The organism is Lysinibacillus sp. ZYM-1 (assembly GCF_001308875.1).
In the GTDB taxonomy this organism is placed as follows: domain Bacteria; phylum Bacillota; class Bacilli; order Bacillales_A; family Planococcaceae; genus Lysinibacillus.
Window position 1 is genome coordinate 1 of record NZ_KQ465131.1, and the last position, 57,671, is coordinate 57,671.

The window sequence follows — 57,671 nt, forward strand, 5'->3', positions numbered from 1 at the left end:
GACTTCTGTATGGAAACCAAATCCTAAAAACCACCGATACGCCATATTCGTTTCGATTTCTTTGATGGTTTGACGCATGGAGCGAATGCCAAAGACATATTGAATAAACGTCATTTTAAAGAGAACGACAGGATCAATACTTGGACGTCCATAAGCTGAATAGAAGTTTTCTACTAATGGATATATAAAAGAAAAATCAATAGCAGCCTCTAGTTTTCGTACTAAATGATCTTCAGGTACCAATTGATCAATCGTTAACATTTCTAATTGTTCACGTTCATTGATTTGATTCTTCGTCATCATGGTTAAACACCTCGAAAATTTACTTTTCATAAACATATGAATATGGAGTTCTTTATGTAGAAGTTGATTGGAACGAAGGGCGGCGACTCCTGCGGGAAAAGCTGGAAAGTCGAGATCCTGGACTGAGCGGAGCGAGGGAAGCAGCTCGACCCCGCCCGCGGAAAGCGTCCGCCCGTAGTGGAAATCAACGGCTTTACTTTATTTCATTGTAAAAGAAAAAAGACTATAGGCAAACTCTCAAATTTTTTGAATTTGTCTACAGTCTGAAACCTACTGAATTAATCAGTAGGTTTTTTATTTTCCCATATATACCACGGTATGATGTGTTGAACTCCTTGTTATTCTTTTCCACTAAACTCTAAAATATTTAAACCCTCGGATGCTTCTGGTGCTTCAAAAAATTTAGTAACATGAACAAACGTCGTTTCCGTGTCAAAAGCTGCTCTTTCGGGTTGTTCGTTACGCCTTTGTGCAATTTGTCGTAAGCATTGCTCATTATTTAAATTAAGGAAAATTAGTTGATGGTTTGCATTGGCCTCAGATGCTATATCCAAAAACCACTTTCGCTGTTTTTGAGTGTTACCTGGAAAATCCATCACTACATCTGTACCAACACTTAATATGTTTTGGACATGCTTTTTCACCATTGGCTTGAGCTGCGCTGAGAATTTTAGATAGTCTTCAAATGATGTAATCTGATTGGGATAAAGAGATGAAAGCCATTCATCCTCAGATAACAGTACTGCATGTTTTTCTATAGCCAATTGTTTTGATTTAGTTGATTTTCCTGCTCCCATTTTTCCACAGAAAAAGTATAGAGTTCCTAATTTTTTCATATTTATATCCCCCGGGCTTATTTTATTGGTTGTTGCCCCACCTTGTAAAACTATAATTTACAACCTAAGTTATTAGTAATAGTAACTGCCTTTTTCAAGTATGATTATTCAGTTTTTAAATCTTCCATTGTTTAACCAGTCAATAATTGCATTAGCATCGTAATTTGGATGAATTCTTTCTCGATTTTTCTAATGCCCAATAAGAGGTTGTCTTTAATGTCACGCATTATTTTAAATAATTAGTACATCACTTATAAATATAACTATTTGAGTGATGTACTTTTTTGTTTATCGACCTCCAAAAGCTGTCTGTTGTTGAATGCAATTTTCATCAGTCTAAGTATCTATTCGCTGCTTCTTTATGTAAAATCAGAAAATCTCTTAATGACCAAATGAAGAATAGAAATGGTAAACCAGAGATGAATGAAAAACTTAAAAGAAATGAAATCATCCCGTAATCTCCGCTATCATTTCCCAAAACACCCATTATAAAAGCTACTGGAATAGTCGCGAAAAAAATCAAGAAATTCATCCCACAGGCAAATTTATAATGCTTTAGAGAAGATTCTTTAGGTTCTTTCTTTTTTCCTGAAAAAGAAATAAAAGATAACTTGATAAAGATAAAAAATTGGTATACATATTTCTGCAAACGTTACGACTATTGACATTTAATTCACCTCTTTTTCAAATAAAAAATAATGTACGAAGTCTAGTGTGTATAGGATAACTTAAATAATGAATTCGCATTATGTATAGTTTTTAATATAACGCTTCATTTTTACCCTTCCTAAATATAAATATTTAAACCGTATCCCCTTGTTATGGAAATTCATCCATAGAATGTTTGAAATATAAAATATTAATAATATATTACCTATTGCCTTATTTCATATATATAATTTTTTCCACCACTGCACCGTTAGTAGAATACTTTACCTATCAAATCTTAACAATGTATTGCCTTATTTTTTATATGAAATTTTTTCCTCTTTCAACTAAGCTGCTCCGTTAGCTATAATTTATTGTATAATCCTTTTTAGATCATAGGTTTTGTAGATTAAAGACGATAAAAGGCTGTATTATTTTTTTGAACAACTCTTATTAGAGGGGTTTAGAATAAATTATGATTTAGAAGGAGCGAAAGATGTTTAAAAGATTAAATTTTGTTTTAATAGCTTTTGTTACGGCAACTCTTTTGTTTACATCTCATAATACTGCTAGTGCTAACGACACTATTAAAGTATTTGTAAACACTAAAGAAGTGGTAGTGGATCCAAAACCTACAATAAAAAATGGGCGAACTCTTGTGCCACTACGATTTGTATCTGAATATTTAGGCAATGTTGTAAAATGGGATTCAAAGAAGAAAATAGTCACTATTATTTACTCTATCGAAAACACTAACTACACTGTTATCTTACCAATTGGTCAAAAAACGGCTACTAAAACTTCAAGTTCTTATTTGAATAACCACGGCCCAGAAGATGTAGAGCATATTCAATTAGATGTACCTAGTCAGATTATTAATGGAAGAACTGTAGTCCCTTTAAGATTTTTAGGGGAATTGCTTGGTATAGATGTCCGTTGGGATTACCAAAACACAGATATATATATTTCTAGTTTAGGCGTGAACTTAATCCCATCTGATTTTGAAAAGGCTGTTTATAATAAAGAATTGCGTAAGGTGAGGGATTTTGGTAAGCCTACAGTCCATTATGAGAAATTTCTAGCCCTTGATGCTGATCATTTTAATTCTATCGACCTTGATTATCTTTTTGCTAGAAAGCCTAGTGTGGACTTATTTGGAGCTCCAGTAGCTTTCCGTGATGGCGTCAATGAAATTATAATATCAGGGCCCATTAAAACAAATTATCTAAATATGATGATATATAAAGGAAAGGATCTACCCATATTAAGCTATTCAAATGTTACAGCCGAGAGTACTGCTACTATTAAAGAAGGCATGACTTATGATGAAGTAATCAAAATATTGGGTGGTCCTGGAGTATTATCAGGTAAAGGTACTCTTCGAGAGGAGTACAAATGGGTATCATCCGTAGAGAAGGGTGAAGCATATATCACATTTGTTAAAAGGGACAATTCTCTTTATGTCACGCCATCTCCATATAGATCGTATACTTGGGAAAAAATTTATTGAGATTGACAATTAATTGAGCTTCCTCTAAAACAAAAAAAGAGTCGACTCTTTTCATTTGCGGTCGACTCTCACTTTATTATGCAAACTTGCAAAGGCCTATCTGGCTTGCTTTTATTTGCTCCACTGCTCCGTTAGTTTAAGTGAGAAACTTCACAATCTTCCTCTAGAATTCAACAAAAATATCCAATTTTATTGAGAACGTTCCTCAACAATCTGGCCCGATTGTCGAAAAAAAAGCTTGCATATCATGATTTTTCAGATAAACTTTATTATTTATGATCAATCTTTGTTTTAAATGATCAAACTCTTTTATAAAACTACAGTCTGAACCCAAATCTGAGACACGCATCCTTATTTGTAACGCATTTCCAATTTGTCATTAAATGCTAGTACATGTTCTCCCCTAGATACTCAAGTGTATGTTCAAGCGATTATTATTCCATTTAACTCGAATTTGGTTTCTGAAACCCCCATGGATATCTCCTGCATCGTATAATGTTTGAACGTCTTTTTAAAATCTATTTTATGTCAGCAAAATATTTCCTGCCAATCATATTTATTCCATCGGGATTAACTATTTCTCAGTTAGTTCATTACGCTGGAAAGGAAAATTATCGATCATATCTAAACTTTTTTGTATAGTTGGGGCGGATATTAAACTATATTAAAATGATCATGGACAGACCTGTGTATTCAAATCCTAGTGGTAAAAAGGTGTAATGTTTTTCATAGAACGCTACAACACTATTGATTCCATAATTTATAATATGCCTTATTGTAAGGTCTTTTAAATCAATAAAGTAACCCAATAAATCTGGAATCACTATTTAACGAATTTATCTAAAATCTGTTGCTATTCCATTAACTCTTAGATAGAAAATTGTATGTAGTTATACCAGTCCTTGAGTGTTTGTTTCAATGTATAACCAAAAATCATTATATTCTTTGTCGGAAATATAGCCATTGAGCGATAATGCCTCAAACTTAACGTCTCTCCAATTACTATATATTTGTAATTCATTATATCCATTTTTCAAATAGAAATTTTTGCGTTTAATTCTCTCTATATTGTTGTGAGCATTTTCATCTTCCACTTCAATGTCTAATAAAATACGTTTATCTGGATACCTTAAGGCTATCTCTTTAAGCACTATAGAACCATATCCTTTTCCCCTCAATGCATCCTCGATAGCTAGATATATTGTGTAGCAAATATCTAGGTGTATTAGCGTACAAGCAAACCCACAAAAATGATTCTTGTCATAGAATGCAAGTACCTCTATCATACCTGTCTTATCAAAAAATATGATATCAATATTCCTTTGTTCCTTGACAGGGAATGAATTTTTATAAAGCTCAATTACATGGTGTAGATCTTTTGATTCTTTCGATATAACTTTTGTTTCAAACATTGTTTAACTTCCTCCATATTACAAACATTGTTGATATTCTCTTTGAATTAAATGGAGTGGTCAGGAAACTGACACTAAACCCTCTAATCAATCTTAAGCTATTAGCTAATTATGAATTTACCGAATATCACAGTTTATATTGCTGTTAGTATGTATAATAAACTAACTATCCATTAGTTCTACGAGTCCGATAATGTTCTTTTCATCTACAACAATAAATCGTCTCTCACTTTGATTATGGATATGTTTTTCAAATAAATCTTGTAGCTCTACAAAAGATTCATAAGGTTCTTCAAACCAATATGACATGATCTTAGAATCATTGTTTAATTTATAAACATATTTTAAAACTTCCCTCTCTAAGGGTCTTAAATTTAGATTATCTAACACCTTTATTCTATCCTAATAATAGATTTCATAAAAATCTTATGCTCTATAGTAACTATATAGTCAAGTAATTATATCTTGTAAGTGGCAAATACAAGCGCACTTAATCTCAATGAGGACAACATACGATTAGAGATTTCTGCGCTCTATCGTGGGTTACCTTTGTTGCGGAGTACTAGTCTACTACGCAATACAAGAGTTCCTCAACAACCTGGCCCGATTGTTGAACATAGTTAAACAATATTCGCCTTCCTATTACCCGAAATAAGGGAAAAAGTAATATGAATATGAATTCTGACTTTCCTTCCCTTTGAAACTTGTACTAGCCTAGCGAATAATCTCAAATCAATCTCTTTTTTTCTCGCTCACCCCTGTCACATAAGAAAAACACCTTACGTTGATTTTTGTTATTCAACGTAAGGTGTTCTTATTTGTCTCATATTTTAAGTCAGTCCAAAAAGATCGGTTATGGACAGTCGTTTTAAATTGAACTACTTTTTATACTAGTACAAAAATAAGTCTAAAATTATTTATTGAATCTTACTAGGCGATCAATTGGAAGACGTGAAGAACCATAGGCTGGTGCTGCTGCTTCACCAATTGCTAATAATAATATAGGTATTTCATTTGCAGGTAATTCCATGTACTCAGCAAACTTAGTTTTATCAAAACCACCCATCGGAACTGTATCATAACCCATTTCTTTCGCCAATAACATTATTTGCATAGACACTAACCCAGCATCAAAATGTACTATGTTTTCTAATGTTTTTGCAGAAGCTGAACCATACATTGCTAATGCGTCTTGGGCAAGCTTTTTGGCAATTTCTTCTGGCATATAACCTAGCTCCACATTTTTTGCATAGATCTCCTCAGCGTTTATATACATCTCAATATCTCCAATGACAGCGATAATGGCAGAGGCTGTTTCTATTTGCTCTTGATTAAATGAAAAGAAATTAATATTCTTTTGAATTTCCTTATCATCAATGACGATAAATCGCCATGGTTGCATATTACTCGAAGAAGGAGCTGAAATAGCATCTTGTAGTAGCTGTCCTATTGTTTCACGAGATATTTTAGTTTTAGCATTGTATTTACGAACCGATTTACGCGCCTGCATAATCTGTTTTACTGGTGTAGTTGATGACATGTAATCTCCCTCTTTTTCGAAAAAAATTTAAACTGCTTTAATTGTTACATTGATATTTCCCATTGTTGCTTTTGAATATGGACAAACAGTATGAGTTAACTCTAATAATTCCTGTGCTTCTTCCAATGCTAATCCTTCAATATGTCCTTCGATAACAACAGCAAGCACATAGTCAAAAGCAGCTTGTTCCATTAATTTAACTGTTACTTTAATCGTTGATTCGTTTTTAAGCTTTTTTTGGCGTTTAATTAAATCTAATGCACTATTAAAGCAGGCACTATAACCTGCAGCAAATAATTGTTCTGGGTTTGTAACATTGTCTAATTTTGAGCCGGGTGGTGCAATTTTTAAAGATAGTGATTGATCCTCTGCATATGATGTGCCACTACGCCCACCATTATTAATCATTGTAGTTGAGTATAATTCTTTCATCATCGAAAACCCCATATCTATATTAGTATTTTAAATTGTGCACAATTTAATTTTTACAAATTGAATTGTACACAATTTAATTGCGTTTGACAAGTAGGAACTTTATTTTTAATATAAATGTTAGTAGAAGAACTTTAAGAGGGGATTTTTATGCCTAATCATTTAGATAATCAACTATGCTTTCTTTTGTATGCAACATCAAAAGAAATCATTAGACATTACACATTATTATTGAAGCCATATGATTTAACTTATACAGGTTATATCACCCTATTAGCTTTAGAAGAAAACGAACAAATAACCGTGAAAGAATTAGGTCAACGTTTATTTTTAGATTCAGGTACATTAACACCGTTACTAAAAAAATTAGAGACAAAAGGTTATATTTGTCGTGAGCGTTCCAAGGATGACGAGCGGCAAATGCAAATATATTTAACAAAGGAAGGCAATAATGTTCGTCGTAAGTTGCCTGAAGTATCTCGTCAAGTAATGAAACAATCGAATATCTCAGAGCAGCAATTTATACAACTGAAAAACGTTCTTCAAGATATCATTCACAACAATTGGATAATTAAAGATAAAAATTAGGACCTCTCTATTTAATAGTATTTTGGGAAAGAATACAGGATACTATACAACATTTAAAACATGACATTTACCTATACATGTTTGGATGTCAATTTCCTTGACTTTAACAAGGACGTCGTGATGCCATATTCCTTTGCTTTGAAAAAAATAGAATTAAGAGCTACTTCAAAGATCGATATCCTTGAAGTAGCTCTTTTTTATACTTTCTATATTTAAATGTCTCCCCAAAGGTCTATAACTCGTCCCTTTATCCCTCCTTTCGCTTTTAAACTATGTCTTCTACTTTGTACTGGACGATTATCAACATCAGTGCAATGTTGGCTGCTAACATTGAGGAGCAGGAGCAATCGAATGTAATAGCCGCACGATTGGCTTATTCAATATATTTTTTATTATCATTTCACATCAATAAAAGCCCTTTCTACATAACTGTAGAGAGGGCTTTTTAATGAATGAGTAACATATGATTAGTCTGCAAGTTAGGAGAAGTATTTAGTTATCTTTTATAATAAAAATTCACCTATTAGAAATCTAATTAAAATAGTATTTTTTCAGCCTCAGCAATGATATTTTTGATTAATGTTTCAACAGTTTGGTTTTTCGCTAGTCTTGGACTTTGGCCAGACCAAAGAGACATGAAATCTTGTTGGCCTTGTGTAGCAGACGCTTTTCTAATATCTTGAGTTAATATATTCTGAACAGGAAAATCAGGTAAACTTGCTTCATGTTTTCTCATTTCTAAGATAAATTCATTTTTAATTCCTCTTGCCCATTTACCTGAAAATGAACGCGTTAATACAGTCTGGTCTTCTTTAGCATTAAGAACTGCTTCTTTATATACCTGATGTGCCCCACTTTCAACACAGGTCAAGAATGCTGTCCCCATTTGTACACCTTTCGCCCCAAGGCAAATGGAAGCCATTAAGCCCCTTCCATCCATAATTCCTCCAGCAGCAATAACAGGAATCCTTACATTATCAACAACCTGCGGGATAAGAGACATTAGGCCAATTAAACTCTCCTGATAACTATCCATAAAGTTCCCTCGATGACCACCCGCTTCACTTCCTTGAACAACTACAATATCCATTCCAGCTTTTTCATTTTCCATTGCTTCTCTAACCGTTGTTGCTGTCCCTACCAGAGTAATGTTATGTTGTTTCAATTCAGTAATAACATCTTTAGAAGGAATACCGAAAGTAAAAGAACAAATAGATACCTTTTCTTCTATTACAATCTTAATTTGATCATTAAATGTTTCATGCGCATTATTAATTGCAGAAATGTCAAAGTCATTTTTATGAGGTAAATTTAGTTGATCACGTATAGGGTTTAAGAACTGGTTAGCTGCTTTAGATTTCACCTTATTCTCTACAACATTAAATTCGGTAGGAACGAATAGATTAATACCAAAAGGTCTCGATGTTACTAGCTTAATTTCTCTAATTTGTTCTCTCATTTGATTAGGTGTCATATATCCGGCACCAATCATCCCTAGTCCTCCAGCCTTTGAAACCTCAGCAACTAATGTTGAAGTTGTTATTCCACCAGCCATTGGAGCTTGTATAATTGGGTACTCAATTTGTAAAAATTCTGTTATTTCATTCGTTAACATATTCACACCCCGCTTATTCCATATTTCGTTTCAATTCAATTAAGAAAGCATTCGATATAAAAGTAAACCTAACTATAGTGAACCTGTCAGAAACTGTGCTTCTCCGAGTCCAAAGCTCCAATCAGCATCCGTATTCTCTGTTATAGAAACAATTAAATCCAGTGGAGAAATTCTACAATCAGCCTCAAGTTTATGTGCTAAAAGGGTGTATAGTTTTTCTTTTTGTTTTACAGTTCTTTTTTTACTAACAATACTAATTATTACAAGATTTTCACTTCTCTTAAATCCTAGTCCTGTATCCTCGATTTTCAACTCATGTAAAGGGTGCTGATGAACTATTTGATAACGATCACTTTCAGGTACTTGGAAAGCTTCCACCATCGCACTGTGAGCTGAATCCAATAATTTTTTTAGCGTTTCTTCGTCTCTTCCTTCAACTAAATCAAAACGCAATAATGGCATTTTGTGTCTCTCCTCTTGTATTCAAAAATTGCTTGTTTTTATAGTATTTTTAGAAGTGACTGCGTTTAATTATTATCACCTCCAATTAAATCTTGAATACTTAAAGTATATCCCTCTTTTGTTATATGAAATAATACAGAAAAATGATAATTGGTATCAATATTATTGATGGCTAAGAGTTATTTCGCATAAGGAGCGATTGATATGGATTTGCTAAAATTAAAGTTTTTCAGACCGTTGCAAAATTGGGAAGTATCTCGCAAGTTCCATTCACCCTATTCAGTTTCAAACAAAAAGCAGCATACGCTTGGCATGCTGCAGATCTTCTTTTAATTTAGACAAAGCTAAGTTGGGCTTAAAGTCATAGTAACTCTAAAGCTTTTAGTCAAACGTGTTCACTTGATTTAGCACTGAAATACCTGTATGGTCTTCGAGGTTAGATGTCGAATTTTTAATCAATTCTTTTTAAAAAATTGTTATTTAAATTTGATTGGGCTTATGGGCATAATCAAGTATCATAGTAATACTATTAAATTTTTTAAAGGAAGATTTAAAATGAAGAATAGATTTTCAATTGGAGAAATGGCTAAGCTTCATAATACAACCATAAAAACCCTTAGATATTATGATGAAATTGATTTATTAAAACCTCTTTTTACAGATAGAAACAACAGCTATAGATACTATTCAACTGAACAATTTGAGCAATTGAATACTATAAATTATTTAAAAGAATTAGGTTTTTCATTAAAGGAAATCAAGGGACATCTGGATCACAGGGATATCGACGGTTTTTTACATCTCTTAGAAGAACAGAAACGATTAACGGAAGAAAAGATTAAAGAACTGGAACGAATTAACAATAAGTTTCGAGATCGAATTAAGGATATTACATTAGCACAAGAAATAAAAGAATTGGAAATTCCATTCATAAAGGAAAAAAAAGAGAGAAAGATCGTAAGGTTACTAGAAAAAATCTGTTCAGAACCTCAACTAGAAGTTTCTCTGCGACAATTAGAGAATTTGTCTAATATGAATTCTTCTATATTTATTGGAGGCGTGGGTCTAACAGTAAGTATGCGCAATATATTTAATAACAAGTTCAATGAATATAACTCGATATTTATTTTAGTCGAGGAAGATGATATTCAAAGTCCTTTAGTGACAACTCTTCCAGAAGGAAAGTATGCATGTATTTATTATAATGGAAATCATAACCATTCTCCCGAACATTATAAATCTCTGCTGAATTTTATTAAAGAGAACGGTTTCCAAGTTATCGGAGACTCCATTGAAAGAACAATAATTGACCATTATATTTCTGGGAGTAAAGAAGACTATTTGACAGAAATACAAATCCCAATAAAGTATTGACCCTCCCCTTACCGGAGGGTTTATTTTTTTACTAAAGAACAATTTTTAAAAGGAGAAATAATAATGTTTGGAACAATATTTAATACAATGATGATAATAGCGGGAAGCATTGTTGGAAGCATTTTTAAAAATGGGATTAAGGATGAATATCATCATATCCTCATGCAGGCTATGGGATTAGCAGCTATGGGACTAGGAATAAATGCATTAGTTCAACATTTACCTTCCAGTAAATATCCGGTACTTTTTATTGTAAGTTTAGCCATAGGCGGATTGCTTGGTCAAAAACTTAATTTGGAGTCAAAATTTAATGCGCTCGTTAATAAATATTCTAAGGGTAATTTAGCTGAAGGATTATCGACTGCTATCTTATTATTTTGCATTGGTTCATTATCTATATTAGGCCCTATAGAGGCTGCGTTAAATAAAGATTATACGTATCTGCTTACAAATGGCATATTGGATGGAATTACTTCGATTGTTTTAGCTACTACTTTTGGTATTGGGATCGCTATTTCAGGGATAGTGTTATTTGTATGGCAAGGTTCCATCTATTTAGTTGCTAGTTTAATGGAGCATTCCATAAATAATGATCTTCTAAATGAATTGACGATTATAGGAGGTATATTAATATTAGCATCTGGTTTAAGTATTCTGGGCATTAAAAAATGTAATACCTTAAATCTTCTGCCATCATTAATGATTCCTATTATTGTATTTTTGTTTATACATTAATTCGATTTATAAAAACAGCCATACGTGTATTTCATTTAAGAAAGCAATGAGAAAAATTTTATGGACTATCAAGAAATAATTTAGTTTAAAGGCGATATGTCTATGGTGTCATTTCTGCGAATTGCCACAAGAATGTTTAATACAGCACCTACTAATTTCTTAGGTGAAAATAAGTATATCTTACAAAGTAACTGCCCAAGCACAAGATAATTGCGTGCTTGGGCTTTCCCTTTTCTTAAGAAATCTTCATAAATATTCTCTCTAATTATTAATAATTTCCATTTACAATAATAAAGGTCGACATTACTGACATGTAACGTTTGAAAATCATCACCAGAAAAGGAGTATGACATCTTGGGAATTACAGAAATCATTAGTAATATTAAATTTTTGATGCTGCCAGTAATCATTATTATTGGCATTGAATTTTTACTGATCGCACTCTATTTCTTTTATTATCGAAAACGACAATCAGATCACCAAAAACAGATTCCTCTAAAGCAGCTTCTTCTTGGCGCAATCTTTATCGGATATATTGTTTTTGTGTTGGAGCTAACGGTTATTGGACGCGGCACTTCACATTACATGCAGATGAATCTTCAACCATTCAGTGGCTATATTGACGCATGGAAAAAATACTCTTTACGTGATCTCCAAAATTGCCTATTTAATATATTAATGTTTGTGCCACTAGGAATGTTCTTGCCTCTTCTTATCGCTAAATTTAAAGAGTTTAAGTGGCTTCTTCTAGTAGTTGTAGGTGCGACAATGTCTATTGAAACGTATCAGACATTGTCAGGAGCTGGGATTTTTGAGCTTGATGATTTAATCAATAACTCACTTGGTGGTATTATTGGCTACCAGTTATACAGACTAGCTACTTCTATTGTACATAACAAAAAGGTAAAGCTGAAAAGTCTGATTGGAAACCTTGCTATCCCTCTATTAATGAGCTTCATTTTTATTGGTATGAATATTGTGTACGCCCAACAGGAGTTTGGTCATCTGGCAATAAATGCTTATACAAAATCGAAGATGTCAGATGTTGATGTATCCACTTCATTGGAATTAAGCTCAGCACTAACAGTTGCGCCTATATATAAGAAAATGATTAAAAATGATGACGTAGAAGACCTGTTACAACAGAAATTAGGATTATCAGAGACGAATGCACAGTATGATAAAAGCCATGGTGAGACTTTAGTCAAAGATAAAGACGGAATTCCATTTACATTGGTTAAAAATAATGCAGAGGGACAATGGTGGTTAACAGAGAATAATTATACGCCCGAACAAACTTCAGTTGCCGGGCAAGAAGAAAAGGCAAAGTCATTAATGGACGAACTTTCTTTACTACCTCAAGATGCAGAATTTACTGTACTGGAGAATGGCGAATTTGAATGGCAATTACCGGATCGTCCTGATTTAAACAGAGATTATTGGACTGGGGATATCGGGCTTGGTCTTAAACAAGATGGCCGTGTTTATTCATTAGCCTATAGTCTTCATAAAAATCAGTTTATACGAGAAGTAAACATATTGTCTCCTGCAGAGGTGTATGAACGAATAAAAGAGGGCGAATTTCCTCAAATAAAATATAATGCACTCGTACAGGAGGAAGATCTTATTATTAAAAAAGGAGACCAAATTGAGATAGATTCGATCGAACTTTCGCATATGTATGATACAAAAGGATTCTATCAGCCAATATACAAAGTTTCTGGAAAGTTCAACGGTAACGATTGGTTTACTTTAATTCAGGCAGGAAAGGAATAGCTCTTTCCCAAAATTATTAAAGCTGGGTCTATATTAAAGAACTGCCCCTCCAATTGTTAGTCAGTGTCTAACAATTGGGGGGCAGTTCTTTAGCTTTGCTGGTATTTGTGCAATGATATAAAATTGATCGATAATACTTTTTAGTCAGCCTATGGATGGCTTGTTTGATTTACAGTGTAAAATTTAGGCTTTCTTTTTTGTCGGGTACCCAATGAGAATAGCAATTATACCACAAACGCCAATAAGAATTGGATAGAAAGAGTATGGTAAGATACTCACTGGCGATATTTTGGCAACGCTTGCGGCTACTAGGAATTGGGCTCCGTATGGGAGAAGACCTTGGACCGTACAGGAGAAAATATCTAAAATACTTGCGGACTTTCTCGGCTCAATGTCATACTGGTCAGCAATATTTTTGGCAAGCGGCCCAGCTATTAAAATAGCAATTGTATTATTGGCCGTAGATAAATTAGTTAGGCCCACAAGACTAGCTATACCAAATTCAGCACCCTTCTGCGATTTAATCCTGCGTGTTACAAGACGGAGCAAAAAGTCAATTCCTCCATTAAATTTAATAACCTCCACCATTCCAGCTATTAATATAGCTAGAAAGGCGATTTCATACATACCTTCCATTCCTTCGCCAATCTTTTGTATAAGGCTCATTACGTGATAGCTGCCATCTGCTAAGCCAACAGCACCGGCAAGAACAATCCCTAATGCAAGAACCAGGAAAACATTTATTCCAGATAACGCTAAAATAATAACTACAACATAGGGAACAATTTTTACCCAATTATAACTTAAATGATCTACTTGAGCTGTTCCACCGGATGTCATAAACCCTAAAATAATGCTCGTGACAATAGCTGCCGGCAATACAATCCAAAAATTGACCTTAAATTTGTCCTTCATTTGTGCACCTTGTGAACGAACAGCAGTAATTGTGGTATCTGAAATAAAGGATAAATTATCGCCAAACATCGAACCGCCAACAACTGCTGCCATCACTAAAGCTATGGAGATTTCTGTAAGATCGCTTATCCCAACTCCAATTGGCGCTAGTGCAACAATCGTTCCCACTGATGTACCCATAGACAGGGAGATAAAGCAGGCAATGATGAACAAGCCTACGACAAGCAGGTTTGGTGGAATAACCGATAAAGCAAAGTTAACTGTGGAATCTACTGCCCCCATGCCCTTTGCTACTTCTGAAAATGCCCCAGCTAAGAGAAAAATAATAACCATCAGCATGACATTTAAATTTCCTGCGCCTTTGCAAAAAATATCAACCTTATGCGAAAACGATTCTTTTCGATTCATCGCTAGAGCCACAGCCCCTGAAATGCTAATGGCTACAATGACCGGAAAGGTATAAAAATCACCTGTAATAGCCCCTGAACCAATAAATAAAATCATAAAAACAACAAATGGGATTAGCGCCCATGGATTCTCTTTCTTCATAACTACCTCCAAAAAATTAAAAATCGGCCTCGTCTTTTTCTATATACCACAAAAAAGGCCTCATCTTGAAATAACAAGAAGAGGCCTTATATTTAAAACACTCCTCTTATCTATCAAGGACATTACTTGCTGGATTTGGCACAGTAACTTCATAAGTTCCGCTGCCGAGATTTCATCGGGCCAGTCCCTCCATCTCTCTTGATAAGAAGAAAAAATATTTATTATTTTTTTGACACAATATTAAAAGAGTAAAATAAAACATCAATAATTGCAACATATTTTTAATTGGAAAGAGGTTTTTATCAATCAAGCGGTTCCCTTAAATAATTCATTATCATAACTTTAGATTAATACGAAGCTTTGGATGGACACATATACTGAAAATACAAATACCCCGATTAGGAACCAACCAACCATTTTTCTCTCTCTCTTAAATTCACTAATTCCTAACGTTAACATAAATAACCCAAGAAGGAGTATCATTAAGAAATTTAGCTGATGATTATGGGTGATAAGTCCGTAAACGGAGAGCGAGATTCCTAAGATTGAAAAAATAATTTGTAATGTTTTTAACAAAACTATCTCCCTCCTTTTAATATATAACTTAGAACAAACACTAGCTGTTATCTAAACCTTCTTGAATAAATAAATTCGATGATAGGTGTTATGACAAATGTAAGACCAACAACTAAAAGCAAGGGGTAATTTTTCATGCTATTTAAATTAGAAACACCCTCTGAAACAAGTAAAATTAGACAAGCTAAGATCAATTAAAACATAATAGCCTATCTTCGCACTTTGTGCTTCAATATGCTTGTCAATTTAAATCTTTATCTTCTTTCATACCGTTATGGTTACCCGTATTCAGCCAATTGAACAAAAAGGATAAGGAAATAAAGCTAATAATGATCGAACCCCCATCAATTATTCCAAAACGAATCCATCTATAGAAGGTAAAGCTTACAAATGCAACGAAAAACACAATGACTATAAGACCGATTAATTTTTTTGATTGATCCATTCTTTTTCTCGCCTCCATAGTGACCTCGCATCTCAAAATATACTCTACGACGCTCTCTAAAAACCAATAATAACCATATAATAAATCATCTGTCAATTTCATTTTACACGACAAAATGAAAAAGGCGATGCATTTATTTGAGCATCCCCCTCGTAATTTATTTTAGTTCCATCACTGCATAGTAGTTATTTTCATTGTCTGCAAATTAAATACTCTGCCTGATAAAATATTAGGATTTAATTCAGGTTGCATTTCGCAATTAGTTCTTTATCATGGAGAACTATTCTTGTTAGATATATATGGAGCAGGAATTGGTGGAAGTATAGTAGATTCAATTATTGGACATTCAGTTACCAAAGCTTGCTCGAATTAATTAATAAAACAAAAAACCAGGTGCTCTTCTTAGAAGAGCGCCTGGTTTTATTGTGAAAGTGAATCTTACTAACTTACTTAGTTTTGATTCGTATTAATACTACGCTAAGTTGAGGCTTTGAACAAGTTAAAATATTTTCCAATCAAATTATGGGAAAAATTTATGTTTTTTCGAGCATATGAATCCTATTAAATTTTATAGTACTCATGATTTTCATTAAAGTAGGAAATAATAAAGTCTCGTAATTGTTTAACAGCGGCACATGAACATGACTAATTTCGAGGAGAACATATAATACTTTTCAGCGCTTCACAACTCCTAACAAACAAAAAAGACTAGATCCCTACAACATGTAAGTTCTAGCCTTTTAAGTGAAAGTGAATCTTACTAATAATATTGCTTAGCTTTAGATTCAACTATGAATACGAATAAATAGCTAAAAGGTTTCATTATTTTTCATGTTTTTTTGGAAAAAATACAATTTCCAACACAAAAGGACCAGGAACTCACGAAATAAGTGAATCCTGGTCCTTTTGTGAAAAGTGAATGTTACTAGTTTGCTTTAGTTGTTTGTATTCTACTAATGAGGTAGACGGCTGATGTTTCGAAAAGTTACATAACTTATAAAAATATTTTACACTATTCATTTAATGGCAAAATCAAATGGCCCTCTGACATTGTAAGCTCCCTTTTTCAACATCGGCGAATATTCATTAACAGAGTGGAAAATATGGCGAAGATGGCGGCTGCTGGTGGTGAACCTATGAAATCGTGCTATTTTTTTTGAGGAAAAGGAGATGTTCATAGATCAGTCAGGTCTACTTATCTATGAACATCTTTCCCCTACTGCCATTCAACAGCTTTATTTTCAAAATCGAACAGATTATCTATCAGCTTTTGAAACGATCCATTATATGCACATTGTCAAAAAATAATGTAGTGTTAATTCATTTTTAAAACAATTCTTAATTTTCTTTCTATTTCCCAGGCAATTAACTATTTGGATATAAGAATTATGTATACTATAGTAGTGTAAAGCTAATTAGCCTTACACCTCCTAGATTTGTTACTAGGGTCACTGTTTTAAACAGTGACCCGCTTATGATTGACAAACACCTAAAGGGTTTTCATCTAGATCATAGAAGGTAAAAAATTTTGACTGCTCTGCTCCTCTTATAGGATTTACTTTCACTTGATGCTCCACTAGATATTGATAAGTCTCTTCAATATTTGGAGAAAGGAAATTAAAGTATTTTCCAACCCCAAAATGGTTATCTGGAAAATGTAATGGCTGATGTTTCTTCGCTTTTACTAAGCATACGACTGTAGCAGATTGGTCAGCTATTTTCATAACCGCTGCCCCCTCTTCAATATATAGAAGCTTAAACCCAAGCTTGTTCTCATACCATTTAGCTGATAAATGCGGGTCTTTTATCGGAATAAATATGGCTTCTACCCCATTCAATAATGATTGTTTCATTTCTTATTTCCTCCTTTTTAGAAATTTTTTATCTACATATTCTATATAAAGGCTTTATTGTCCTCTAAAAAATTTCACCCCCGTACCTCTTCTTGTTTATTTTCCCGATTATTTGCTTATCCTAATTAGTATCGGAAATGTCTTAGCCCTTTTCCTAGAGGAGGTGCCAATCATTAAACACACGGTGTCATTCTGTCTCCTACTTCTGGCCGTTTTGTTGTTAGCTGGGTGTTGGAATAAACGAGAGTTAAACGAATTAGCCATTGTCACGGCTGTTGGGGTCGATAAAACGGACGAGTTCATCGAGATATCCGTCCAAATTGTTAACCCTAGTCAAGTTGCATCGAATAAATCAACGAGCTTTCAAGTCCCTGTTTTTACCTATCATGCAAAGGGTAAAACATTATTTGAAGCTATCCGAAAATTAACAACGCTGACGCCAAGGAAACCCTATTATGCACATGCTCAAGTCATTATTATTGGTGAAGAAATGGCTGAATATGGTATGAATAGTATATTAGATTTATTTCAAAGGGACCCTGAGGGTAGAAGCGATTTTAATATTATTGTTGCCCATGAATCAACAGCACAAGAAATTTTAAGTATTTTAACACCCTTAGAGGATATTCCCGCCAATAAAATGTTAAAATCCTTAAAGGATTCTGAAGATGTATTGGGATCAACTGAATCTGTTATTTTAGACGACTTAATCACTTCTTTAGGGAGTATTGATCATAGTGCTGTCCTCCCTACTATTCAAATACATGGTGATGTAGATGCCGGAAAGACTAGCTCCAATGTAGAAAAAATAGATAGCCCTGCAAATTTACAATACGGTGGATTTGCTGTTTTTAAAAACTATAAGCTTATAGGCTTTTTAACAGAGGAAGAAAGCAAAGGCTATAATTTTTTACACAATAATATACAAAGTACAGTACAAAAAATTCCCTGTTTGGAAAAAGGGAAAATATCCACAGAAGTTTTAAATTCTTCCACAAAAGTTACTGGCAGCATAAAGAATGACAAACCTTCCATACAAATTCAGGTTAACCTCGAACAAAATGTAGCGGAATTAAGTTGTCCATTGGATTTAACAAAGCCAGAAACCATTGATTTTCTTAATAAAGAGACCAGTAAATTAATTCAAGAAAATTTGGAACAAACACTTCATACCATTCAAAAAACCTATCAAGTGGATATTTTAAAATTTAGTGAAGTACTCCATCGTGAAGACCACCAGGCGTGGAAACGCATCAAAAAAGACTGGGCCACTCTTTATCCCAACCTCCCTGTGAGTGTTGAGGTCAATGTGAAAACGAAAGGTATTGGAACTGCTAAAAAACTAAAATAACACTAAAGTATAAAAAATGACCAGACTCTCCTTGAGAGTGCTGGTCATTGTTCTTTTAGCGTCTGGCTTCAAATGTAATGGATGATGAATCTTCATCAGGTTGTTGATGAAATGTGTAATTTGCAGAACATGTTATGTCCGAAAAACCAATACTTTGTAAAAGCAGTTTAAATTCCTCTATACCATACCAACGTAATAAAAACTTTTGTAACTCTGTATCGATTAATGTACCACGTTGCCATTTTTCGTATTTTAAAACCGATAACGTATACTGTTCCATCCAGTTCATCGCAATCGATTTCTTTTCAATTGAAATCCCTTCATCTTCGGAAGTTGGAAAATAGCTTGTAGTAATTTCTCCAGTTTTCCAGTCTGTTGGTACTATTAAATCCAATAGAATGCGTCCGCCAGGTATAAGATGACGATACATACTTGTTAAAGCCGAAATGGCATCTTGATAATTTTCGATTAAACAGAAAGAGCCTGCAGGCATAATAATTGCTTCATATTGATGATCTAATGCAAAATGACAAACATTTCCTTCATATAGAACTGGTGTAAGACCTCTATCGTGACATCGCTTACGACAGGACACCAGCATTTCAGGAGAATAATCAATCCCTTCTACATCAAAACCCTTCTCTATTAAAGGAATATAGAAACGGCCTGAACCGACACCTGCCTCTAGAACCTTACCTGTTACCCCCTGTAAACGATCCATATAATATTCGATATCCCCACCGATAGAGTATCCTACTGGTTTTGTTAAATCATAAAGTTCCGTACATAACGGACCATAATTACTGTACATATTGTCTCCTCCGATTGTTTGCGGAAGAATATTTTTTTTAGTTCTTCCACACCGTTATTTTATTTAATGGATAATTAGAGCTGACTATCATTATGGATCACTCGCTTTCTTGTAAATTTAAATTAATTATACATATATTTACCATATATTTCAATATTTATATTGATTTTATTTTCATTCCGCTATAATGTAAATTAGCACAATTTATCAAAAAATATTTCCAATTAAACAGTACCATTAGATTTAGAAAGGATGATGATGGTATGGATTATTTTGAAAGAATTCAAAACGCAATAGACTATATTGAGGAAAACCTACATGAAAAAATGACAATTGCTGATATTTCCTCCCAATCTTATTTCTCAGCCTTTCATTTTCAACGGCTTTTTCAGGCTATAACTGGTTTTTCTGTACAGCAGTATATTCGCAACAGGAGGCTTTCTGAAGCGGCAGTTCTATTAATAACAACCTCCCAAGCTATACTTGAAATGGCGATTAACTTTCAATATGGTTCTCAAGAAGCTTTTACACGGGCATTTGTTCAGTACTTTGGGATAACACCAGCAAAATACCGAAAGAATGCCAATTCCATACCATTACAAACAAAAATAAATTTTTTGGATTATAAAATGGATGGTGAACTCTCTATGCAAAAACCAACAATTATACAAGTAGAAAAAAAGCTAATCACCGGCTATGCCTATAAAACATCGATACAAAATGAACAGTTTTATGCTGAAATTCCAAGCTTTTATGAAGATTTTGGTCAACATCAGTATTATGAACGAATTTCACAAAAAGTGGCACCCAACATGGCGTATGGGATCTCTACAAACTTTCAGGAGGACGGTCAATTTTCTTTTATTGTCGGTGAGGAAGTCCAAGCATTTGAGGAGAATTTACAGCAAGACTTTATCCACCTGGAATTACCTGCTGGTCAATATGCTGAATTTATCTTGAGTAGTAGTACTGAAGGCATTCAAAATACAAGACGTTACATTTACGGGGTATGGTTGCCTAACTCTAATTACGAACGAGATGTCGGTCCTGATTTCGAAGTAACAGATGTCATGCAATCTACCTATCCACATGATATGAAATTGAATATTTACATTCCTATTAAAGGTTAACAAAGGAGCTATCACCATGATAATTGAAAAGGTTTTTTCTCAATTCCCCCTACTTCATTCCGCTAATCTAACATTAAAGAAAATAGAAGTGTCTCATGTACAAGAGTTATTTGCCATTTATGATAATGCTAAGGTTTTCGAGTATTGTGGTATTATTCCAAAACACAACTTTCAAACTGTTCAAAAAATGATTGGGCATTTTGAAAGAGATTATATGAAGAAAAGTAGAATAAAATGGGGTATTTTTGAAAGGTTTCAGCATGAGAAATTAGTTGGCATTATTGAAGCAATGGACTTTAATCAAAAGGTAAATATGGTGACGATTGGATACTATTTGGCTGAAGATTCTTGGGGAAAAGGCATCGCTACAGAGGCAGTTGAACTAGTCGTGAAATATTTATTGGAGGATGTTGATGTGCACCGAATTCAAGCTGAAGTCATGCCATTAAATGAGCCATCGAAAAAGGTTCTACTAAAGAATGGCTTTATAAAAGAAGGTCTTTTACGACAAGCTACATTATGGTCTGGCAAAGGTGTTGTTGATATAGAGATATATGGATTACTAAAAGAAGATTGTGTAAAAAACCTACATGACTAGACTCTATTTGTGAGTCTAGTCTTTTCTTTTATATGACAAATAGGTGGACATTTTACCAACTCAAGATGGCTCTTTTACATAGATTATAAATAGAAGACTAGCGCTAGAATGACATTCAAACCATAAAGGAGCGTTACAAGAATGGATGAAAATCGATATTTAACACGATTGAATCGGGAATTAAATAATTATCATAAATTTTCTAAATGCTATTGTGAATCGAAGAACCATTACACAGGCCACTATTTTTGCATGGAGGATGAGAAGGAAGAAGATTCTTATCGCATCAAGTACTATAATAGTCCCCAAGATGGAAAAAAACAGTCGGAAAACCTTGAAAAAAACATAGATAACAAGCTTTGCGAGGGCTGCGTTTGTAGTCAATTGGAATGTTTTGATCCAGGGACATTAGTAGATGTCTATCTTTCCAATGGCACTAGTTTTAGCGGTATTTACTTTATCTATCTGGAACCACATAGCTGCTGTGCATACTTCCTTCAAATTGGTGACACAGCCAGACCAGTTATTATTGATTGTCAACAAGTGAATGCCCTACGCAAAACAGCAAGCTAGTACATTGGCTCTCCCCTTTGGAAGTAAGGTACCCCGATACTCCCATTGAGAGCTCTCCTGTCGTGACTTTAAACCTCACAGCAGGCGGCGGCAAACGTATCGAGATGAGCTTTCACCTACGCGAATTTGCTGGTCATCCTGGCGATACGTGTATGAAGGCTGATCCTATACGCTTGATAATCTAGCATCTCACCTGAATGACTAAAGGTAGTAGACGATGAGAGCAGCAATAAGGTATTTTTATCAATCTTCACCACAAACCACTTCTGGCTTCTCTTTATACTCTCGGCATTCCTGTGTCTTTTCCATCGAACGCTCCAGCATTCTAATCACTTCATGGATTTTACATTTACACAAATAATACCATTGCTGCTGGTTTCTAGTAAATTGTTGATCGTGTATAATGAAGAGAGCATCGATAAAAGGTGGGAGGAAATGAAAGATAGTCTAATAGAGCGATTGAAGGCATTTCTACTCAAAAAGGAACAACAAACATTACTAGGTAAGCCAGCAAGCCCTGAAGAAATTACCAGTGCACAACAACAGCTTCGTGTGCAATTTCATCAAGATTATGTGCAGTTTATTAAAATGTTTGGTGGAGCCTATGCAGGATTAGCGATTCATGCTTTTTCTAATGGGTCCAGTATAGGAAATGAAACAGTTGTCGATTTAACCTTGGCATTTCGTCAACAATTCAAAGATATTCTTTCTCCAAATAGCCTAGACACTAGCTATGTTATTTCAATGGACGGTGGAGGAAATCCTATTTTAATTGACCCATCAGGTAGGGTTTTCATTTGTGATCATGGAACAATCCAATTATTAGCCAATTCTTTCGAGTTGCTGATCGAAGAAAATTTTTACGAATGGTAACCCATTTGATGCGAAACATCACGAACAAGAGGATTAATCAATGGATAAACAATTAGAACACATTATATCGTTAAGAGAAAACGGCCAGCTTGAGGAAGCTAACCAATTAATGGTGGCACTGGTCAATGAAAATCCTGAAAATGCTCACTATCAATATCAATGTGCCTGGACTTTTGATTCTTTAGGAAAAGAAAAAGAGGCTGTACCCCACTATGAAAAAGCCATTCAATTGAGATTAGAACCCAATATTTTAGTGGATGCCTACCTCGGTTTAGGTAGCACTTATCGCACATTGGGACTATATAAACAAGCAAAACAGACATTTGAACAAGCTATTCAAGAATTTCCTGAAGCAGAGCATGTAAAGGTTTTTTACGCCATGACTCTTTATAATCTTGGCGAACATGCAAAATCAATGGAAACATTATTGAATACATTATTACGCACGACACACCATCAAGGCATCCAAGACTACAAAAGAGCTATTCACTATTATGGCAATAAGTTAGACCAAACATGGTCATAAAAAACAGGCTCCTATTTAGAGCTTGTTTTTATAATTGCAACATTTGGATTTTAATACAAAAATACGCTAAAACAAGAACATATATTCCCGCTCTCTTATTTTTTCACGTGTAATGATTTGGTTATTTTTATTGTATTGGTGCGAGTTGACTACATATTAATACAATAAAGTAGTGTCGGATAATCTGTAATAAAGCACATAAAAAAACAGCTACTTTATGAAAAGTAACCATTTTTTCGAATGATTAGATAGATTTCGAAGCTTGGTGTATTAAGGCAGCAACCATTTTATCCATTTGTGCAAAGCGATCATCCTGTGTTTGACCTTTGACATAGCGGTAATAGATTTGCTGACAAATGACAGCTAATTTGAAATAAGCGAATGTACAGTAATATTGGATGTCGGAAACATCTCGCCCACTTTTTTCTGCATAGCGTTCGATAAATTGCTGTCGGGTATAAAAGCCCGGCAATACGGTAACTGGCGGTTCACCAAGTGCATATAGCAGCATTTTCGGATCATCTGCTTGCATCCAATAACTCATCGCTACGCCTACATCGGCAAGCGGATCCCCTACTGTTGTCATTTCCCAATCGAACAAACCAATCATTTCGGAATAGTCCTCAGAGAACATAGCATTATTCAATTTATAGTCATAATGAATAATGGTTGCCTCCTTATTACTTGGAACATGTTTTTTTAGCCAATCTGTCAAAGCTGTTACTTCTGCATACTCTGCTGTTTTTGCCTTATCATAGCGTTCAATCCAACTGTGTACCTGTCGTTCCATAAATCCATCTGGCTTCACCATATCCTTTAACGGCGTGTCCTGATAAGGGATTGCATGGAGTGCTACTAAGGAATCAATCATTTTTTCAGACAACTGACGAGCTAGTTCCTCTGTTTGGTTGACCCCTTTTGGAAATTGGGTGTCCAGGACAACGCCTTTTTTGCGCTCCATTAAAAAGAAGTCACTACCAATGATGTCTCGGTCATCTACATAAACGTAAGGCTTTGGCACCGCTGTTAAAAATGGATGCAGTGCCGATAAAATTGTAAATTCTCTCTTCATATCATGTGCCTTCTTAGCAACTGGTCCAAGCGGCGGTCTACGGAGAACCACTTCAAAATCAGCTATTTTCAAACAATATGTTAAATTGGAATGTCCAGCACTAAATTGTGAAATTTCTAATTGGCCCTGCGGTAGTTCAGGAAAATGGCTTTCCAAAAAAGAGTGCAATTTGACTTCATCTAGTCGTTCACTTGCCCTTACTTGCATTGTATCCATCTTATCCCCCCCTTAAATAATGGAGCTCATGCCACCATCGACAACGATGACATCGCCTGTCACATAATCTGATGCTGCCGCTGCCAAAAATAATGCAACACCCTTTAAATCATTTTCAGAGCCAAGGCGTTTTAAAGGTGTAGCGCCCATCAAATAATCTTGCCCACGTTCAATTAAAACATTGGACATTTTGGTTGGGAAAAATCCAGGCGCAATGGCATTGACATTTACACCATAAGGTCCCCATTTGACCGCTAAATCCTTTGTTAATGTGATAACAGCCCCTTTACTGGCGTTATAGGCAATGGTATCCATAAAAGCAGGTAGTGTACCTCCCAGCCCTGCGATAGAAGCAATATTAATAATTTTGCCGCTTTTCTGCTCTAACATAATTTTGCCAACTGCTTGGCTCATTAGGAATGTTCCATTAACATTGACATCAAATACTTTTTGCCAGGCTTCATAAGGCATGTCTATGGCAGGTGTTCCCCATGAGGCTCCACTATTGTTGACTAAAATATCAATTTTACCGAACGACGTAATGGTTTTCGCCACAACATTCGCTATATCCTCGGGTTTTGTGACATCACAGGCTAACGCTAAAGTTTGAACACCTAATTTTTCAAGTGCTGTAGCAATCTCCTCACATGCTTCCACTTTTCGTGAACATAAAACAACATTGGCCCCAGCCTCGGCAAAGCCTTGGGCAATTTGCGCTCCTAGTCCACGTCCCCCACCAGTCACAATGGCTGTTTTCCCTTTTAAGCTAAATAACTCTAATACAGTCATTTCACCAGCTCCTTACGTTTTTTCGTATGCTTTTTTAATTCCAGCTTGGCAACCGTATTACGATGCACTTCATCTGGTCCATCTGCTAAACGCAATGTTCGAGAATTTGCCCATTGTGCAGCCAGTGTTGTATCAGGTCCTACACCAGCAGCACCAAATGCTTGGATGGCTCTGTCAATAACCCTCAGTGCCATATTTGGAGCAACCACCTTAATCATTGCAATTTCTGCTTTTGCCTCTTTATTGCCCACCGTATCCATCATATAAGCAGCCTTCAATGTCAACAGTCTTGCTTGCTCAATATCAATACGAGACTCTGCAATACGTTCACGCATCACTCCTTGATCTGCTAGCGGCCGATGAAACGCCTGTCGCTCCTGTACACGTACACACATTTCCTCTAATGCGCGTTCAGCTGCGCCAATGAGACGCATACAATGATGAATTCTTCCTGGACCTAGTCGACCTTGCGCAATCGCAAAACCTTTTCCCTCTCCCCATAAAATATTATTTACGGGTACGCGCACATTGGTAAATGTAACCTCTCCATGTCCCTCCGGTGCATGATCGTAGCCAAAAGCAGTCAGCATACGCTCCACTTTTACACCTGGCGTATCCATTGGTACTAGAATCATAGACTGTTGCTCATGAATAGGGGCCGTTGAATCTTTATGTTTGCCCATAAAAATAGCCACTTTACAGCGAGGATCACCAGCACCAGTTGTCCACCATTTATGACCATTTAAAATGTATTCATCGCCATCTCGTTCAATACTTGCTTCAATATTCGTGGCATCACTCGACGCGACAGCAGGTTCAGTCATCGCAAAGCAAGATCGTATTTCCCCTCGTAAGAGCGGTTCAAGCCATTGCTTTTTTTGTTGTGCAGAACCATAGCGAACCAGTACTTCCATATTGCCTGTGTCAGGTGCATTACAATTAAACACTTCTGGTGCCAGTAGTGATCGTCCCATAATTTCACATAATGGAGCGTATTCTAAGTTCGTTAAACCCGCTCCGTATTCACTATCTGGTAAAAATAAATTCCATAAACCTGCCTGTTGTGCTTTCTGTTTTAACTCGTCCATAATAGGTGGAATCGCTCCCCAACGATCCTCCATCGCCTCGATTTGTGCAGCATAAACGGCCTCATTCGGATAAATGTATTGCTCCATAAAATTCGTCAGCTTGTCCTGTAACTTCACGACTTTTTCACTATAAGAAAAATTCATATGAAGATACCCCCTTTGCTTGAACTTTGATAAAAATGAATGATTGTTCATTTTTATTCTTACAATAAATGTTACCGCTATTTTTCTAGTAAAGCAATGTTCTATTTCATAAATTTTCTAATTAAACAGAAAATTTATGAACAATTTTACTTCGTTTTCATTTCGAAAAACTGCAGGACATCTTTTAGCAATTGACGGACCGCCAAAGGTAAATGGCGGTTTTTTAAGTACACCAAATATACATTCCGATACAGATTTGCTCCTTCAATTTCCTTTTTTACAATTGTCTTAGCTGTCGGGCCTTGTAGATAGTTTTCTGGTAAGATCGTTACGCCTAAATTTTCTCGTACAAGGGATACCGCCGTTTCAAAACGTTCAATTTCAAATTGAATATCAATGTTCTTACCTGCTTGTTCAAAGGTATTCAAAATATCACGTCTTGTTTGAAAACCCTCAGTACTTATAATAAAAGGCTCTTCACTAATATCTGAAATGGTTAAAGTCTCTTTCTTCGCTAAAGGATGATGCAATGGTAAAACGGCGACTAATCGTTCCTCATATAAAGTTTCTACTACAAGCTCAGGGTCATCCATCAATTGATTGGTGATAATTAAATGTGTTTTATAGCTTTTCAAAGATTTTTTTACACGCTTACTGCCTAAGATATCAACTAAATGAATGATCATTTGAGGATAGTCTTTTTTATAGTTGGCAATTACTTTAGGGAGCCAATGCTTGATTGATTCCATCACACCAATGGTGATTTCACTTGTGCCATGTACAACGACTTCATCCATTTCAATTTTTAGCACTTCCATATTTTTCACAATAACTTTTGCGCGTTCAAATAGCACCTCACCTGCTTCCGTTAACTGCAGATTTCTAGTGTTTCTGTCTAACAAAGGGGAGCCAATCTCATGTTCTAATTTTTTGATGGCATTACTTAAGGAAGGCTGCGAAATATGCAGTCTTTCTGCGGCTTTTGAGAAATTCATATGTTCTGAAACAGCGATAAAATATTGTAATTGTTTAATATCCAATACGATGATCCTCCCTCATTTATAGTTAAAAACTATAGATTGATATTAATTATATATTAGTAATTATAATTATGTGAATATATAATGAATTACAACAATATTTTTTCTACAATAATATTAGCAATGGGGATGATAAGGTTATGTACACAATGACAGATCAAAAACAATGGAAAGGCCGTATAGATTCAACGACAAATAAAAGTAATTTTCGTTTACATCAAAAAGTGAAACGAATCGCGATTAATGATGTAAGCGCTTCAGATAAGAAAAGTGCTGCATTTGTTGGCTTTATTTGTGATGAGGGTGTACGTCGAAATCAAGGTCGTGTAGGAGCAGCAAATGGACCAAACGCACTTCGTGAAGGACTATCTAGTTTACCGTGGACGTTTGAGGAAGAACAAGAAATTATGGATGTAGGTAACATTATTTGCCTCAATCATGCTTTAGAGGAAGCACAGCGTGAACTTGGTGAAGTTGTTGGTAACATCTTGCAAAAGAAATTACAATGTGTCGTGCTAGGTGGTGGTCATGAAACACTATACGGCCATTATTTAGGCGTTCGTTCTGCATTACCAAAGGATGCAAAAATCGGCATTATTAATATAGATGCCCATTTTGATTTACGACCATACGATGAGCAACCTTCTTCTGGTACAATGTTCCGTCAAATTTTAGAACAGGACCCACATGTCGATTATTTCGTTGTTGGCATACAACGTTACGGGAATACAAGAGAGCTGTTCGAAAAAGCAGATGAACTACAAGTAAAGTATGTAGTAGAAGATGACATGACAATGAGCAATCAACAGTCATTAATGGATGATTTACAAAACTATATGGATCAACATGATTATGTGCTTTTAACATTATGTATGGATGTGTTAAACGCTGCATCTGCTCCAGGCGTAAGTGCCCCTTCACCGTTTGGACTGGAGCCAACAACTGTACGCACAATTCTTCAAAAAGTAACTTCACACCCGCATACACATTCATTTGATATTTGCGAGGTTAATCCGTTACTAGATGAAAACGGACGCACGGTGAAATTAGGTGCATATTTTGTCTATGAGGCACTGAACAACTTACTTAGGGGGCAAGGTTCATGATCGAAATTAATCAAATTACAACGGTGTTTCTAGCCGTTGCACTCTTTGCATTGGGTGGCTTTCTCATTAATAAAATAGGATTTTTAAAACGTTTCTGTATCCCAGCACCAGTGGTCGGAGGCTTGCTGTTTGCTGCCCTGGCTACCATTTTAAAGACAACAGGGACTTTGGAAATATCACTGGATACTTCATTACAAAGCTTATTTATGATTACGTTCTTCACAACCATTGGCTTAGGTGCAAGCTTTAAATTAGTTAAGCTTGGTGGAAAATTACTTATTATTTACTGGCTAGCATGTGGCTTCCTTGCCTTAATGCAAAATGTCATTGGTGTCTCTCTTGCATCCCTTATGGGGATTCATCCTCTAATCGGTATGATGGCTGGTGCCGTGTCAATGGAAGGTGGCCATGGCGCAGCAGCAGCATTTGGACAAACATTAGAAGATTTGGGCATTTCCTCGGCCATGACAATCGGTGCTGCTGCCGCAACTTGTGGGCTAGTGGCTGGTGGTTTAATTGGTGGGCCGATCGTTAAATATTTAGTAGGGAAATACAATTTAACACCCGATGAACAAGAAGCTGAAGAAATCGAATATGAAAATAAACATGAACAAATTACATCTGATTCATTCTTTACACAAGTTTTATTGATTACTTTTTGTATGGCTGTCGGTACCTATGTTGGTACATTATTCTCAGAAGCAACAGGCTTCGTTTTGCCAGGCTATGTGGGAGCTATGTTTGTAGCTGTCCTAGTACGCAATATTATGGACAAATTTAAGCCAGAAGCAATCAATATGAAAAGTATCTCATTAATTGGTGATGTGACATTAGGTGTTTTCCTTTCAATGGCACTGATGAGTATTAAATTATGGGAAATTGCTGATTTAGCGCTTCCATTATTCATCATCGTCTTTGCGCAAGTATTCTTTATTGTTGTATTTAGTATCTTTGTCTTGTTTAAATTACTTGGCAAAAACTATGATGCAGCTGTGATGGTTGCTGGTTTTGCAGGACATGGCTTAGGGGCAACACCGAATGCCATGGCCAACATGTCAGCCGTTGTACAACGCTTCGGTCCTTCTAAAAAGGCCTTTCTCGTGGTACCGATTGTCGGCGCCTTTTTAATCGACGTATTTGGTATTCCTATTATTATCACAACTATTAATTTATTTAAATAAATAACAAGCCGTGCAATGGTCTCTAAAAGACTATTACACGGCTTGTTATATTATTGTAAAATATCACTAACAGTGACAAATTCATAGCCTTGTTTTTGTAAATAAAGAAGAACGTTATCTAAGCCATTCGCAGTTGTTTGATGGATATCATGCATTAAAATGATGCTTCCGTCTTTTACAGATGCTTTCACAGACGCTAAAATCTTATCTGGATTGTGGTGCTTCCAATCGAGCGTATCAATCGACCATAAAATCGAAGGAATAGTCATGATAGAACGAACTTGATCATTCGTCGCTCCATATGGTGGACGGAAAACGGTTGGATACTGGCCTATGGCGGTATAGATGGCATTACTTGTGCCATTTACTTCTTGTTTGACACCTGCGATAGATAAAGAAGTTAATTTCTTATGGTTTGAAGTATGGTTGCCAATTTCATGCCCAGCCTCATATACTTGCTTGACGATTGCAGTGTTTCTTGAAACATTTTTCCCTACCATAAAAAATGTTGCCTTTGCATCATATTTTTTTAATGTTGCTAAAATTTGCGGTGTTACTTTGGCATCTGGCCCATCATCAAAGGTTAAAGCCACACGTTTTTTTGCGCCTTTTTCTGCTGGTACACCTTTATTATAAACTTTATTATTAGTGAGCTGAATATTGGCTAATTCAGAAGCTTTGACATACCCTTTTTGGTCGTTCACTTCTACATAGGCCCAGCCCGCAAGCGTTATGTAATACTGCACAGTCGTTTTATTGGCAATAGTTCCGAGCACTTCCCCATTTGGACTAGCCGTCAAACGTAAAACAGCACCATCAGGAGCAGTGATTTGTTTCTTTGTTGGGACAGGTTTCTTCAGAGCGTTTGTTGCTACATACCCGGTATCTTCACCATATTGGACGAAAGACCAGCCACCAGGTGCAGTGCCATAGACATAAACCACTCTTCCTTCATATAGTTGACCAACATGCTGAGCATTTTGGCTTGGCGCGGTAAATAAAGTCGTGCCATCTTTCTGAATCACTAAGTAACCTTCCGACTTTACCTGAACTAAAACGTCAGATGTTACATAACCAGCCTGCTCTGGCGTTTGAATATGTGTCCACCCTTTACTGACTTGTGTCACTATGATAAAGCTTCCCTTTGCCAATTCACCAATTTCCACACTATTCGTGGATGGTTCTTCATAAATGATCGTATCTTTATTGACTTTTTGAATCTTCACTGACCCTTCTGCACTTGCTGAAAGCTGCCCAACCACTAAACTCATCATAAACGTCAAAAATAAAGCATAAGGTAAAAATTTTTTCATTATTCTACACCGCCCTTGATGTCATTCCATGTCTGTAAATTGCTAAGATTTAACTTTTATTATAATGTAATCGTTTGTACCAGAAAATAGTTATAATCAACTAGATTCCGTGTTTAAGTAATTTAGAATGGCATGGATACAGTACTCCTACCCTATTTTCTATAAAACTATTCATCGATAATGAGAATTCTAGCACCTCCTTTGAAAGGCGAAGTGGTTCCTTAGATAAAACGAACAGCGAATTCCACTAGTATGGACCTTTTTATTGAAAAAGATATACTAAAGAATTGGTAAACTATCAAAGTCTCATTTGGCCCTACTGACAGCATGGTATTATTTAAAAAAGTGAATCAACCATCTTACTGCCTCAATGTTAGGGGGATGCCCTTTAAACAAAAAATCAAGGTGCCACTAATTCAACTTTCATTCTATCAGGATCCTCAAAATAAACAGCGTAATGCTCATTACCCCCTCCAAAGGGATGCTTATTGGTATAAAGAATGTTAACGCCTTTGGCTTCTAATTTCTTTGTCATATCGTCAACTTGTTGCCGAGAACTTGCGTGGAACGCCAAATGATTTAGACCTACACGACTTCTATGATAAGTAATGTCCATAAATCTTTCATTTGTTTGAACAAAAACAATATATGTTTCGTCTATTTTCCAACTCCGACCACTTTCCCACTCCTGAAAAGGTCTATAACCTAACTCTTCTAAAAACCATCCCCAAAAATTAATGGTGTTTTTCAAATCAGAAACATTTATTTCTACATGGTGAATAAGTCCTTGTGACAATCGGATAATCTCCTTTTCTAACCTAGTATTTCATCTGATACAAAGTTCCCTAACTTAATAACCCATGCTCATTTCAGAAAATTTAGATAAATATTCATTTGTTTATCCACTCATATAGAATATCTGGTAAATTTTCTTCGTTTTCATGTCCTCTTCCAATAATTTTAAATCCATTCTTTTCATAAAATCTTTGTGCGTTTTTATTTACTTCAAATGTATATAAGGTTAATCTCCCACTAGATTGTTCTTTTACTTTGTCTAGTAATATTTGACCTAACCCTAATCCTTGATAATCTATATGAATATAAAGCTGGCTAATCTCCTTCTCATTATAGGCAACCATTCCAACTACTTTGTCATCAATTAGTGCTACATCTATTTGAAACTGTTCAAGTAATATATGGTTTAAAAAATAAACGTGACTTTCAATGCTATGCATTTCTTTCTGCCCAATAGCCTGTTGCTTACTGTCTCGCCACATAACCACTGTCTGTTCTGCATATGTGGGATTATACGGGGTAATTATAAATTGTTGTTGGTTCACTACTTCTATACCTCCATCGTATTTAGATACTGATTTATACTTCTTTCATCCTCACAAACTTATTCATATTTTAACATAAATAACCAAACTTACGAATCTAAGAATTATGCCAGACAGTGTATACGTAGTTCTAACGATCAGAGAGCATCGTAAGCTGTCAAAGCGTCTTCGATATGTGGAGGTGGTGTCCAGGCATAACCTGGCGCATTTGTTGTAATGAATAGAAATTTCCGCCCGCCTTTTTCCATTAATGACGCTAGACATAGCCCTGCTTCTGGTGTATATCCGGTTTTTCCTCCTAAGATAGTTCCATCCACATTTTGCACTTTCGTGAATAGCGAGTTTGTTATGAGCAGTTCTGTTGGGACATGTGTTGTATAGGTTTTCGAAGTAAATATTTGATAAAATGTGGGGTTTTCTAATGCATAAAGGAGAAGTTTACTAATATCCTGTAAGCTTGATACGTGTGCCTCGTCATGGAGACCGCTCGTATTGACAAAATGTGTAGCGTTCATGCCAAGTTCCTGTGCTTTGTTATTCATGTAAGTGACAAATTCATCCTCGCTGCTAGCGATGGCTTCAGCAAGTGTTCCCGTTGCATCCGCACCTGAGGCAAGCAATGTGCCATATAATAAATCTTCAATTGTAGCAAAATCCCCTGCATGAAAGCCTGCCATTGAGGCATTTTGAGCAGTATATTTGGCTATTGTTTGTGGTTTGACAATGGTTTGCGTTTGTAAATTTTCTGACATCTCTATCGCAACGATGGCTGTCATAATCTTTGTTAAAGATGCAGGATAAATGATGACATCAGCATTTTTTTCATACAATATCTCTCCCTGGGCATTCAGCAACAAAGCATTTTTACTATGTAAGGGTGGTAGTTCTAGTTGAGTAAATTCTTGTGTATTATTTGTATAATAAATGACGAAAACCAGGATAACGGTACAGCAAAACATGATCCATTTATTCATAAAAAAACGCCTCCTACACATTATAATAGGCGGCAATTTTGAATATTCCTTTAATTGAATAAAAGCGTATTAGGATTAACTCCAACACGCTTTTAACCTTTAATAGACATCTTCGAAATTAGAACAAATTCTTGTGATTTTTTGATTAGCTAATTTAAAAAACACATCCTGAGAAACCTCTAATTTAAGTGCATCTTCTTTATGGAGACCCGCATAAATTCCTCTTAAAATACGACCTGTTAGACCGTGTGAGACGACGATCACTTTGGGATGATGTTGGATATCTTCAAACCAAGCGGACAACCTGCTTGCTACCGCCTCATAACTTTCCCCATCGGGCGCATGGAAATACCAATTAAAAGCATCTGTGTTCGTCAACAGATTTGGCCAAGATTGCTGAATGTCTGGCATTGTTAAGCCAGCCCATTGCCCGACCGCCACTTCCGTCAATCGCTGATCATACTCCACATTCTTCCTATCATAGCCAATTTTTTCACAAAGTATTTCTGTGCTTTGCACGGCTCTTCCTAGTGGACTTGAAATAATTTTCCAATCATTAGCATCGCCAATGAAGGTTTTCAGCATAAGAGCATTTTGTTGTACTTGCTCTTTACCAAGCTCCGTTAGTGGTGAATCAAGTTGTCCTTGATATCTTCCTTGCGTATTGTAATCTGTTTCACCATGACGGAGTAAGTAAATCATTTGCTGCATTATTCTATTTCCCCCTATCCACTGCTCACTCTCATCATGTTAGAATATAACCCCCATTAAAGCAATAGCATGAAATAGACGAAGCCCAAAAACACACATAAGGGACTGTATAGTTTCGTATCATTTTTAGCAAATTGGGAATGCTTTATTGTTTTAAAAAAACCAACATATTTAAAATCACCAATTGCTCGTATGCTAAAAACAACTGCACAGATGATACATCCAACTTTAGAATAGGTCGAGGCAGGAAAAGCTGTTATATAACCTCCTTGGACGAGGATGATAACACTTGCTGATAGAAGTAGGATAGCTACACAGAGTGTTCCCCATTTTCTAGGACTGAAAACAACTTGTTGACTGCCTTCTTTGACAGGGAGCACAGCCCCAGTCCCCCATTCCCCCCCAAATGCCCAATAAATATGAATGATACTAATCAACCATAATAGACCCACTGAAACTAATGATAAAATAAACATATTCCGGTCCTCCATTTCTATCAATAACATACGCTGACGTATGTTCAGGTGATAAATAGAGCCCCTATGAGGTTTGTTTCATCCTCTTAGGGACACACGAATACCTATAAAAGTAGCTTCACCATTTTTTCTAAATCAAAATAAGGATTAGCTTCATATCGAGCCAGCCAGCCAACATAGGTTAAATAAGCAAGTCTTGCTCGATCTATTGCTTGTTCTACATCAATGCCTTGTTTTTGATACAGCTTGGCAACGCAGTCAATTCGTTGCTCTTCAATTTGAACAATACGGGCAGCGACCAGTGCATCATATTTAGACCAAGCATAGATACCCATTTCTATTTTTTTATCTTTATGAAAGCTCATTCGTAAAAGCTGTTCCAAAGTAGCTTCCTCTTGCTCCATACTCTCAATAATGGCTTTTGTCGCATGAGTTTCCCAATAATCTAGCATGGAATCTAATAGCTGTTGATGATCACGAAAATAATGATAAAAGCTACCTTTGCTTATTTTTAGCGATCGAGCTAGTGCTTCAATACGTACTTTATGTATACCCTCTTCCGCTAATTGTTGTAGGCCAGCTTTTATCCAATCTTCACTCGTTACTTGCATGATCATCCTCCTAAAAATACGATGGCGTATGTTTTGTCTTATATTACCACTTTATTCATTGTTTATCAACTTTAGTTTGTCGTGTTTATGACGAACATTAATATGATTATTCACTGTAAAATTGATGGTTATCACACGTGGCAAGATAGCACACACTAAAATAATGGCAATGAGCTTTTTCATTTGTATGCTCCTTTTCATTAGGGTTTGTAAATAGTATTGTTGTTTCTCAGGTATAGCATATAGAAACACATCCATTTGGGAATATATGAATGTATATACTTCGTTTATGCATTAAATTCTTGATAGTATGGATCGGTATCCACTCACATTTAAGTTCGCTTACCCCTATACTTTTCATATAATATTTATTAGAGATCGGTAAATAGACAGAAATAATGAAATAGCCCTGCTCAAATGTTGATTTGAGCAGGGTTTTAAATTTGTCTATAAAATGGTGATTTTAGTGAACTAAATGAAATCTACCTTTTTTAGGGCTTATTATGTGTCCAAGCTTACTTTTGTATTTCTTCTTTCACTTCGATTGCAGCTGCCTCGATTTCGCCAATGGCCCAATGGGTAGAAGGGACATCGCTAAATGTCGATGTTGTAATGTCTTCTAAAGCCGGACGTTCGAACAATTGGTTGAGCACTTTCACGGCTTGTGCCCGTGTTAAGGAACCGTTTGGATGAAATGTTGTTTCACTATTCCCCGTCATCATCCCCCATGCACTCACTTGTTCAATTGCACTTGCAGCCCAGTGAGTTGGCGAAACGTCTGTAAATGATTTACCTTTGCCAGAGGTATGACAGATCGTTTTTGATGGATCCTGTGCACATACGGTTTCGATCCAATGAGCCACGACACTTGCCATTTGAGCGCGTGTAATCGTACCATTTGGATTGAATGTCGTTTCCGTTATGCCGTTAAATAAATCAGCTTGCTTCACCACTTCAATCGCATCTTTTGAAGGATGATTCGTTGTATCTTTAAACGAAACGTTAGTCGTTGTTGGAATGTCACCGTTTGATAAGAAACGCGCTAACATCGTTGCCATTTGTGCACGTGTTACCGGGGTATTTGGTTTGAAAGTACCATCTGGGTAACCCTGAATGTAGGGTGCTAATCGGTTCACTTCTACTTCTGCTTCCTCTTCTTGCGCTTCCGAAGCATAGACTAAGCTAAATGTGGAGAAATGATCGACTTCAAACTGGAACCCTTTCACCCCCGGTTCAAATTCAACAATACGCCCACGTTTTACTTCCGTCGTGGCGTCACTATGCTCGATATAAACAACTAATGACGCCATTTGTTCTTCCGTTACCTCCTCCGAAATCGGTAACGTAATCGTTACAGGGCGATTTTGTAGATTCGTTTCAATCGTTACAGGTGTTCCCATTAGTGAAATGATCGCTCTTTTTGGCATGGCTTGTTGGATTTGTTCATTTTTTAGAGCATTCGTCTGAATCACTTCTTGTTGTTGTGCCTTTACTGGCACAATACGGAAGAAAACATCCTCTGTCACGCCATTGAATGAAGTTGACGGCATCGTCAATTGAGCTAACGCTGTTTGCATGAAGAAATTCGTTTGTTGCTTGTTTAAAAATAACCCTGCATTTCTTGAAAGATTCAAATGAGCCTCTGCCGTCGCTGTTTCTGCTGGGTAGACAAGGCGAATTGTTCGTGCATCTTGATTCGACAGTTGTGGTACGAATACTTGAACATGATCTAATAAAACATCTGCTCGATACTTCACGATTCCTTGTTCCACAGTACGTATAATGTTTATAGCACGCGGAGTTGGTTCTGTTGGATAGACTGGCTCTGATGTCGGCTCTGGTGTTGGTGTAGGGAATGCATTCACCGTAATTGTTGCCGTATCAGACGTACTGCCATAGGTTCCTGTTACCGTTACAGTACCTGGCGCAATCGCTGTTAAGACATTCCCTTGTATCTTAGCGATGGTTGAATTGCTTACCGTAAAGGTTGTATTAGCCGTTTGGTCTTGACTGGTTCCATCCGACAGGCTTTCTGTCATTTGGAATCTTTGCTTTCCTCCTACTGTTACTTGCCCTGTTTTAGGTGATAGAACCATGCCTGTTGTTGTAACAGGTGTTGCATTCACCGTAATCGTCGCCGTATCAGACGTACTACCATAGGTTGCCGTTACGGTCACAGTTCCTGGTGCAATCGCTGTTAATTCATTATTTTGCATTGTGGCGATGGCAGCATCGCTTACCGTAAAGGTTGCATTAGCCGTTTGATCTCGACTTGTTCCATCCGACAGGTTTTCTACTAGCTGGAAGTTCTGTGTGCCTCCTACGGTTACTTGCCCTGTTTTTGGTGATAGAACAATGCCTGTTATTGTGACAGGTGGTGTATTCACCGTAATCGTAGCTACAGTTTCGTTGCCCGCCGTATCGCGTGCATATACCGAATATATGCCATTCTCCATTGCTTCGAACTCTAATTCATTAACAATGTCCGCTCCTCCACCTGAAGCGAAGAAAGCTATTTGCTGCTCTCCCTTTGCCCAGCGAAGAGCAACCAATGTATTGCCTTGAGTTGCTCCTTCCGTCTCAACTTCAACATCTACTAACACCGTTTTATTTGTAGGTTTAACAGGGAAGGGTGTTAATGTCAATTTTGGTGCTTGCTTGAACAAGTTTGAAACCGTTATACTAGATTGCGCGAAATTACCTGCAGTATCCTCTACATAAACTGTATATTCACCATTTCTAGCAGCAAAAAATTGATTCGTGAATGATGTTCCTTCTCCTGCTTGAAAGTAGGACGAATCTTGCAATCCTTCCGCCCAAAGCTGCTTACTAATTGCCACATTGTCCACTGCAGTAGCATTTATTAGAATATCCTTATTTGTAAGAGCAGTTGTACTTGCTGTGAGCGAAACGCTTGGTGCTACAAGATCAATATTGGACACAATTATTGATCTTAGCGCCTCGTTCCCAACGCTATCTCGAGCATAGACCGTGTAATGTCCATTGGCGTTCGCGGTAAAGCTATTAGTAAATGCAGTACCATCGGTTGTGAAGTAACTCTCTGCGTGAGTGCCGGCTGCCCATTTAAGTAGCTTTACACCACTAATCGCATCAGTTGCATTAACCTGCACGGTTACATGCCGATTAGTTGCTTCATTAGGCGCCAGTGTATGCGAAAGGTTTGGACCGGTGTTGTCGTATATAACAGATGAGCCATCTGTTGTTGCTGTAATTTCAGTGCTTGGAGCCCCCTTATCCGAGAATACAACAGCGGACACTGATAAATCCCCTTCGTTCACAGCATCAGTTAACTCCAGAGAAGCAGCCCAGTCAGTACCACCTCCTAAAGCTGTTACCATTACACCAGCAATCTTCAAAACAGGTGCTGCTATAGGAAGATCTGTTTGTAAGGAAACCGTTACCTCATCACCCTTTTTGGCATACACAGAAAGTCCACTATTAGATGAAATCTTTAGCGATTTCACTACTGGAGTAGCCCGATCAATCGTATAATTGGTAAAGGTATGATTAATTGTCTTTGTCCAACCATCAGTAAAGTCAACAAGAGCCACCCACATCGCATTCGTTGGAATGTTCAAGGCGTTAGTTGTGGTTTGTAGATCTACTCCATTAACTGAATACTGAAAGATCGTATTGCCAATTGCGTATTGATTTGTGCCTTCAATCTGAAAAGAATTTATCGTTGCCCAAGTAGCGGTTGCAGGAATACTCATTGCGTCGTTCGTTTGAGTAATTTCACCGTAGTTGCTATAGGTAAACTCTTCATTCCAACTATCTCGAAACCAACCGCTATCAAAATAGTTGGAGGGTGTAACCCAATCAGCATTAGTCGGTGGCGTAGAGCTTTTTTGTATTACCCCATTAAGGCTATATGTGTATTCAGTTACTGTCCCTGTGTAAGTGTTATTGGTAATTGCCTGGTAGCTCCTCATGACTTGCCCTTCAAAGGTAGCTGCACGAACCTGAGTTGGACTGGTGAACGTTACAAACGATCCTAACATTGGCAGAAGCAATATTACTATTGCCAAAGTGGAGAAAACACCTCTTTTTTTCATGCGAATTTTCCTTTCATTGATGATATGTAATATTTCAAATGGATAGGCTAGATAGTTTTTTCATGTAGTTGCCCTTCTTTACCTTTTTTTATTTCTGTGTAGTAGCAACCTCAACTAAGTGGACAATTTGACTTAATTGAGTTTCCCATGAACATCCCCTTAGCAGTACAACAATGAATAGTCTACTTATCCTTACATGTATGACTACATATTCCTTCTTTAAATGTACTATAAAAAAAGATAGATCGATACTAACAAATGTTAATAATGAGACTATTAACATGCCAAATGAGGATCCATCAACAACGTTTCACAGCGGAAAGCAATAATTCTAATTGCTCTGCTATTTGGGGCACAAATTGTGATATACATGATTCATAGTGTAGTAGTTTTTGATGAGGAAAGTAGGTTTTAAACCGCATGAAGAGCTTTAAATTATAAAGGTGTGTTAATTTAGAACGGTGAATGATGTTAAAGATAAAATACAACGATTCTTCCAAAATACTATCAAAAGGTTAAAAATAATTCTTGTATCTTAACCTTTAATAGTTATAGAATTGATTATTATATAACTTTATTTTCTGCTACATAGGGTATTTTAAACAAAGTTATTATAGATTATACAGAGAGTAGAAAGTACAATAACTCTAAAAACGAGGTTACACATCATTAGCAATTTAAGAATAGATTGAACACAACATATTAATTTCTTTTATTTCAAAAAGTTGTATCTCTTGTCCTATTCCTTGTTAGATGTGACTTTATACAAAACTATAACTTACTTATAATGATGTAGGGCAATTTTCCTGTATAATTCTCCGTAATCATTCATACAATCCTCTTTTGAATAATTACCGGGAAATAGCAAATTTATTTTTTAACTTCTTCTTCCAGCATCTCTTTAATAAATTGAAAAATTTTTTCTTCCATTTAACATAGAATAGATTGTAATTATAAGAAAAATAGAACATTACAAAAAGCCACATCCAATTAGGTGTGACTTTTATGTATTAGTTATCTAAATAAATATACACCTCGACAGTATTGGTTTCTTCTGTATAAATAAAGTCACGGTTTACTACTTTGTAAAATGCATTTTCCAACCCTACTCTATCACCTACATTTGGCAAAACAGGTGTTGTATCTTTAAATTCTTTCATTACAAGGCACTCGCCATTTGCTTCACAATATATAACAGATAATCGCTTCATTATTTTATACCTCCCTTCACACTAATCATAATGCGAATGGAAATGATTGTATGTAATAACATTTTGATATAAAAAAGCACCCACGATCAAATGGATGCTTAGTTAATTATTGAATTGGGCAAGGTGCTTTGACACAGCTTGGTGGCTTAGATGAACCTCCACCTCCATCACTTTCATAATGTGGTTTGCTTGCTACTCGCACTTGCACCACTAGCTAATGCTAAACTTAAAAATAAAACACCTAAAATAGACAACATTGATTTATTCTTTTTCGTAATTTCAGAAGGTTGCACGTTGTATATTGCTAAAATTCCACCTACAGCATCTACATTAAAATAACCATTAAGAGTTTTCACTTCACCATTTTTCGTTTAAATTATCATTTTATTATACAAGTTAAATCCCTTCCCTTAAAATCATATCATAAAAAGGAGCCTATCCTCAGAGGACAAACTTCTGAACTAAAGAAAGTTTAACTTAGCTTGTTTCTGACATACAAGTATAAGCGAACGTGTTATTTTGTAACTGTTATTTTGTTAGCGTATTTCCGTACGCTTTTGATAAAACTTGATAATATCAATTTATATCATTTTTTTCCGAACTTCCTTGATGTTAAGAAATTCATCTAAATCAAGGAAATAAAAAATATAATGTTATCATTGTATAACCGAATGCAAATGTGAATTTTTGAGACAGCCATTTGTCTCGAGAATAAATGAATATACCCCACACCAAAATGCTCGACAATAACATTAGCCACAACCACATGTAATCAATGTAAAACCATTTCAAAAAATCCAATTCCAACCACCTACCTCCCTTAATCTAATACTATTTTATTAGACACCCTCTACATAAATACCCTTATATCCATCCAACTACAATGATCGTATCAAATTATTCAAAGAGTTATTTAATTTCATGTCACCTTGCACAAGTACTTACGATTTAACTTTGTTAGGACTCGTATCAGGACTACGATTTGGTTAGTTAACTGGATTAACAACCGATTGTTTCGATTTTAAGAATAATCAAGTAAAAATTGATCGAGCATGGGACCACAATCGAAAAAACGCTCAAACCTCAGTATTTATAAGGTTTCAAGCGCTTTTTATTTCAGTTAAAAAATTAACCTTTAATTTGTAATAGACGTCCCATTTGGACGTTCCCGTTCTTATACCATTAAAGCTCACTATAAGGGCATAACTGTAAAGCTATTTAACAGCTGCGTTGCCCTGGCCAAGCTCCTTGCATTTTACTTAGAAATACGATTTGCCCAATATGATAGGCGTCATGCATTGCTAAACTCTTCAGTTCAAGCACTAATGTTCTTTCTCCACGGATCTCTCTATACAAATCCTCTTCTTCTGATTTAGTTAGTATTTTTTCAAGTTCACGATGAACATACAAGTATTCCTGTTTGGTTTCAGCCCAATTTTGCATCGTCACAGTTGGTAAACGAAATGTAGCGTCATTATTTTCTGCCTGTGGTTCATTCGCTGTTTCACCAAGGAATCGCACTAGAAGTCTCTTTTTATAGAAAAGTAAATGACAAACTATTTCCCAAATGGAATTCGTTGGCCCCTCGACTGGTTTCCAAATTGCCTGTTCAAACGTAATATCCTCTAATACTTGTTCAAGTGGCGGAAACCAGTCTTCTTCATCTAAGCAACTTGCCCATTGTTGTAGCAAAAGTGTCTTAACATCCATTTCCTATTCCCTCCAATTTAATCCCTTTAATAGAGAAAATTTCTTTGATCATCAAAATTCATTTACCGTCTATTAAACTAGCTCACTAACGGACATTAATTTTCTATTATTCAGAAAAATGTAACGAACTTAGTTTATCATAACTCGTGTTAAACGAGAAAGAACAACTGAAGCCTTTCTTTAAAACGTATTATCAAATAAATTTTCTGCCATCCCCTGTAAGATGTCATGCTCCTCAAATGTCATTAGTTGTTCTTTTGTTATCATTGACTGTTGGATTAGACGATTGGATTGAATCGTTACCAGTTTTTCAAACAAGTTTCGGATATAACGACCATTAGAGAAGTTAGGAATACTTTCTATTGGCATTTGATGTAGTTGCATTTTCATATGATGTGCAAAAGCTTCTCCAAATTTATAATCATTGGTTTGACAAAGCATAGCAAAAATATCATAGAGTTCATCCGTGCTAAAGTTATCAAACTGAACAAAATGATTGAAGCGTGATTTAAAACCTGGATTGGATTGTAAAAATTCCTCCATTAGCTCTGTATAACCAGCAACGATGATGACTAAGTCATCCCGTAAATCCTCCATAGCTTTTAATAGACTATCAATTGCTTCCTTGCCAAATGCATCCTGTTTGTCGTTGATCAAAGAATAAGCTTCATCAATAAAAAGAACTCCTCCTTTTGCCTTATGAACCACTTCTTGAACCTTTAACGCTGTTTGACCTACATATCCTGCGACAAGCCCTGCACGATCTGTTTCTACAAAATGCCCGCTTGATAGTACACCAAGATGCTTATAGATTTGACCAATAATACGTGCCACTGTTGTTTTTCCTGTGCCAGGATTACCTGAGAAAACAAGGTGATAGGTAATGGGGAAACTTGTTAAGCCATGATCTACGCGCAGGCTTTGGATTTTAATAAAATTTATTAAATTATGTAGTTCCTTTTTGGCATTAGGCAAACCTACAAGACTATCCAGTTGCATTTGTAGTTTTTCAATCTCTTGCTCGATTTCAGGCGTAATCCGCAATCGTTCATCGTCGATAAATTCACCACTGTAAATAATCTTTCCCTCTTGGTTATAAAAATCGCCTCGACCATGCTTTTTACCATGCACCAACTCCCCTATATAGGAGGCCTGTCCATTGGCATAATAAAGTGTTCCTCGTCCTGTCATCGCATCCTCTTTAAATTGACCTTCTGCTTCAAGAGCACCATGCCTAGAATAGATTTTCCCTTTGCCATGCTTCATATCTTCAAAGAAATGGCCATCATATTGGAGCGTTGTCACACCATTGGTAAGCTCCTCAGTTGTTGGTGATTCCGTAGGGTAAAAGAGCTTCCCTGCCCCTTGCATATGATGCCAAATAAAATCACCTTCGTATTGTAAAAATCCATTTGGATAATATTGCTTGCCTTTGCCTTTTTTCATGCCATGAACAAAATCACCCTCATACTGTGGCTGATTTAAATGAGGATACTGTGCTCGCAATGCTTGATAAGGGGCAATCGCATCCTCTTCATAATATAAAATGCCATAGCCATCCATTAAATCATTACGAAAATGCCCCTCATAATGAATTTTACCGTCCTTATATAAAATGCCATGACCTTGTTTTTTATTTTGAATAAATTCGCCCTGATAAACGAGTTGTCCTTTTAAAAACATAATGCCGTTTCCTTGCTTCATATGATTGACGAATTCACCCTCGAATAATCGTTCACCTTCTTGATCAAATATTGTACCCTTGCCGTCATAAATATCGTGGCCAAAATCATTTTTTTTGACGCCACCTTGATACATGATTGTTCCATTTGGATAAAAAAGTTCTTTTTCTGCATGATTATGTGTCATTTGATTGCCTTCCTTTATCATTTCAGTATATGCTCAATTATAGCGTGGATAAGAATACATATGTGCGAATTTTTAGAATTTAAGGAGACAAGCATGAAGAAAAGATATAAAATACTTCTAGGCATTTTACTACCACTACTTATTCTGTATATCTCTACAATGCTATTAACGCGTGACACTGATTTTTCAAAGGAGGTTACGGAGCGTCTTGATGTTGATGAAATTAATGCCATTGAAATTATTCGTGCCTCAGATGAAAAAACAATAAAGATTACTGAGGCGGCTGAAATGAATCAAATCATGCAGCAATTGAACGAGCAACCATTAAAAAAGGTATGGTTTGCTAAATCTAATTTTAAAGAAGCTTATTGGATAACTTTAGCTCTTAAAGGTGACCGAGAAGTTGGCTTACGTTTAGATGATGCCAAGCATTTATTCGTTTATTTATATGAAGAAAACTACATGAAGGATTACAAGCTTGCTAGTGATTTTGATATGACATTCATTGAACAGCTTTTTCAACAATAATGAAAATGACCCATGCGCCAAGGCATGGGTTTTTAAATACAACGATAATTTTGTTGCATGGACTGGATAGTCGCAATGATCTCTTCTCTTAGCTCAATAGGCTCCATTACTTCAATATGGGCCCCTTGACTCAGCAACCACGTTTTGATACCAAGTCCAAATACTTCTGCTTCAAAAAAGTGTGCACCATCTTTTTGCGAGATTAATTTTGCTGTCGGCAAACGATCTAACACTGCCTGGGGAGATATTCCTTTGTAAAGAAATCGAAGTTGCGTGAGCTCACCAGTGTGTATAAACTGAATACGCTTGCGGAACGCCTCTTCTTGAAAGCGATTGGTATATGGATTTTGAAAATTTTTATCTAATTCACGTACCTGTTGAATATCATCCATTCGATAAACAATTGGTAGGTCTAGATCCCCTGCTATTAAATAAAAATAGTATTCTGAAAAGATAACAGCGAGAGGTTTTAAAATCTTTTGAGTCGAGGTCGTGTCACGCTCGCTTACATATTCAATTTCGATCATCTTGTGCTTTTCAATGGCTGCTGAAATACTCCAAATAAGAGATAATAATGATTTATTTCGATGCATATCAACATAAAGATGTTTTTCCTTCATCATGTTTCTCTTCTGTGGATCTGTTGCCACAAGAGAAATGAGCTTATCAATAATATCATTCATCTCTGCTTTTAAAAATGCTCTTGATGCGATAAGTATTTTGACAACCGCTACTACTTGCTCTTCTGATAAACAATTGTTCGCAGTATTTGTCAGCTTGTACTCTTTTGCTGCTCGCATATATTGTAAATGATAATCCCATTTAGCTTTTTTCATATATGCTCGTATTAGATCGATATCTCGTTGTATTGTTTTTTCACCAACTTGATGTATCAATGCTTCCTGCTTCTTGTTGATTCCTTGGCCATCCATTAATCTGTCAAATATTGAAAGAACACGATAGCCTTTACTCTGTTGTGAATCTACCATAAATCCCACTCTTTCTGTTATGTCAAATGCCAAACGATCTGAACATGTTTAGTCTATATCACTACCTTACTTCTATTTTATTTGGTATAGTTGGTACTATACGCCTCCTGCAATAAAACATCATTCAATAAACGAAATAGGCTGTATTCTTGACATAATTAACAATAATTTCACAAACAATGAAGCAAAAGTATGTTGAAATAAAAAGGACTTTAATCCATTCGATTAAAGTCCTTTGCCTTTTATTTTAATCTGACAGCTGTGCCATACACTAACACTTCTGATGTGCCATCCATCACTGAAGACGTTGCAAAGCGTACGCCTACAACGGCATCTGCACCTAGTTGACGTGCCTCTTCCTCCATTGCTTGTGTAGCGATTTCACGGGAGCGTACGAGCATTTCAGCATACTCTTTCATTTCTCCCCCCACAATATTTCGTAGTCCAGCGATCATATCACGCCCAATGTTTCTAGTCTGCACAGAATTCCCCTTCACAAGACCTAATGTTTCCATAACTTCTCTTCCAGCCACAACATCTGATGTTGCTAATAGCATAGTTAGTTATACCTCCTCGTTTTTCAACTCTTTTATAGCTTCCACAGCCTCTTCAATAGAAGATGTGATAACCCCATTACGTTTAATTAAGCCAATAACAAATAAATTACGATAGACAAATTGATTTTCTAGTCCATCTCGTACCAGTGCCTCTATTTTTTGCATATTGTCTCGTCCTTGTTGACGAACATCTGTCATTACACCAATAATGGGACGGTTTAGCATGGAAAACGCCCCGATTTCAGCGGCCACACCTGAATCAATTTCAACGCCATCTAATACAGCAATCAATACATCGCTATTTTGCAGCATCTCCAAATCTGCTTGAGCAATTGCTAAACTATCCGCATAAGCCGATTTATCATTGATGGCATCGTTCTCCTGTGGTACGTATAATGCGATACCTGGTACTACCTCACGAATTGCTGCTGCTAGCTGCTCATTGACTAAACGATCTCCTAAAGAAAATAATCCATTTGCTAAATAAGCTTTCATGTTGAACTCCTCAATCTACTGTTTTTTCAAAAATGATTTTATGTCTTCCCTTTTCATCAACAAATGTTGAAACAATATCAAACCCATGCTTGAGATTGGTGATGAGCATGGCTTTACGTGCATTTCTGCCATATGTACGAACTTTGTGAAAACCTAATGTTTTGATATGTTCATGCTGTTTTTTCATTAACTGACTAGCAATTCCCTGCCCTCTCTTCGTGACATGAACACCACCCAACCAACTATAAAATACACCATCTGGATGTGGGTAGCCTAGTTTAAAGCCGATTATGCTTTCTTCCTCAACCGCCAATAAACAAAGAAGACCCTCTTTTCTTTCTAACTTTTCGACTGACAGCTTGGCACCGTCGAAGACATGGGCATGTAGTTCTTGCAATGGTTCAAGCCATTCATAGGGTATACCTTCTATCGTCACTATATACATGTTCATCACCTCTATCTGTTTGATATTATAACAGAATTGCATTACCTTAGTGAGGCTTGAGCAAACAGCTCCAAAACTTAAAAGGCTCGTTTTGTATCTGGTTTTAAGGAAATCGCTGCTATTTCATTACTGATCAGAAGGCATATAAGTTAGTTGATTTCAGCTAATAATTACTTATAATAGAAAGATATCATCCACAACACATCATTAGAGGTGCAATTTTTATGTATTTTGGCATTATTCCACTTATTCTTTTCATCATTTTTCTCCTTTCTTATCGGAAAGATCCGAGAAAGATGATCAACGGACTATTATTTAATATGTTTGTCTGTTCATTTCTATTATTTTGCTTTATTGCTTCTTTAGCATCTGATTTTTACTTTTTAAGACTGGTTGTCATTATTCCACTGATTGCCTTATTTATCATCATCCCCTTTGCCATTATTGCTTTAATGTTTGGCTTGTTTTTAAATGCGAGAGTATTAATGAAACGGGAGGGTAGACGCTTGGCCAATTCCTTAACTTTACTAGTGGCTATTGGCATCTTATTATTTATCCTATTACCGATTATTAATCCCGCTAGCTTGTTTTCAGCCCATCTTCAACCAATATTTGCTGGGATATCCCTAATTACGTTTTATTTCTTTATCCATTTATCTAATTTCTTATCAGCTTATTTTCTCTATCAATTTAATCGACCAAAGTATAATCAAGATTTTATCATTGTATTGGGAAGTGGCTTAATTAATGACAAGGTCCCGCCCCTTTTAGCTAGCCGCATTCAAAAAGCGATGGATTTCTATTATAAACAAGCAGCAGTTAGCACACCACCAACCATTCTCTTTTCTGGTGGTCAAGGATCTGATGAGAATCTACCTGAAGCTGAAGCCATGCAAAGGTATGCGATCGAAAAAGGCATTCCTATTGAGCATACGCTACAAGAAAACCAATCTGTTAATACCTATCAAAATATGCTATTTTCGAAGCAGATAATGGATGAAATCAAACAAGCTGAGGCATATAACAGTATCTTCACGACAAATAATTTTCATTTGTTCCGTGCAGGTATTTATGCCAGACTTGCGGGCTTGAACAGTCAGGGTATTGGATCGAAGACAGCCTTTTATTATTGGCCGAACGCCATGATTCGTGAATATGTTGCGATTGTTGTTTTGGAACGAAAACGACATATGAAAATGATTGGACCGATCGTTATTATTTCCATCTTGTTAGCTCTAGTCAGCTTTTTCTTTGTATAATCTTTTGAAAGGATTCAAGATACTTTAATGTCATGAATTCTTTCATTGTGTTTTTACACCAAGTACAGCTTCCATTGTTGTTCATAAAATGTCAGATACAATTGACGTGGTTAATTCTCCTCTTGTACTACTGGATAAAGAATAAAATGACCTTTTATATCGGGCGCATCTTTTTAAGCACTTCGATGTCGACCATATCTATAAAAGCTTGAGGAGGGAGTCAGGGATATAGCCATTATTGTCCCATTTGCGATAGTAAATTATTTCCTAAGTTGAAGCTGTTATACAAAGGTCATTTCCTATCCTCCCATTTATTGCAAACGGCTGATTTCTTGTCCTATTCTCTGTATCAGGTGAGCTAGGTTAGACTTCCATTCAGGCCAACTCTCGGATTCACTCCATAGTTCTATAATCTCCCTCTCTCCATACTGATCAGGAATCTCATCTCGAATGTCTTGTAGATACCTTAAGATAAATGTCAAAGATTCTTCATCTGCCATTATTTGTACTTGAGCACCACAAAATTCATTACTATCGAGATATTGGATATAAACTTCTGCTAGCGCCATTGCACTAACATCATAGAAAAAATCGATATCTTCGAAGCTTTCCCCGAAAAAGCCCTTATTTTTCATTTCTTGTACAATATTTAATAATGTCCAGTGATTCGAAACTTTATGTTGTTCAATAAAATCCCGTAAAAAGCCAACTACATCTAATCCTTCATCACATTCCAACGCTTTATAACCCCATGCACCCATCGCATTACACATCTCCTTTCATCTATGAAATTTCAAGTACTTTTCAATCTAAAGAAGTCGTAGTAAAGATAAAAGCCCTTCCATCTGCATTTAAAACTTGCAAATCATTGTCACACTCTATCAGTGGTGTCTCCCAATGAACATGTCCACAGCAAACAATGAGATCAGAAGCACCCTGTAACTCATTCCAAATGCTTGGATTACCTGGAACCTTTGCTGGAATGGCAGGACTTTCATGAAGTACCAGTAGCTTAGGCTTTTGTCTTAAGAGCTGACGCAAACAGCCCATATAATCTGCTTCCCCCATCCGATTCGGTTTGTCGACTCTGCCAATAATTCCTCCTAATCCTGCTATGGCTAATCCACTATACATAACATTCTCGGCAGTGGAGAAAAAATGAATTCCCTCCATCGCGCTCAATTCAGCTTGAGCATCATCGGACAAAACATCATGATTGCCAGCGACCCCTACTACAAAACCAAATTGTTTTTGAAATGCCTGCCATACCGGCAACGAATTCCCACTCGAGCCTCTCTTCAATGGATTCACATATAAATCTCCACATAAGCATACAAGTACTTTAGACGGATTCAAATTAGAAAAATGCGTTTCAAATAATTGTGCGCATGTATCAGCTAACTCTTCTCCCAGCAACCTATGATCGTGTTCAACTACTCCTTGTAAATCGGAGGCAACAATCAACGCATCTAGCTCCTCAGGAAGGCCAATCACCTCACCCCAAAAGATAGGAAGCCAATCATAAGTTATTCCTTTTCCATGAGGCGCTGCTGTCCTATAGGGTATTTTCTTTATTGGCTCCTTAGGTAGGTCGACAATCTTCAACGGTCTTTTTGTTTGTTTCTTCATCGAAAAAACGCTCCTTTTTAAAGATAGGAACCAAAGTAGAACATCATTTTTTCTTCAGTATAGCCGTCTTGTCCTCTCCAAGTTGCCATTGACATAAAATCTGTTCCTCGTCCGCGCTCCTTGCGATAATCATCCTTTGATACTAATAAACCTGCATACCCCCATATTTCCATAACAACATCTCTTTCATATTGATTGGACTTAAAAATATCCTTCCAGCGCTTTTCTAATTGTCTAGCTGCATCCGTATCTTTACAGGATTTCACTGCCGCTAGCATCTGTTTTAAAATCTCTATATCTTCCTCACAAACAATCAATGACTCTTGTTCTTGTACTAAACATTCTAGATCGAGTAAACAATACATTAGCCAGTTTAAGCGAATACCGCCCCACTTCACCCGTTCAAAATTAAGGACATTCAAATCTTCGTTTATATATTCTTCCTTCGACATCATTTTTTGTTCATTACAATAGCCACAGGCACTATAGGATACCAACTCTTCAGGTCGCTCACGATACGTATGAATCGGTAGATCTGCTGTTAAAGCCCAGCTTGATAAGGCACTCCGCATATGTACTTTACGGGTTGAAAGGCTGTGCAAAAAAGCCTTCACTACAAGATCCTTTGTTAAAACTTCATCATGAAGCTGTCTCAATCTTTTTACACATTCATCATGAGAAATCGTTAAGCGATCAAACATCAAGCCCATCTTTTTCGCATACTGAAAATCATCCTCTGTATAAGTAAATCCTCCCGCTTTCCATCTACCTGATTGCCAATATGTTTGCATTAGAATTTTCTTTGCTTTCTGATCCATTAAAAATTTCCTCCTGCTAAAGTTCTAACTTGACCTTTAGTTTTTCCGCCATCTCTCTCCACGGCCGCTTCCAAAGCGAACTATCGATTTCATCTTCTGTTTGATCTAGCCAATAATCGCCTTCCATCAGCTCAAACATATCCATAAAGGTAATAACAGCACATGCTGGATTGTTCATTACCGTTATCATCGGCTCTGGACCATCATCCCAGTTGTAACCATTGACTACAGCATGCAAAATGATAGGCGAAGAAATTTTGCTTATTTGATGACACATCTTGTCTAAAGTTTCTTCATATAAGATGGCATCCACTTCTCGTTGTTCTTCTGAATTCAAGGACAATCTGATGGCACCAGGTGTATCTAACAGTAAATCGGCTATGTCTCGATGAGCTCTTGCTGCATACCAGGCAGTAGCTGTAATGCCTTCTGTAGCCTGTAAAGTGACGCCTCTTGCAAGTAGTAATGAAATAACTTCCTTCTGCTTAAACTTCACGGCTTTTTTGAGTGCCGTATCCCCTAGCTTATCTCGCGCCTCCAAGTCTATATTTTGTGCAAGTAGCAGCTCAATCCCCTCAAGTGGCATCCGATTAGTCAGGAAAAGCATTAACGGTGTTCTTCCTCGCACATCGCGTTCATTTACATCAAGCTTGTCCACAGCTGCCCGCACAGTCTCAAGATCTTTGGATTTACTAACCTCCATCCATTCCATTCGACTTTCCTCCTAACTAATCCATTGTCGTAATTTCTCTAGCTCCTCTTTAATCTGTGTTGCTTCTTGTTTCATACGCTGTCTCAACTTCTGAGGACTGCCAAATAGTCGATATAGAACAAATTCACGCTCATAATCTTCTTTATCTTCTAACTCTTGAACAAGGGCCTTTAAAAGGTTTGCATCCATTATTTCAATCCCTTTTAGCGGTTTAGCTGATTCATTGGCGCCAAGCAGAATCGCTACAAACACAGGAATTAGCTCAGTTGATAAGCCATGAGCCTCTACAAAAGCTTCCCCATAAGAATCCTGCACAGACTGATGTTCGGAATCGACCAGGGCCATATAATTTAACACGAGCGGAAAGTAATCCTTACTGTATAGTCCTAATCCAAAAACTGCATAAGTGCCAGGCATGGCTGATTTTTCACTTGGCTCAACATCCTGATACCATGTAAATTCCTCCATGGCTATCTGAGCATAATCCGCTAATAAAGGAAAAAGACTAGGATACGCTAGGCAATTAGCAAAAAACTGATGCAGCTTTGATTTGGCTAGCTTTTTAAGCGGAAGGAAATTTTTCACTTTCGCCTTTAATGTCATGTTATAACCCTTTGGAAAGCCTTCCTGTAAAAGATGAATGATATAATGAAGCGCTTCTCGATAAGCCGTTTCTCCTTCTTCCTTCATTCGTAGATCAATCGTTTGCAAAATATCATTCGCTCTGCCTTCAAAAACATCACTTTTGTGCATACTTTCAAAACGGCCGCTTCCTTTTTGCAAATAATCTATAGCCTGCTGAGAGCCAAGCTGTTTAGCAAGCTTCAGGTATTGCAAACGAGTAGCTGGTTCTTTGTAACCTAGTTTGACTGTCACATAAAGAAAGAAATCTAGTTTTTCCTGCTCGATATCCTGTGCTGTGTCCTCGGTTTTTGGCACCCACTCATTTGTGTAATCTCCTGCTTGTTCAAAATGGTATTTTAAAAAGTGGTCCTCTGCCCAATTTTTAAAGGCTGTCGTATAATAATAGATCCACTGATCTAAACGCTCCTTATTTGCAAGATGTTTTTCTTGTAGTTGGCGAACAAGAGGTTCAATCTCCTCTGCTGTTTGCTGAAAGAAATGTGGATTGACCAAATGCTGGGCAAAGAAAAATTCATCATTGTCACTTGGACGTACAGGAAGTTCAGCCAAAACCTTTGTTTGAATAAAAGAAGCTAACTCCTGTTTCATGAACGCCAGCTTATGTTCATGAAGCAGCTCCTTTTGAAAAACCCAAATGGTCTCTCCATGCTCAAATTCGAGCATTACCTGAAAATGATAATCAAAAAATCGAGGCCCATATGGCTGTGCTTGAAACATCCTCTCCATTTTCGTACTTAATGCCGAAAAAAGTTCCTCAACTTGATTCTTTTCTGTAAATTCTTGTATGTATGTCCCTGCATCCACCTTATACGCACTATCACTCCAACTAAATGGCTCGTAGACATCAATATAAATAGTCCCATTTTGGCTTTGACCTTTTTTCCATGCAACTTTTAAATAGTTAAAGATCCCAGCTTGTAGTCGACTTTGATTTTGAATGGCACTTATGCGTTGACTTTCTTGCTGATAAACGGCGGTAAGTTTCTCCCACACATCCGCTAAAAAATTCTCTACAGACTGCTTCAAATGCTACACCCTCTCTCTTAGAGAAAAATCTCTCGCCAAAAATTATTTAGCGAGAGATCATCTTATCCGATTGTTTTCACAACCGTTCCTTCTTGATTCTTAATATGTGTTTTCATAATTTGAAAACTGACACCATCTAAAGAAGATAATGCAAATTGACTTTCTTGCGGCACTAACTTTTGACTTAACTCGTCAACTGCCGCTTTGTTCAATGTAATGGTAATTTCCTGTTCATTCTCACGATAACCTACTTGATTATCCGCTTTAAACACAATTGTTAAATCTTGACCGACTAAGCTAAGATTCTTGTCTTTTAAAATCCGTCCACGTAATAATTTGCTAATGACATCTGCCTGCTTAGCTCCTAGTTGAACAACATTGGATTGCTTGTTAAACCAACCCTTTTTCCCTACCTGCCAAGCCAGTTGATCGACGAATAGAAAGCCTGTACTTGAACCATCTTCCACCATTCCTCGTTCAACCGCCCTTACAATCTCAGGGTTTTGTAATAACGAAGCTCGTGTTAAGTCTGTTATATAGCTTGGAATTTGGTTGATGCCTGCCTGTAGCACACCGAGTGTTTTCCATGTTTGCATCGCTTCTAGTTCATCCTCTGTAATGCCCACCATTTGGATAAACTCCACTTTGCCATTTGGCGTATCCATTTCAGCAAGTTCAGGATCATGTGTGAAGGCAAGTGCAGTTAATTGTGTATCGGCATCGAGACAAATGGGACCATTTGCATCTAAATAATCGCCTGTTCTAAAAACATTCCCACTATTAAAAACATATCTTCCCATATTCTGTAGTAAATTCAAGGCCCAGGCAGGGGGCTCGTCCTCGTCCTCGCTGCGCACTAAACGAAATGTCAATTCAAATCCATACCCACTATATTCTTCATTTTCAAGTTCTTTTTCATATAATTCCGAGAACCCATATGTAACAAAATGCCAATGGGGAATCGGTGTTTCACTTTTATAGGCACTTATGCCATCTAAAGGGTCTTGTCCCCCTAAAGAATAAGGAATCATGGTTCCGTAATGCTTTGGCTCCTGCTCCCCGTACACCTGTGTTAATGCTTGATCAACCGCATCCCAACCAACCGCAATGACTTCCTCACTCATTTACATTTCCTCCCTGCTGTTGTCACTACCGACTCAACTCCCTAATCAATATGATACCAATTTTATGGTAGCTCATTAACAGCAATAGGACTCATTTTCAGTTTCTTTGTAACTAGGTTTATTTTCATTTGGTATGAGGTAAATATTACTAATGAAAAAAATTAGGCCATCTTCTTGGTAACCAAAAAGATGACCTGTCTAACCTACTATTTTGACATTTCAATTTATATGAAATGTCAAGGCTTGGAAATCTATTTACGTTAGCCATACAACATGGCTGGCTCACGCACAACATGTAAATAGTCTGCCAGTTTTCCCGCAAATACTTTCTCTAAGTATGGCAATTGTGCTAGACAGTGTGGCGTCATCAATGCTGGATTTTGATAAATTTTTAACCCTCCCACTTTTAATAGCGTCGCTACAAACTGGGAACAAAAATAAGCACGCTCTCTTCGCACTTCCTTTTGCATCATCACACCAAAAAGCCCGATAAAATTATATTTATAACGATCTCGATTCCAATACATATAGCGCACAATTTTCATCATTTCTAAATATTGATAATGAGAAATTCTACATCGATAAATGACACAATCTGCTGACTCAAATAGCCCTCTTTCCGCGTCCTCTCGCAAAAAGCCTCCGCTTAAAGGATTGTTTAATTGCCTTCGTCCAAAGCTAAACATGTCAAATAGTCCTTCATCAAAGGCAATTGACGCATGATTCATCTCTCTTCCTGTATACATACCTATCGCTTTCGATAATAATGTCCCTGTTTTAGTTAATACTATGTAAATCGTATGTGCCATTTCTTCACCTACTCCAATATTCTTTCTACAACTACCAATACGTTTTAAATCTTCAAATGGTTTCGTGAATTTCCTTTTTTTATTAAGTATATACTTTGAATCTAAATATTTTCTTATTAGAACCTGAAGAATTCCTTAAGATTTAGCTTTATTTTCTAGTATTTGAGTTAAACGAACTATGATTATATCAACTTCTGAAAAATCTATTTTTGAACTACCTTTATTTATATGCCGTTAATTGTATTGTTATGTGGGGTACTTTTAGGTACAAAGCAATTTTTCACTGGGGTATTATTCTAGATTAGAAAAAACAAATCACTAAAGTATTCATTCATCTTTTCCCTTATAGTCACGCAATAATAATTAAACGAACATATCATATACCACAAATTTATGGAGTAGTCGCCTTGGTTCAAAACTAACCATACAGCTGATTGTTCCTTGTAAATGACTGGAACAACTGCCAAACACAATCTATCATAAATGTGTGTTTGGCTTTTTTTGTAAGACCCTATGTTTGAATCGAATTACCAACAATTACAAAATCTTGATACGCCTTTTTAACACTGTTTTGTCATGTACATCCAATCTAAAAATTGATTATGCTGCATTGCTTTAATAAGGTTTTCTGTCATCCGTTTGTATTATTATAGAACATACGTTTGTATTTTACAAACCCAAACGTAATTAAATTGAGTGTTTGAGCTTTCTTGTTTAATATTTTTATAGTGTTCTTAAAATCTACTTTTAATCAATATCAACTATATATTCACTTCTTGTCAATTTCATTTTACTTGCAGCCTTTTCAGAAAGATGGTTTGTATACACGCCCACACTAAGAAACCCGCATGATAACCTGTAGTAAAATCTCAGGCATTCCACCAAATTCTTCAGACTTCGGGTCCTAAATTTAAATTTACTTTTTTAAAAATTTGTACCACGGGGCTCCTATAAAGAAAACGGCAAACAATAGGATAAGAAAATCGTAGGCTTGTATGCCATCTAAAAAAAGAATTAGTAACACGGCTATACATGCCAATATTCTAAGTAAAACTGATTTTTTCATTTAAGACCCCATTCTTTTATATTCTTTTATACTATGAAATATATTCCGCTATATTATATAGTTACGAAACGGATCGAGGAACGTTTAAACGGTAAACTTGGTTTAAATTTGAAGTTAACAGACAAACATAAAACCTTTTCAGATAATCTTAATGCTGTTAGTAAATAAATGGCTTTCACACAAAACTCATGTTAACCTTAAAGTACGCATTAATTTACATAAATTGGAGGCATAAAAATGTTTGATAATTTACGTTTCTATATGCAAGTTGTTTCAACAATTTTAGTGATCATCTTTGTTTTCATGAATTTTTTGGGGCATTGGACAGCAGATCGATTCGTTCAAATCATATTTTTCTTTGGTATGGTATTCGCCGTTTTCAGTGCAGGTATTGAAACTGAAAAAAAACTAAAAAACAGAAGCTGATTGGAATGCTAAATCAAAGGCATGATTATTATTTTCTTTGTGAAGGCAATTATCGTTGAATAATTTTTTAAAAGAATTCGACCTTTCTAAACTCTCCTACCATGCCTAATGAAATGTTTGACTTTGCCATCCTTAGAACGATTTCGCCCTGAATCACTAGGTTCATAGATACCTTCGTAACATAGTATGCCTCGTCATTCCACTTCTCTCACAGCCTTCCTATTCTTTTAATCAAAAGGGAGGTTATCCTCCAAGACCCCCCTTTGGTCCCTTACTATTTGCAAACGGATCTTTATATTACAAAAATAAAAAGCCCCCATAATAGAGACTTGGATTAATGCCATCTGGATTTACATTATTTAGTTACCTAAAATAAATATGAGGTGATACTTTGTCAGGCATTTTTAAATATACAAAATATATTCTTATGCTCATTTCTGCTGTTCAGTTAACTAGGTTCAGTCCAGAATATTTGGAACCAATACTGCTTTATGAGTATTTATTATTTATAGCATTATGTTTTTTACTTGGTATATTAGAAGACTTTTTTAAACCTAGCATAAAAACAAATATTTTAATTCGTACAGCAATTATCATTTGTTCTCTCGTTTTATTGATTACTTCATTCTCCTTTAAAGCCACTGCTACCATTATTTTTTCTATAATAATGTTTATTGCAATTAGTTTCTCTCTATTTTTAGCAATTAAGCAAAAGGAATAGCCCCGTGAATATAGAAAAATTTACGGATATTAAAACATCTTCTGTACAAACTAATTTCAGGAGG

At 36.2% G+C, this 57,671-nt stretch carries 56 protein-coding genes, 2 pseudogenes and 1 riboswitch; of the genes and pseudogenes, 18 read left to right on the forward strand and 40 right to left on the reverse strand.

Annotation, left to right across the window (positions count from 1 at the left end; all coding sequences use genetic code 11):
• Together AO843_RS17920 and AO843_RS17925 are read right to left on the reverse strand one after the other, a co-directional pair.
• Window positions 1-303, reverse strand: a 303-nt coding sequence (locus AO843_RS17920) for a transposase (RefSeq protein ID WP_197278955.1), incomplete at its 3' end; no start/stop codon positions are given.
• A gap of 338 nt (window positions 304-641) precedes the next feature.
• Window positions 642-1,139 carry a P-loop nucleotide/nucleoside kinase family protein gene (locus tag AO843_RS17925; protein ID WP_054612459.1) on the reverse strand — a complete coding sequence of 166 codons (498 nt, stop codon included), beginning with the start codon at window positions 1,137-1,139 and terminating at the stop codon, window positions 642-644.
• Window positions 1,140-2,283: 1,144 nt separating this feature from the next.
• Between AO843_RS17925 and AO843_RS17935 the strand changes: the two genes are divergently transcribed.
• Window positions 2,284-3,297 (forward strand): copper amine oxidase N-terminal domain-containing protein, encoded by a 1,014-nt coding sequence (locus tag AO843_RS17935; RefSeq protein WP_054612461.1) that lies wholly within the window; start codon window positions 2,284-2,286, stop codon window positions 3,295-3,297.
• A gap of 890 nt (window positions 3,298-4,187) precedes the next feature.
• Here the strand turns inward: AO843_RS17935 and AO843_RS17940 are convergent.
• The 4 genes and pseudogenes from AO843_RS17940 to AO843_RS17955 all read right to left on the reverse strand — a co-directional run bounded on the left by AO843_RS17940 (window position 4,188) and on the right by AO843_RS17955 (window position 6,681).
• A complete protein-coding gene (locus AO843_RS17940) occupies window positions 4,188-4,709 on the reverse strand; it encodes a GNAT family N-acetyltransferase (RefSeq protein WP_054612462.1) in 522 nt (173 codons plus the stop codon).
• Window positions 4,710-4,877: 168 nt separating this feature from the next.
• Window positions 4,878-5,099: pseudogene (locus AO843_RS17945) on the reverse strand (spermidine acetyltransferase); the annotation flags it as partial.
• A gap of 523 nt (window positions 5,100-5,622) precedes the next feature.
• Window positions 5,623-6,249: a nitroreductase family protein gene (locus AO843_RS17950; protein ID WP_054612463.1), complete on the reverse strand. Its 627-nt coding sequence runs from the start codon at window positions 6,247-6,249 to the stop codon at window positions 5,623-5,625.
• Between the two features lie 27 nt (window positions 6,250-6,276).
• A complete protein-coding gene (locus tag AO843_RS17955; RefSeq protein ID WP_054612464.1) occupies window positions 6,277-6,681 on the reverse strand; it encodes an Ohr family peroxiredoxin in 405 nt (134 codons plus the stop codon).
• A 150-nt stretch (window positions 6,682-6,831) separates the two neighbouring features.
• Here AO843_RS17955 and AO843_RS17960 point away from each other — a divergent pair, with 150 nt between their 5' ends.
• Window positions 6,832-7,269 carry a MarR family winged helix-turn-helix transcriptional regulator gene (locus AO843_RS17960; protein ID WP_054612465.1) on the forward strand — a complete coding sequence of 146 codons (438 nt, stop codon included), beginning with the start codon at window positions 6,832-6,834 and terminating at the stop codon, window positions 7,267-7,269.
• Window positions 7,270-7,804: 535 nt separating this feature from the next.
• Here AO843_RS17960 and AO843_RS17965 read toward each other — a convergent pair.
• Window positions 7,805-8,884 (reverse strand): NAD(P)H-dependent flavin oxidoreductase, encoded by a 1,080-nt coding sequence (locus AO843_RS17965; protein WP_054612466.1) that lies wholly within the window; start codon window positions 8,882-8,884, stop codon window positions 7,805-7,807.
• Between the two features lie 72 nt (window positions 8,885-8,956).
• On the reverse strand, window positions 8,957-9,346 hold the full coding sequence (locus tag AO843_RS17970) for a tautomerase family protein (RefSeq protein ID WP_054612467.1): 390 nt from the start codon (window positions 9,344-9,346) through the stop codon (window positions 8,957-8,959).
• 555 nt (window positions 9,347-9,901) lie between these two features.
• On the opposite strand from AO843_RS17970, the gene AO843_RS17975 reads away from it, so the two are divergent.
• The 3 genes from AO843_RS17975 to AO843_RS17985 all read left to right on the forward strand — a co-directional run bounded on the left by AO843_RS17975 (window position 9,902) and on the right by AO843_RS17985 (window position 13,231).
• Window positions 9,902-10,720 (forward strand): MerR family transcriptional regulator, encoded by an 819-nt coding sequence (locus AO843_RS17975; RefSeq protein ID WP_054612468.1) that lies wholly within the window; start codon window positions 9,902-9,904, stop codon window positions 10,718-10,720.
• A gap of 63 nt (window positions 10,721-10,783) precedes the next feature.
• On the forward strand, window positions 10,784-11,455 hold the full coding sequence (locus AO843_RS17980; RefSeq protein WP_054612469.1) for a DUF554 domain-containing protein: 672 nt from the start codon (window positions 10,784-10,786) through the stop codon (window positions 11,453-11,455).
• Window positions 11,456-11,809: 354 nt separating this feature from the next.
• Window positions 11,810-13,231, forward strand: coding sequence for a VanZ family protein (locus AO843_RS17985; protein WP_054612470.1), 1,422 nt, complete (start codon window positions 11,810-11,812; stop codon window positions 13,229-13,231).
• Between the two features lie 183 nt (window positions 13,232-13,414).
• On the opposite strand, the gene AO843_RS17990 is transcribed toward AO843_RS17985, so the two are convergent.
• From AO843_RS17990 to AO843_RS24905, 3 genes are all read right to left on the reverse strand, one after another.
• On the reverse strand, window positions 13,415-14,695 hold the full coding sequence (locus AO843_RS17990) for a Na+/H+ antiporter NhaC family protein (protein ID WP_054612471.1): 1,281 nt from the start codon (window positions 14,693-14,695) through the stop codon (window positions 13,415-13,417).
• A 103-nt stretch (window positions 14,696-14,798) separates the two neighbouring features.
• Window positions 14,799-14,903: riboswitch (SAM riboswitch) on the reverse strand.
• A gap of 134 nt (window positions 14,904-15,037) precedes the next feature.
• A complete protein-coding gene (locus AO843_RS17995; protein WP_054612472.1) occupies window positions 15,038-15,271 on the reverse strand; it encodes a DUF3953 domain-containing protein in 234 nt (77 codons plus the stop codon).
• A 241-nt stretch (window positions 15,272-15,512) separates the two neighbouring features.
• Window positions 15,513-15,716 (reverse strand): hypothetical protein, encoded by a 204-nt coding sequence (locus AO843_RS24905; RefSeq protein ID WP_054612473.1) that lies wholly within the window; start codon window positions 15,714-15,716, stop codon window positions 15,513-15,515.
• Between the two features lie 1,088 nt (window positions 15,717-16,804).
• Here AO843_RS24905 and AO843_RS18005 point away from each other — a divergent pair.
• Window positions 16,805-17,024 (forward strand): annotated as a pseudogene (locus tag AO843_RS18005) (SAM-dependent methyltransferase); the annotation flags it as partial.
• 164 nt (window positions 17,025-17,188) lie between these two features.
• On the opposite strand, the gene AO843_RS18010 reads toward AO843_RS18005, so the two are convergent.
• Window positions 17,189-17,569, reverse strand: coding sequence for a VOC family protein (locus tag AO843_RS18010; RefSeq protein WP_054612474.1), 381 nt, complete (start codon window positions 17,567-17,569; stop codon window positions 17,189-17,191).
• A gap of 163 nt (window positions 17,570-17,732) precedes the next feature.
• Here AO843_RS18010 and AO843_RS18015 point away from each other — a divergent pair, with 163 nt between their 5' ends.
• A complete protein-coding gene (locus tag AO843_RS18015; protein ID WP_231630197.1) occupies window positions 17,733-18,920 on the forward strand; it encodes a Ger(x)C family spore germination protein in 1,188 nt (395 codons plus the stop codon).
• A 55-nt stretch (window positions 18,921-18,975) separates the two neighbouring features.
• Here the strand turns inward: AO843_RS18015 and AO843_RS18020 are convergent, their stop codons facing one another.
• A complete protein-coding gene (locus AO843_RS18020; RefSeq protein ID WP_054612475.1) occupies window positions 18,976-19,731 on the reverse strand; it encodes a class I SAM-dependent methyltransferase in 756 nt (251 codons plus the stop codon).
• A 263-nt stretch (window positions 19,732-19,994) separates the two neighbouring features.
• On the opposite strand from AO843_RS18020, the gene AO843_RS18025 reads away from it, so the two are divergent.
• The 5 genes from AO843_RS18025 to AO843_RS18045 all read left to right on the forward strand — a co-directional run bounded on the left by AO843_RS18025 (window position 19,995) and on the right by AO843_RS18045 (window position 23,431).
• Entirely contained in the window at window positions 19,995-20,861 is an 867-nt protein-coding gene (locus AO843_RS18025; RefSeq protein ID WP_054612476.1) for an AraC family transcriptional regulator, read from the forward strand.
• Window positions 20,862-20,877: 16 nt separating this feature from the next.
• A complete protein-coding gene (locus AO843_RS18030; RefSeq protein ID WP_054612477.1) occupies window positions 20,878-21,459 on the forward strand; it encodes a GNAT family N-acetyltransferase in 582 nt (193 codons plus the stop codon).
• 141 nt (window positions 21,460-21,600) lie between these two features.
• Complete coding sequence (locus tag AO843_RS18035) at window positions 21,601-22,032, forward strand: hypothetical protein (protein ID WP_054612478.1); 432 nt, start codon at window positions 21,601-21,603, stop codon at window positions 22,030-22,032.
• 435 nt (window positions 22,033-22,467) lie between these two features.
• Window positions 22,468-22,905: an SMI1/KNR4 family protein gene (locus tag AO843_RS18040; protein WP_054612479.1), complete on the forward strand. Its 438-nt coding sequence runs from the start codon at window positions 22,468-22,470 to the stop codon at window positions 22,903-22,905.
• A gap of 40 nt (window positions 22,906-22,945) precedes the next feature.
• The gene (locus AO843_RS18045) at window positions 22,946-23,431 is read left to right on the forward strand and encodes a tetratricopeptide repeat protein (protein ID WP_054612480.1); all 486 of its coding nucleotides are present in this window, start codon (window positions 22,946-22,948) and stop codon (window positions 23,429-23,431) included.
• A 244-nt stretch (window positions 23,432-23,675) separates the two neighbouring features.
• Here AO843_RS18045 and AO843_RS18050 read toward each other — a convergent pair whose 3' ends face one another.
• The 4 genes from AO843_RS18050 to AO843_RS18065 all read right to left on the reverse strand — a co-directional run bounded on the left by AO843_RS18050 (window position 23,676) and on the right by AO843_RS18065 (window position 27,780).
• Entirely contained in the window at window positions 23,676-24,719 is a 1,044-nt protein-coding gene (locus AO843_RS18050) for a phosphotransferase family protein (RefSeq protein ID WP_054612481.1), read from the reverse strand.
• 12 nt (window positions 24,720-24,731) lie between these two features.
• Entirely contained in the window at window positions 24,732-25,508 is a 777-nt protein-coding gene (locus AO843_RS18055; RefSeq protein WP_054612482.1) for an SDR family oxidoreductase, read from the reverse strand.
• The gene (locus tag AO843_RS18060; protein ID WP_054612483.1) at window positions 25,505-26,740 is read right to left on the reverse strand and encodes an acyl-CoA dehydrogenase family protein; all 1,236 of its coding nucleotides are present in this window, start codon (window positions 26,738-26,740) and stop codon (window positions 25,505-25,507) included. Before AO843_RS18060 ends, AO843_RS18055 begins: the two co-directional genes overlap by 4 nt.
• A gap of 146 nt (window positions 26,741-26,886) precedes the next feature.
• A complete protein-coding gene (locus AO843_RS18065) occupies window positions 26,887-27,780 on the reverse strand; it encodes a LysR family transcriptional regulator (protein ID WP_054612484.1) in 894 nt (297 codons plus the stop codon).
• 140 nt (window positions 27,781-27,920) lie between these two features.
• On the opposite strand from AO843_RS18065, the gene hutG reads away from it, so the two are divergent.
• Both hutG and gltS read left to right on the forward strand, forming a co-directional pair.
• Window positions 27,921-28,886 (forward strand): formimidoylglutamase, encoded by a 966-nt coding sequence (gene hutG, locus AO843_RS18070; RefSeq protein WP_054612485.1) that lies wholly within the window; start codon window positions 27,921-27,923, stop codon window positions 28,884-28,886.
• Window positions 28,883-30,067 (forward strand): sodium/glutamate symporter, encoded by a 1,185-nt coding sequence (gene gltS / locus AO843_RS18075; RefSeq protein WP_054612486.1) that lies wholly within the window; start codon window positions 28,883-28,885, stop codon window positions 30,065-30,067. Before hutG ends, gltS begins: the two co-directional genes overlap by 4 nt.
• A gap of 50 nt (window positions 30,068-30,117) precedes the next feature.
• Here gltS and AO843_RS18080 read toward each other — a convergent pair whose 3' ends face one another.
• The 12 genes from AO843_RS18080 to AO843_RS18135 form a co-directional block, all read right to left on the reverse strand.
• A complete protein-coding gene (locus AO843_RS18080; RefSeq protein ID WP_054612487.1) occupies window positions 30,118-31,380 on the reverse strand; it encodes a polysaccharide deacetylase family protein in 1,263 nt (420 codons plus the stop codon).
• Window positions 31,381-31,780: 400 nt separating this feature from the next.
• Window positions 31,781-32,176 (reverse strand): VOC family protein, encoded by a 396-nt coding sequence (locus AO843_RS18085; protein ID WP_054612488.1) that lies wholly within the window; start codon window positions 32,174-32,176, stop codon window positions 31,781-31,783.
• Between the two features lie 94 nt (window positions 32,177-32,270).
• Entirely contained in the window at window positions 32,271-32,657 is a 387-nt protein-coding gene (locus tag AO843_RS18090) for a GNAT family N-acetyltransferase (protein ID WP_369814437.1), read from the reverse strand.
• Window positions 32,658-32,857: 200 nt separating this feature from the next.
• On the reverse strand, window positions 32,858-33,694 hold the full coding sequence (locus tag AO843_RS18095) for a D-alanyl-D-alanine carboxypeptidase family protein (RefSeq protein WP_054612490.1): 837 nt from the start codon (window positions 33,692-33,694) through the stop codon (window positions 32,858-32,860).
• Window positions 33,695-33,793: 99 nt separating this feature from the next.
• Window positions 33,794-34,405 (reverse strand): histidine phosphatase family protein, encoded by a 612-nt coding sequence (locus AO843_RS18100; RefSeq protein ID WP_054612491.1) that lies wholly within the window; start codon window positions 34,403-34,405, stop codon window positions 33,794-33,796.
• A gap of 56 nt (window positions 34,406-34,461) precedes the next feature.
• On the reverse strand, window positions 34,462-34,881 hold the full coding sequence (locus AO843_RS18105; RefSeq protein ID WP_054612492.1) for a DUF3995 domain-containing protein: 420 nt from the start codon (window positions 34,879-34,881) through the stop codon (window positions 34,462-34,464).
• 104 nt (window positions 34,882-34,985) lie between these two features.
• Window positions 34,986-35,492: a TetR/AcrR family transcriptional regulator gene (locus AO843_RS18110; protein WP_054612493.1), complete on the reverse strand. Its 507-nt coding sequence runs from the start codon at window positions 35,490-35,492 to the stop codon at window positions 34,986-34,988.
• 515 nt (window positions 35,493-36,007) lie between these two features.
• Entirely contained in the window at window positions 36,008-39,541 is a 3,534-nt protein-coding gene (locus AO843_RS18115; RefSeq protein ID WP_197278956.1) for an S-layer homology domain-containing protein, read from the reverse strand.
• A 1,037-nt stretch (window positions 39,542-40,578) separates the two neighbouring features.
• Window positions 40,579-40,779 carry a hypothetical protein gene (locus AO843_RS18120; RefSeq protein WP_054612495.1) on the reverse strand — a complete coding sequence of 67 codons (201 nt, stop codon included), beginning with the start codon at window positions 40,777-40,779 and terminating at the stop codon, window positions 40,579-40,581.
• Between the two features lie 173 nt (window positions 40,780-40,952).
• On the reverse strand, window positions 40,953-41,135 hold the full coding sequence (locus tag AO843_RS18125) for a hypothetical protein (RefSeq protein ID WP_054612496.1): 183 nt from the start codon (window positions 41,133-41,135) through the stop codon (window positions 40,953-40,955).
• 862 nt (window positions 41,136-41,997) lie between these two features.
• On the reverse strand, window positions 41,998-42,489 hold the full coding sequence (locus AO843_RS18130) for a DinB family protein (RefSeq protein ID WP_054612497.1): 492 nt from the start codon (window positions 42,487-42,489) through the stop codon (window positions 41,998-42,000).
• Window positions 42,490-42,669: 180 nt separating this feature from the next.
• Complete coding sequence (locus AO843_RS18135; RefSeq protein WP_054612498.1) at window positions 42,670-44,358, reverse strand: AAA family ATPase; 1,689 nt, start codon at window positions 44,356-44,358, stop codon at window positions 42,670-42,672.
• Window positions 44,359-44,451: 93 nt separating this feature from the next.
• Here AO843_RS18135 and AO843_RS18140 point away from each other — a divergent pair, with 93 nt between their 5' ends.
• Window positions 44,452-44,886 (forward strand): DUF5301 domain-containing protein, encoded by a 435-nt coding sequence (locus AO843_RS18140; RefSeq protein WP_054612499.1) that lies wholly within the window; start codon window positions 44,452-44,454, stop codon window positions 44,884-44,886.
• Window positions 44,887-44,918: 32 nt separating this feature from the next.
• Here AO843_RS18140 and AO843_RS18145 read toward each other — a convergent pair whose 3' ends face one another.
• The 4 genes from AO843_RS18145 to AO843_RS18160 form a co-directional block, all read right to left on the reverse strand.
• Window positions 44,919-45,875: a helix-turn-helix transcriptional regulator gene (locus AO843_RS18145; protein ID WP_054612500.1), complete on the reverse strand. Its 957-nt coding sequence runs from the start codon at window positions 45,873-45,875 to the stop codon at window positions 44,919-44,921.
• A 242-nt stretch (window positions 45,876-46,117) separates the two neighbouring features.
• Window positions 46,118-46,432 (reverse strand): YbjQ family protein, encoded by a 315-nt coding sequence (locus tag AO843_RS18150; RefSeq protein WP_054612501.1) that lies wholly within the window; start codon window positions 46,430-46,432, stop codon window positions 46,118-46,120.
• 6 nt (window positions 46,433-46,438) lie between these two features.
• Window positions 46,439-46,927, reverse strand: a complete 489-nt coding sequence (locus tag AO843_RS18155) for a nucleoside 2-deoxyribosyltransferase (protein WP_054612502.1) — start codon at window positions 46,925-46,927, stop codon at window positions 46,439-46,441.
• A gap of 10 nt (window positions 46,928-46,937) precedes the next feature.
• Complete coding sequence (locus tag AO843_RS18160) at window positions 46,938-47,372, reverse strand: GNAT family N-acetyltransferase (protein WP_054612503.1); 435 nt, start codon at window positions 47,370-47,372, stop codon at window positions 46,938-46,940.
• Window positions 47,373-47,596: 224 nt separating this feature from the next.
• Between AO843_RS18160 and AO843_RS18165 the strand changes: the two genes are divergently transcribed.
• Entirely contained in the window at window positions 47,597-48,631 is a 1,035-nt protein-coding gene (locus AO843_RS18165) for a YdcF family protein (RefSeq protein ID WP_054612504.1), read from the forward strand.
• Between the two features lie 311 nt (window positions 48,632-48,942).
• On the opposite strand, the gene AO843_RS18170 is transcribed toward AO843_RS18165, so the two are convergent.
• From AO843_RS18170 to AO843_RS18200, 7 genes are all read right to left on the reverse strand, one after another.
• Window positions 48,943-49,392 carry a DUF4259 domain-containing protein gene (locus AO843_RS18170; protein ID WP_054612505.1) on the reverse strand — a complete coding sequence of 150 codons (450 nt, stop codon included), beginning with the start codon at window positions 49,390-49,392 and terminating at the stop codon, window positions 48,943-48,945.
• Window positions 49,393-49,435: 43 nt separating this feature from the next.
• Window positions 49,436-50,260: a metallophosphoesterase family protein gene (locus AO843_RS18175; protein ID WP_054612506.1), complete on the reverse strand. Its 825-nt coding sequence runs from the start codon at window positions 50,258-50,260 to the stop codon at window positions 49,436-49,438.
• A gap of 17 nt (window positions 50,261-50,277) precedes the next feature.
• The gene (locus tag AO843_RS18180; protein ID WP_054612507.1) at window positions 50,278-51,078 is read right to left on the reverse strand and encodes a hypothetical protein; all 801 of its coding nucleotides are present in this window, start codon (window positions 51,076-51,078) and stop codon (window positions 50,278-50,280) included.
• A 16-nt stretch (window positions 51,079-51,094) separates the two neighbouring features.
• Window positions 51,095-51,790 carry a DUF4274 domain-containing protein gene (locus AO843_RS18185; RefSeq protein ID WP_054612508.1) on the reverse strand — a complete coding sequence of 232 codons (696 nt, stop codon included), beginning with the start codon at window positions 51,788-51,790 and terminating at the stop codon, window positions 51,095-51,097.
• Window positions 51,791-51,802: 12 nt separating this feature from the next.
• Complete coding sequence (locus tag AO843_RS18190) at window positions 51,803-53,461, reverse strand: DUF6138 family protein (RefSeq protein ID WP_054612509.1); 1,659 nt, start codon at window positions 53,459-53,461, stop codon at window positions 51,803-51,805.
• A 62-nt stretch (window positions 53,462-53,523) separates the two neighbouring features.
• Window positions 53,524-54,585, reverse strand: a complete 1,062-nt coding sequence (locus AO843_RS18195; protein WP_054612510.1) for a suppressor of fused domain protein — start codon at window positions 54,583-54,585, stop codon at window positions 53,524-53,526.
• Window positions 54,586-54,845: 260 nt separating this feature from the next.
• Window positions 54,846-55,394, reverse strand: a complete 549-nt coding sequence (locus AO843_RS18200; protein WP_054612511.1) for a hypothetical protein — start codon at window positions 55,392-55,394, stop codon at window positions 54,846-54,848.
• Between the two features lie 1,303 nt (window positions 55,395-56,697).
• Between AO843_RS18200 and AO843_RS18205 the strand changes: the two genes are divergently transcribed.
• Together AO843_RS18205 and AO843_RS18210 are read left to right on the forward strand one after the other, a co-directional pair.
• A complete protein-coding gene (locus tag AO843_RS18205; RefSeq protein WP_054612512.1) occupies window positions 56,698-56,886 on the forward strand; it encodes a hypothetical protein in 189 nt (62 codons plus the stop codon).
• A gap of 391 nt (window positions 56,887-57,277) precedes the next feature.
• Window positions 57,278-57,607, forward strand: a complete 330-nt coding sequence (locus AO843_RS18210) for a hypothetical protein (protein WP_054612513.1) — start codon at window positions 57,278-57,280, stop codon at window positions 57,605-57,607.
• Window positions 57,608-57,671 lie beyond the last annotated feature (64 nt).

What these genes read in the sequence shown, in the direction of transcription:
- AO843_RS18135 (WP_054612498.1), bottom strand. Translation starts at nt 44,358, where the DNA reads ATGACACATAATCATGCAGAAAAAGAACTTTTTTATCCAAATGGAACA.
- AO843_RS18160 (WP_054612503.1), bottom strand. Translation starts at nt 47,372, where the DNA reads ATGTATATAGTGACGATAGAAGGTATACCCTATGAATGGCTTGAACCA.
- AO843_RS18045 (WP_054612480.1), top strand. Translation starts at nt 22,946, where the DNA reads ATGGATAAACAATTAGAACACATTATATCGTTAAGAGAAAACGGCCAG.
- AO843_RS18025 (WP_054612476.1), top strand. Translation starts at nt 19,995, where the DNA reads ATGGATTATTTTGAAAGAATTCAAAACGCAATAGACTATATTGAGGAA.
- AO843_RS18040 (WP_054612479.1), top strand. Translation starts at nt 22,468, where the DNA reads ATGAAAGATAGTCTAATAGAGCGATTGAAGGCATTTCTACTCAAAAAG.
- AO843_RS17950 (WP_054612463.1), bottom strand. Translation starts at nt 6,249, where the DNA reads ATGTCATCAACTACACCAGTAAAACAGATTATGCAGGCGCGTAAATCG.
- AO843_RS17965 (WP_054612466.1), bottom strand. Translation starts at nt 8,884, where the DNA reads ATGTTAACGAATGAAATAACAGAATTTTTACAAATTGAGTACCCAATT.
- AO843_RS18145 (WP_054612500.1), bottom strand. Translation starts at nt 45,875, where the DNA reads ATGGTAGATTCACAACAGAGTAAAGGCTATCGTGTTCTTTCAATATTT.
- AO843_RS18155 (WP_054612502.1), bottom strand. Translation starts at nt 46,927, where the DNA reads ATGAAAGCTTATTTAGCAAATGGATTATTTTCTTTAGGAGATCGTTTA.
- AO843_RS18030 (WP_054612477.1), top strand. Translation starts at nt 20,878, where the DNA reads ATGATAATTGAAAAGGTTTTTTCTCAATTCCCCCTACTTCATTCCGCT.
- AO843_RS24905 (WP_054612473.1), bottom strand. Translation starts at nt 15,716, where the DNA reads ATGGATCAATCAAAAAAATTAATCGGTCTTATAGTCATTGTGTTTTTC.
- AO843_RS18060 (WP_054612483.1), bottom strand. Translation starts at nt 26,740, where the DNA reads ATGAATTTTTCTTATAGTGAAAAAGTCGTGAAGTTACAGGACAAGCTG.
- AO843_RS17925 (WP_054612459.1), bottom strand. Translation starts at nt 1,139, where the DNA reads ATGAAAAAATTAGGAACTCTATACTTTTTCTGTGGAAAAATGGGAGCA.
- AO843_RS17970 (WP_054612467.1), bottom strand. Translation starts at nt 9,346, where the DNA reads ATGCCATTATTGCGTTTTGATTTAGTTGAAGGAAGAGACGAAGAAACG.
- AO843_RS18200 (WP_054612511.1), bottom strand. Translation starts at nt 55,394, where the DNA reads ATGGCACATACGATTTACATAGTATTAACTAAAACAGGGACATTATTA.
- AO843_RS18095 (WP_054612490.1), bottom strand. Translation starts at nt 33,694, where the DNA reads ATGAATAAATGGATCATGTTTTGCTGTACCGTTATCCTGGTTTTCGTC.
- AO843_RS18035 (WP_054612478.1), top strand. Translation starts at nt 21,601, where the DNA reads ATGGATGAAAATCGATATTTAACACGATTGAATCGGGAATTAAATAAT.
- AO843_RS17955 (WP_054612464.1), bottom strand. Translation starts at nt 6,681, where the DNA reads ATGAAAGAATTATACTCAACTACAATGATTAATAATGGTGGGCGTAGT.
- AO843_RS18050 (WP_054612481.1), bottom strand. Translation starts at nt 24,719, where the DNA reads ATGGATACAATGCAAGTAAGGGCAAGTGAACGACTAGATGAAGTCAAA.
- AO843_RS18130 (WP_054612497.1), bottom strand. Translation starts at nt 42,489, where the DNA reads ATGGATGTTAAGACACTTTTGCTACAACAATGGGCAAGTTGCTTAGAT.
- AO843_RS18080 (WP_054612487.1), bottom strand. Translation starts at nt 31,380, where the DNA reads ATGAAAAAATTTTTACCTTATGCTTTATTTTTGACGTTTATGATGAGT.
- gltS (WP_054612486.1), top strand. Translation starts at nt 28,883, where the DNA reads ATGATCGAAATTAATCAAATTACAACGGTGTTTCTAGCCGTTGCACTC.
- AO843_RS18010 (WP_054612474.1), bottom strand. Translation starts at nt 17,569, where the DNA reads ATGAAACAATCATTATTGAATGGGGTAGAAGCCATATTTATTCCGATA.
- AO843_RS17960 (WP_054612465.1), top strand. Translation starts at nt 6,832, where the DNA reads ATGCCTAATCATTTAGATAATCAACTATGCTTTCTTTTGTATGCAACA.
- AO843_RS18055 (WP_054612482.1), bottom strand. Translation starts at nt 25,508, where the DNA reads ATGACTGTATTAGAGTTATTTAGCTTAAAAGGGAAAACAGCCATTGTG.
- AO843_RS18175 (WP_054612506.1), bottom strand. Translation starts at nt 50,260, where the DNA reads ATGAAGAAACAAACAAAAAGACCGTTGAAGATTGTCGACCTACCTAAG.
- AO843_RS18020 (WP_054612475.1), bottom strand. Translation starts at nt 19,731, where the DNA reads ATGTACAGTAATTATGGTCCGTTATGTACGGAACTTTATGATTTAACA.
- AO843_RS17940 (WP_054612462.1), bottom strand. Translation starts at nt 4,709, where the DNA reads ATGTTTGAAACAAAAGTTATATCGAAAGAATCAAAAGATCTACACCAT.
- AO843_RS18120 (WP_054612495.1), bottom strand. Translation starts at nt 40,779, where the DNA reads ATGAAGCGATTATCTGTTATATATTGTGAAGCAAATGGCGAGTGCCTT.
- AO843_RS18165 (WP_054612504.1), top strand. Translation starts at nt 47,597, where the DNA reads ATGTATTTTGGCATTATTCCACTTATTCTTTTCATCATTTTTCTCCTT.
- AO843_RS18140 (WP_054612499.1), top strand. Translation starts at nt 44,452, where the DNA reads ATGAAGAAAAGATATAAAATACTTCTAGGCATTTTACTACCACTACTT.
- AO843_RS17975 (WP_054612468.1), top strand. Translation starts at nt 9,902, where the DNA reads ATGAAGAATAGATTTTCAATTGGAGAAATGGCTAAGCTTCATAATACA.
- AO843_RS18110 (WP_054612493.1), bottom strand. Translation starts at nt 35,492, where the DNA reads ATGCAAGTAACGAGTGAAGATTGGATAAAAGCTGGCCTACAACAATTA.
- AO843_RS18090 (WP_369814437.1), bottom strand. Translation starts at nt 32,657, where the DNA reads ATGTGGCGAGACAGTAAGCAACAGGCTATTGGGCAGAAAGAAATGCAT.
- AO843_RS18105 (WP_054612492.1), bottom strand. Translation starts at nt 34,881, where the DNA reads ATGTTTATTTTATCATTAGTTTCAGTGGGTCTATTATGGTTGATTAGT.
- AO843_RS18195 (WP_054612510.1), bottom strand. Translation starts at nt 54,585, where the DNA reads ATGAGTGAGGAAGTCATTGCGGTTGGTTGGGATGCGGTTGATCAAGCA.
- AO843_RS17980 (WP_054612469.1), top strand. Translation starts at nt 10,784, where the DNA reads ATGTTTGGAACAATATTTAATACAATGATGATAATAGCGGGAAGCATT.
- AO843_RS18205 (WP_054612512.1), top strand. Translation starts at nt 56,698, where the DNA reads ATGTTTGATAATTTACGTTTCTATATGCAAGTTGTTTCAACAATTTTA.
- hutG (WP_054612485.1), top strand. Translation starts at nt 27,921, where the DNA reads ATGTACACAATGACAGATCAAAAACAATGGAAAGGCCGTATAGATTCA.
- AO843_RS17935 (WP_054612461.1), top strand. Translation starts at nt 2,284, where the DNA reads ATGTTTAAAAGATTAAATTTTGTTTTAATAGCTTTTGTTACGGCAACT.
- AO843_RS18150 (WP_054612501.1), bottom strand. Translation starts at nt 46,432, where the DNA reads ATGCTATTAGCAACATCAGATGTTGTGGCTGGAAGAGAAGTTATGGAA.
- AO843_RS17990 (WP_054612471.1), bottom strand. Translation starts at nt 14,695, where the DNA reads ATGAAGAAAGAGAATCCATGGGCGCTAATCCCATTTGTTGTTTTTATG.
- AO843_RS18170 (WP_054612505.1), bottom strand. Translation starts at nt 49,392, where the DNA reads ATGGGTGCATGGGGTTATAAAGCGTTGGAATGTGATGAAGGATTAGAT.
- AO843_RS18180 (WP_054612507.1), bottom strand. Translation starts at nt 51,078, where the DNA reads ATGGATCAGAAAGCAAAGAAAATTCTAATGCAAACATATTGGCAATCA.
- AO843_RS18100 (WP_054612491.1), bottom strand. Translation starts at nt 34,405, where the DNA reads ATGCAGCAAATGATTTACTTACTCCGTCATGGTGAAACAGATTACAAT.
- AO843_RS18185 (WP_054612508.1), bottom strand. Translation starts at nt 51,790, where the DNA reads ATGGAATGGATGGAGGTTAGTAAATCCAAAGATCTTGAGACTGTGCGG.